This is a genomic window from Hymenobacter terrenus (genome assembly GCF_000972495.1).
Taxonomy (GTDB): domain Bacteria; phylum Bacteroidota; class Bacteroidia; order Cytophagales; family Hymenobacteraceae; genus Hymenobacter; species Hymenobacter terrenus.
Map to the genome: position 1 here is coordinate 1 of NZ_LATM01000027.1, position 57138 is coordinate 57138.

The window sequence follows — 57138 nt, forward strand, 5'->3', positions numbered from 1 at the left end:
CAGCACATCGCCGGGCGTCAGCGCCGACACCCCAATCAGCCAGCCATCGCCGCTGTGGGTCGTCGAAATCAGGTCGTGCCACAGGCCGCCCCCGCTGGCCTGTCCCCGTAAGAAGATGCGGAACTGCAGGGAGGTAATGCCTGCCGCAGGTGTGGTGACTTGCACTGAGCCGCTGGCCGCGCCCGAGCCGGTGGCGGCGGCGGGCACCGCTGCGCTGTTGCGAATCTGGGTGGGCCGGATATCGAGCTCCGGCGAGCCGCTGAGCTCGGAAAGGGTGAGTCCCGGGGTGAGCAAGTCCAACTCCGTAGAGATACCCAAGCTGGTCGTGGGCGTGGTGGTCGTCGAGCCCAGGCCCGTGAGGTGAACCACGGGGTTGACCACGGCCCGGTTGAAGGTGATGGTCAGGTCCGCGAATTGATAGCGGGCATTGGGCGGGGCATTGTAGGGCAGGCCCTCGACCGAGGTATACACCTCCACCCCGTTGTTGGCCGTGGTGCTGAGCCCACCGCTGGCCCCGCTGACGGAGGTGTAGTTGGCGTCCGTCGAGGCCCCAATGGAGTTTAGGGCCGGGAACAGGGCCAGGGCCGTTGCCGCGCTTCCCGCGCTATTACTGCCCGCCCCGAACGCGACCCCCGTCCCTGTGCTCATCTGGGTGAGGGTCGAGAGCGCATACTGCTGGTTGCTGAGTGTGAACGTGGCCGTCGTGGTGGGGGTAAAGGGGGTAAAGGTGTTGGCGACAGGATTATCCGGGTTGTTTTGGAAGGTGATAACCTGTGGCGCGATGGATGGCCCCGAGCCGGTGGGATTGCCGGCGCCCGGCGCAAACTCCAGCGTGGACTGGGCCAGCACGGGGCTAAAAAGCAACGACAGGGGCAGCAGCGCCAGCCGTGCCCAGCCACGGCTGGGCGGGCCGGGCCGGTGATCGACGCTACTCGCGGGTAGGCCCGGAGAAGCACCGCGCCGAATGCGTAAGAATTGTTTCATAAAAAAGATGTGGGGAATGGATAAATGCAGGAAGGCACCGAGAGAAATTACATGCGTAGTTGACTGTTCGCTAACAGTCCACGCAAGAGTGTTTTAGTTTTTTTATGTATGAGAGGAGTAATCTTAATTTCTTAGATTTTATTTAATCGTAATTTTGATAATGCTTAGGATAATATTTCTGTTATTAGAGTTTAATTGCTTTCCATAGTCAAAAAATGAATCATCATACTAGTCTTAGCTGTTGCTGTATGAATCATACGACGAATTTAGTAAGAAAAGATTGCTGACGAATAATGTTTTAGAATTTAGTTATAAATAAAGAATAGCGAATATTTATTGATTTATTGGCTTTGGTTGAGTATTGAATATGGTTTTAGAAACTTGCAAATAACTTATCGTGCTTCAGGTTAAAAGGTTTAAGCCTTGCTTGTAATCACCTGAAAATCTATTGTGATTCCAAGATAATGAATTGATAAACAACATGTTTTACGGAAAAGATGTTAATTCATCAAAGATAAATTAACATCAACAGAAATGTCCGAATAGCTAGTTCGTATGGTGTATTTTATTGATTTTGGAATTAGTCTTAAAAATGGAAACCACATTCCATTAATAGGAATTTTATTCTAATAATTGGAGGACATTATTCTGATTGCATAATGATTATTTGCGATAAGAACAAATGCGGAATTTATCATGTAATTTCAAAATAGCAGGTGATACTTGCTGTAGCATTGTTTAGGGTTAGCGCATTTGTTATAAATGCAATTTTATTTCTTATTTCAGTCCTGCGATTGCTGAAAAAAGAGCTGTAAAGCGGTTTTTTAAATCAGCTAAAATTATCGTGCTGTCTACTTTTTAGCAATGGTGTACACCAATAAGAAGCTCAAGCAAGTCTGAGATTCAGCATGGCATTCCCGGACCGAACGCACCAGCAACCAGCTTTACCATCGTGCCTGCCCAGTCATCCCCGCCTACTCCAATACAACGCCTGCATGCTTCAAGGCCAACATGTGCGCGGGGGCTCTTTCTAAGCCAGCCAGCAAGGGCATTCGATGTTCACTCAGGACAACGAAGAATGTGACGGGGCCAACTCTGCAAGCCGGTTGGGCGGATTAATGGGTTATAAGTCAGTGCTATGTAATTCTGGTGCCGCGCTAGCGCAAATAGCTGTTTGATTGAACAGGAGCTTTGGCGGTGAAAAAAGCTTGGGCGGCCAGTTCCACGTCAGTAGAGCGCTTTAGGCTGGTTGGTTTGGCGCAATGCGCGGTGCTGTTTAGCGTTGGGGTAGAAGCCAGGATGGCGCGTTTCGCCTTTCCCGCCGTTCTTTTGCGTACTTCACCATGCGCGCTCTTTTCTGCGTGCCCCCACTGATGTTTCGACTGCTGTTGCTGTGCCTGTTGCTGCCTCTTTTTGCCTCCGCCCAAACGCCTTTTGTGCCCGATGAGCGAGCCTATTATGGATTGATAGACCGGGGTACCGGGCGCTGCCTCGATGTGGCCAGTGCCAGCACGGCCAGCGGCGCGCCGGCCGTGCAGTGGGAGTTTACGCACGCCACCAGCCAGCAGTGGCGCTTCGTGCCGGTGCGCGCTGGCAGCGAGTATTACCGCATTGAGGCCCGGCACAGTGGCCAATGCCTGACCGTGGACAAGGCCGGCGAGAATACGGCCTTGGTGCAGCGGCCATTCCAGGGGAGCGCGCAGCAGCAGTGGCGCCTGGTGCCGGCCGGCCCGCTGGGCAGCTACCAGCTCGAAAACAAGAGCGAGGGCCTCTGCGCCGCCCTGGCTTCCACCGACAAGTTCAATGGTACGCCGGTACTGACCCAGAAAAACAATGGCCGCGCCAGCCAGCAGTGGCGGCTGTTTCGGCTGCGCCTGAACGTGGTGACGGCGGCTTCGCCCTTTGGCCCGCCGCAGCCGCTGAGTGGCTCTGTAAATTCGCCCGGCAACGAGATAGCGCCGGTGCTGGCGCCCGATGGCAAAGCGCTGTACTTCGCCCGCACCAAGTTTGCGGGCAACACCGAGGGCAACACCGATTCCGGCGACGCCTGGATGAGCCAGAGCCGCGATGGCGGCCACACCTGGGGCCCGCCCACGCGCCTCGACGGCCTGAACACGGCCCAGAATAATTCCATCGAAGGCACGACGGGCACCGGCGGCCAAATCCTGCTGGTGCGCGGCACCTACGAGCGCGACGGCACCTACCGCGACGAAGGGGTGAGCCGGGTGGCACAGGCCGCGGCCACCGCACCGGGTGCCACCCCCAAAAGCGTCCGCCCCGAAGCGCTGCGCATTGCCAGTTTCTATTCGGCGGTGCCCGGCACGGGCTTCTATATGTCGCCCGATGGGAAAATTCTGCTGCTCTCGCTGGAGCGCGGCGACTCGGAAGGTGGCAACGATATTTACCTGAGCCGGCCCGACGGCAGCGGCGGCTTTAAGGAGCCCCAGAGCCTGGGGGCGGTGCTGAACTCGCCTGGTTTCGACTTTGCCCCCTGGCTCGCGCCCGATGGCAAAACGCTGTATTTCGCCTCCTACGGCCACATGGGCTACGGCTCGGCCGATATCTTCGTGAGCCAGCGCCTCGACGACACCTGGTTTCGGTGGAGCGAGCCCCGCAACCTGGGCCCGGCGCTGAACGGGCCCGGCTTCAACGCCTACTTTAGCATCGCGCCCGATGGCAAAACGGCTTACTTCTCTTCCTCAACTACCCCCAACGGCACTAACGACATCTGGCGCACCAACCGCGTGGTGCCCGCCGACTCGCTGCCAGCCGCGCCGGTAGCGGCTGTTACTGAAACGTCGGGCCGGGCCTTCTTGAGCGGGCGCGTGCTCGATGCCCGCACCAAGCAGCCGGTGCCGGGCGCGATAATAAAAGCCAATCTGCTGGCCAATGCCGCTGGCACGCAGTTCAACGCCACCAGCAAGGCCGACAATACCGGCGGCTACCAGATGTCGCTGCTGCCGGGCAAATACTACCTCTCGGCCAACGGCGGTGGCTTTCTCACCGTGGGCGACACACTGGTGGCCACCGGCTCGCCCCGCCGCGACTTGCTGCTGCTGCCGGCAGCGGTGGGGGCCAAAGTCGACTTGCCCAGCATCATATTCGCCCAGGGCAAAGCCGGCCTGCTGGGCTCCTCCTACACCGAGCTGAACCGCTTGGCCATTGCCCTGCAAGCCAGCCCTAACACCGAAGTGCGCCTCGAAGGCCACACCGACAACGTGGGCCCGGCCGACAAAAACCAGCAGCTTTCCGAAGACCGGGTGGCCGAGGTGAAGCGCTACCTCGTGGGTCGCGGCGTCGATGAAAAGCGCATCACCACGGTCGGTTTCGGGGGCTCGAAGCCTAAGTATTCCAACGAGCGCGAAGAAACCCGCCGGCTCAACCGGCGAGTGGAGCTAGTGATTGTGAGGTAAGTAATCATGCAAAAGCACTAGTGGTCTTCAGGTCGTCATGCTGTTTAGTTAGCCGAAAATCATCAGGAACGGTCATGCTGCGCTTGTTGAAGCAGCTCTACCGCTTCGTCTGCGCCGTTCAATGAAGCGGTAGAGCTGCTTCGACAAGCGCAGCATGACTGGCTTTAGTAAATCAAACAACTTCCCAAGCCACAGGTCTGAAAAAAGCCCCACTGCCAGTAGGCAAGTGGAGCTTTTTTTTGGGCTTTTTGCTCGTCAGGCTGCGCTTGTCGAAGCCTGACGGGCGGGAATGAGTGCGGCTTCCTACGAGGACAGGGCGGCGCGGCGGGTAGCAATGCCGGCCTTCACGGTGGTGAGCAGGGCCACTTGCTGGGCAATCTGCTCGACATCGACCTGGGCCAGGAAGCGGTTGGTGCCGGTCACCTGCTGGCTGCACTTGGTGAGCTTCTTGCGCAGCACCACGAGGGCTTCGCGCTCGTCGGTCAGGTCACTCAGCACCTTGGCATCGAGTCCGGGCTCGGCCAGGCGATAGTCGAGGGAAGAGATTTCACCGGTCACCTTGCTCAGCTGAGCGGTGATGTCGGTTTTGGAACGGTCGGCGCGCTCGTCGGCCACGTCGGCATTGATGTCGCGGGCCGCGAAGGTTTTCAGCTCAAAGGTGACGTCGGCATCGGCGGCGTCGCATTGCGCTAGGTCGGTGAGGATGGTGTAATCGATGGCCATGAGGGTAAAAAAGTTAGGGTTGATGTATAGCCAAATGTAGCGCTTTAAATACAAAGAATTTTATATTATTATCAAAATCCGTTTATCTCCAATCATTTATTCTAAAAGAGGAGGTAGGCAGGGGCATTCGGCGCTTGCGAAGGGCTTGCCGGCCGCCACTCAGGGTCGCCGTTTATCCGCCTCACGCGGGCGGGGGCCGAGCGCCGCTATTTCGGCCGTGAGAGCGGCCCGGCGGGCGCGCAGCAGGTGCCAGCGGGTGGCGGCGGCCACAGGCAGGGGGTGGGCGTGCCGGGTCAGCCAGCCCCGGAGCCAGGCGGTGCGGGCAGGGTCGGCGGGGTCGGCAGTAGCTTCGGCGGCCTGAAGTAGCGCCGGCAGGGCCTGGGCCCAATGGCGGGCCACGCGGACTTGCTGCTCGATGCCAGCCAGCTCTTTTTCGAGGCGCTCGGCCTGCCGCTGGCACACCCGGCGGCGGTAGTCCAGCTCGGTAGAGTCGGGGGCGGGGAGTTCGGGCGGCAGGCCTTCGGCGGGCAATGCTTCGGGCGGCGGGGCTTCGGCGGCCGGCGCTTGGAGGGGGGCGGACGGGGGCAGGTGCCGGGCCAGCGGCTCAAGGGCCAGCCACAGCGCCCCGGTGAGGCGGCGGCGGCCGGCCTCGATGTGCTTGACGAGCACCGGGCTCACGCCCAGGTACAGGGCCAGGGCTTTTTGCTCCAGGCCAAAGTGCTGGCGGACACGGGCCGGCAACGACGACCCGGCGGGCGGGGAAGGGGGCATGAGGGAGAGCGAACAGTGTACCTTCGTGAAGAAGAAACTTTCACAAGGGTACAATATTTTCAGGTAAACTGTACCCTTATTGGAGTTTTATTTTTATAGGGGTACATAGGTGAGCGCATGCTATAAGAAGCTGTTTAGGAAGTGTTGTTGCCCGTCATGCCTCATCTGGCGTCCGCTTGTCGAAGCATCTCTACCGCCTCGTTTGAGCCGTTCAACGAAGCGGTAGAGATGCTTCGACAAGCGCAGCATGACGTTTTAACTGATGTTGGTGACTTTCTAAACGGCTTCTAAGAACAGAGTGCGTTTTCTTGGCCTCAGAGACCTCATCTGGCGGGGGGAACATCGGACCAACCGAACGTTGATTGAACTACCCACGCATTTTACGGCAGCCTTTTCGAGCTAGGAACGGTAGAAAAGAAGCCGCGCTGTAGCTTTGGAACCTCCTTCCACCGTTACTCCCTTCTACCAATGGGTGCCATCTATGCCGAGCTGCATATCGCCGGGCACATCTACCCCCTCATTACCTGTACCTATGGGGTTCATCAAGGCACCAACGAGCGGGGCCGGGCCATTGAGCGCGTCCGCCACGGCAAGGTAGACTTGGTGATGGACGTGCCGAACGATACATTCCTCGAAGCCCTGGCAGCGGCGCCCGCCACGCACTACCCGGCCGATGTTACCTTCTTCGACAGCGCCGGGGGCATTTCCATCGAGACGGTGAGCCTGGCCAGGGCCTATTGCACGGGCTACGAGGAGGAGTTCGAGGAAGGCGAACACGGCCGTTACGTGGCTTACGTGGAGCTGACTGGCCCCGGTGGTTTCACGATGAGCGTGGGCGGCCCGGCCGCGGCATTTGTGGCCCCGGCCGCACGGGACCACGGGGTGCCGCCGGTGGCCGCCCTAACGGCCGCCCGGCCCTTCGTGGTGGGGGCTGACGGGGTGCCGCGCCTGCCGCGCATCACGGCCGACCCGCCGTTTGAGGTGAAAGGCGGCACCAAACACAAGCCTGCCCTAAACCGGGGCGAGTACGTACGCCAACTCACGGGCCAACAGCAAGGGATGAACCGACTCACCGTGGCCGAGTTTCTCGCCAACCGCGATGCCTACCAGAACCGCAAAAAGACCAAGCCCGACGGCCGAGACCCCAAGGGCAATAAAGCCCAAGAATTGGCGCGGACTGAAGCGTTGAGAGATAAAGCGGAGGAACTACTAGATGCCGACGAAAATCTAACCCGCAAGCAAGCATTAATTCAGGCCCAGAAGTAGCTGGATACGCAAACCGCGCTGCATGACCCGGACCAGATTGCAGGCGGTCATGGTCATCTGATTAGCGGCATGGGCGATGCGCGAGTCAACTACGCTATCGGTGGAGCTTGGCCCAAGCGCATCAAGGGCATTGACCGCCAGATTCGTGACTATGCCGCTGCCATGACGCCCGAAGAACAAGCTACCACCTACCTGGACATCGCTTTGCCAGTACTTTAAATACAGCTTATTTCGCTCGTGCCCCCATTATTTATCAGTTCTCTTCTTTGTTATGCTTACTAAGCTGCTTGCTCGTTTCCCAGAATATACCATTGTTGACCGGCCAGCACCGGAGGTCCTCACCCGTTACCGCGACCGGGTACCGCCGGAACTGCTGGAGGTCTGGGAGCAGTATGGCTTCGGCACGTTCTGCGACGGCTACCTGAAGGTGGTGAACCCCGACGACTATGCCGACCTGCTGGCCGACACCTATCAACTCACGAGTACCCCTGCTCCAGCCCCGCCCGTCGTGCTCTTCGCTACAGGGATGGGCGACCTCATTATTTGGGAACGCGGATACTTAGTACTGGTGGATTATCGGCATGGCCACACGGGTGTTGTCGGTAAAGATTTAAAGTTATTTTTTCGCAACCTGAGTGATGGGGGAGAAACCCTAGCGGAAGAGTTTTTTTGGGAGCCGTATCCTGCCGCTCGCGAACGATTAGGCGAACCCGCCTTCGACGAGTGCTTCGGCTACGTGCCCCTGCTGGCCCTGGGTGGGCCCGAAACCGTGGAGCACTTGGAGAAGGTGAAGTTGCGCGAGCATATCTTCCTTATTAGTCAGTTCACTGGTATCCTTGAACGTTAGCTACTGCCCGTGCTTACTAAGCTGCTTGCTCGCTTCCCAGAATATACCATTGTTGACCGGCCCACCCCGGAACTCCTCACCCGCTATCGCGACCGGGTGCCGCCTGAGCTGCTTGAAGTGTGGGAGCAGTATGGTTTCGGCACCTTCTGCGACGGCTACCTGAAGGTGGTGAACCCCGCTGACTACGCCGACCTGCTGGCCGATACCTATCAACTCACGAGTACCGCTGCTCCGGACCCGCCCCTGGTGCTTTTTGTAACGGCGATGGGCGACCTCTTGGTGTGGGAATTAGATTGTTTGGGGTTGCTGGACTACCGGCACGGCACAACTAATGTAGTGGCTCAAAATTTCAAGGTTTTTTTCCGCAACCTCTCCTACGATTCTTATTTGAGCAAAACTTTGCGCTGGGAGCCGTACCCTGCCGCCCGGGAACGGTTAGGCGAACCCGCCTTTGATGAGTGCTTCGGCTACGTGCCCCTGCTGGCCCTGGGCGGTCCCGAAACCGTGGAGCACTTGGAGAAAGTGAAGTTGCGCGAGCATATCGCCCTCATCAGCCAGTTCACCGGCCTGCTCGAACGCTAGTCGACGCCCGTGCTCACCAAGCTGCTTGCTCGTTTTCCTAGCTCACGTCATCTTCCTCGACAGCGCCGAAGGCATACCATCGAAACCGTCAGCTTGGCCACGGCCTATTGCACGGGCTATGAGGAGGAGTTCGAGGAAGGCGAAAACGGCCGCTACGTAGCCTACAGTGGAACCGACCAGCTCCGGCCAGCAGCCCAAAGGCCCGTGTGGCGACGCGCCGTGCGGAAGGCCGGGGCTGTAATGGGTGCTGTTTTCAGCTAAAGCCTCTCCTCAATTGCGGCTGGTTTTGACGAAATGATTTTCGCCAAAACCAGCCGTTTGGCGTTGGTCCGAAATTTATTTCGCGCTACACCCCCCTCAGCGCGCTGGAAACGCGGTTTTTACTCTTGGCATTGGTATTGAAAACAGAGGAGCATCTCTCATTCATTCACCCTTGTCAACCATGCACAACATCGACCGAACCCTTCAGGAGTTTGAATCCGGGGCCGCCACGAACGGCGAATATGAAAACAGCTTCGAAACCAATGGCGAATACGGCCAGGAACTGGGGCAGGAGTACGGCTATGAACTGGGCCAGGAATATGGGCAGGAGTACGGCCAGGAGCTGGGTCAGGAATTCGAGCAGGAATTCGCTCAGGAGTTCAGCGGCGAATTCAACGGTGAGAATTTTGAAGTGAACAACGAGGAAGAGCTGGTGGGCGAGCTGCTGGAAGTGAGCAACGAGCAGGAGCTGAACATGTTTCTGGGCAACCTGATCAGCCGCGCGGCGGGGGCTGCTTCGCAGCTGGCCAAGTCGCCCGCCGGGCAAGGCGTGGGGCGCTACCTCGTCGATTTTGGGAAGAAGACCCTGCCGCAGCTCGCCGGCCAGTACGGCGGGCAGGCCGGCGCCGCGCTCGGCAGCCGGGCCGGTGGTGCGCTGGGTGGGCGGCTGGGCCCGCTGGGTGCCCGCGCTGGTGCCTGGGCCGGTGGCAAAGCCGGGGGCTACGCCGGCACCCAGGCCGGGCAGTGGGCCGGTACTCAGGCCGGCAACTGGCTGGCCAACAATGCCCAGAAAGTATTCGGCCTGGAGCTGGAAGCCCTGAGCCCCGAAAACCAGGAATTGGAAATTGCCCGCTCGTTCGTGCGCTTTGCCACTGATGTAACACGCCGTGCCAACCACGCCCTGCGCCGCAACCCCAACCTGAGCCTGGGGGCGCTGGGCCGCCAGGTGCTGAGCGCCTCGGCCCCTCAGTACGCACCCGGCTTGCTCAATGGAAGTCAGCAGCAGCTTAGCGGGCCTTCGCGCCGGGCGCGCCGTGGCACCTGGGAGCGCCGGGGTGGGGTAGTAGTCCTCTACAACGTGTAACTATATCCCCTCACGCAGTGGCGCGGAGCCTTCGCTCCGCGTTGCGCCCCACCAATCCCGCTCGCTCCGCGTTGCGCCCCACCAAGTATTCTCCAACGCTGCTCGGAGCAAAGGCTCCAAGCTACACCAATTTTTCACCTTTCACTTACCCCCGATGCCATGTATAACAATGAATTTTCTCAGGAATTTGAGCAAGCCTTCGGCCAGGAATTGGAAACCGGCGGTCCATCCCTGGAAACCTTTGAGTTTAACCCCGAATTCCTGGGCGAAACCAGCGGTGAGACTCAGGGTGAGTCGTTCGAAATGAACGGCGAGTTCAGTGGCGAGTTCAGCGGTGAGCTTAACGAAACCATGGAAATGGAGCTGGCCCACGAGCTGCTCGAAGTCAGCAATGAGGAGGAGCTGAACATGTTCCTGGGCAAGCTCATCAAGGGTGCCGCCAGGGGCATCAGCAACTTTGCCAAGTCGGGCGTGGGCCGGGCCATTGGCGGCGTGCTCAAAACGGTGGCCAAAAAAGCCCTGCCCATCGCGGGTGGTGCCTTGGGTACCTTCTTCGGCGGGCCGCTGGGCAGCGCGGTTGGGAGCAAGCTGGGCTCGTTGGCCGGCAACCTCTTCGAGCTGGAGCTGGAAGGCCTGAGCCCGGAGGACCAGGAGTTTGAAACGGCCCGCGCCTACGTGCGCTTCGCCAATTCGGCGGCGAGCCGCGCCGCCACCATCCAGAGCCAGCGCCGTGGGGCGCCCGCGCCCACCGTGGTGCGCCAGGCCCTTGCCACGGCCGCCCGTCAGCACGCCCCCGGCCTGCTGCGTCCCCGCAACCCCGACGGCACTTTCCGTTCGGTAAACAGCCGGCCCGGCCAGCGCCCGGCCCCGCGGCCGGTGGGTCGGCCCGCCCAGGGCGGCGCCCGGCGCCCGGCTTACACGGCCCCGCGCCGCCCCGCTTACGGGGCTGCTCCCGGCCGGCCAGCTCCGGCCTACGGCGCACCATTCTATGGCGCACCGGCCTACGGTGGGGCACCGGCCGCACCCGCCCACGCCGCTAATGGCTACGCGCCCTCGGATAATGGGTACTACGACCAGCCCGATTTTGATGGGGCGGACGAGCAGGACCAGGGCAGCTACGCACCCGCCCGCGCTACCCGTGGCACCTGGATGCGCCGGGGCCGCACGCTAGTTATTCAGCTGTAAATGAAGCAAGGCGGCTACTGTGCGGCGCTACTCTGAAACGGGCCGATGATTGTCGTTCGGGGCCTGGGAGCAAAGGCTCCAAGCTACTGTGGGCCTGCTGCTGCGCACCCGGCGGTGCCCCGGAGCAGAGGCGCCACGCTACTACCTCACCATTTTTCTTACCTCCATGCGAACCGCCGACGATACCCGGTTTTTGGTGAATGAAACGCTGGCCTTGTGCAGCCGCCTCCGGACCGTGCGCTCATTTTCTCTGAGCACGCCCATGGTGCTGGCGGCGGCGGTATCGGCGCCGGCCCAGGCAGCCATCAATGCCCACCTGGCGCACGTGGCCTTCGACCTGCGCCGCAAGCTGCTGGACTTTGTGCGGTGGCTGCGCAGCCCGGAAAGCCGCCGCTTGAGCGCGGCCAAAACCCAGGCCCGCTACGTACTGCTTAAGCTGCGTTTTAACAACTTGCTGGACCAGGTCGACATCTTCGCCGATGTGCTGGGCCAGCGCAGCGAGCACCGCACGGGCATCTGGGTGGCGGGGCTCGACGTGCTGGCCGAAGACGCCCTGGCGGCGGGCAGCAACTACTACTCCGCGCCGCCGCTCATCTGCTTTTTGGAGCGCGGGCACGGGGCGGCCATTCGCCGGGCCCGCACCCGCCTGCCGGGCGGCGACCAAAACCCGGTGGGCGTCATCCAGATTCCCCGCGAGCGCATGATAGGCTCGGGCATCGCGTCCTCGCTCATTCACGAAGTGGGGCACCAGGGGTCCGAGCTGCTGAACCTGACCACCTCCATCCGGCAGGTGCTGGACGAGAATATTGCCGCCGGCACCAAGGAAGAAGCCGTGCCGTGGCAGATGCTCAGTCGCTGGCTCAACGAAATCCTGTCCGACTGCTGGGCCACGGGCCACCTGGGCATCACGGCTACCTACGGGCTGCTGAGCGTGGTGAGCCTGCCCAGCTACTTCGTGTTCCGCATCGGCAACGACGGCCCGCACCCATTTCCCTGGATTCGGATGAAAATCAGCCTGGCGCTGGGGGCGGCCCTGTTTCCGCACCCGCAGTGGGCCACGCTGAGCAAGCAGTGGGAAAATATGTATCCGACCGATGAGCTGGGGGCCGACAAGAAGGACCTCATCCGGCGGCTCGAAGCCGTGCTGCCCGCTTTCGCCGACCTCGTGCTCAGCCACCGGCCGGCCTCGCTGCGTGGCCAGCGGGTGGCCGATATTTTCCCGGTAGCCGAGCGCCAGCCCGACCAGCTGCGCAGCCTGTACGATACCTGGCAGCAACAGCCCTACCTGCGCCAGCACTGCGCCCCGTCACTGGTATTCGCGGTGATTGGGCAGGCCAAGGCCGATGGCCGAATTTCTACCGACGAAGAGGTGCGCGTGCTTTCGCACATGCTCGCGCACTGGGCCCTGAACCGGGCCCGCAACTACTGCGTGGCGCCGGCCGGGCCGGCTCCCGCCAATCATTCCACTTTACCTCTAAAACCCCGTACCCATGAATCCCGGATCAAGCTTGCATCGCGAATTAAGCATTGACGCCTCGCAGGTGTCGCTCGGCGACGATTCTGCCCTGACCCTGACGCTGAGCACTAGTTCCCGCGACAAATCGCTGGTGGAATGGCTGGGACAGTCGGGCATTATCGACCTGAATTTTGACCACTTAGGCGATAGCCGGACGGCTGAATCCCACGAGTTTGTATACAAGGTGGCAAATGGCCAGCTGCTGCTGGACCCTGAATCAGAGGCTACCAGGAACCGCCCAGCCAGCAGAAGTGCCAACCGCGGCGCCTTCCGAGCCAAGCCGCTCTACGGCGAGCTGGAATTGGTCACGGGGGTGATACCGCTGACCGGCCAGCAAATGGTGGAGCTGACCTGGCACGTGCGCACCTGGGATCAGCTTGGCACGTTTGCTATTGCCGGCGAAATCATCAACGGCGGCCGGCCCCGGCCAACAAAGCCTATCTCGAAAGACACGGCCGGGGAAACGGTGGAAGGTAACGATGGGACTAACCCGGCCAGTAGCACGCCGACCAGCGGTGGCAGCAGTAGCGCGTTCTCGTCCTACGACTTTGGCCCCCTGAAGCTGCGCGTGCAGGAGCAGGACGTGAACACCCCGGTGCGGGTGTCGCTGAGCGAGGCTAAGCGCGAGGAAACCTACGACCAGACCCTGTGGGGCCTCATCCGCCGCCGCAGCATCAATTTCAGCCAGTATCGGGCCTTCATCGACGACGTGCTGTGCAATGCCAATAGCCTCAATAATGCAAGGTTTACTTCGTATAACGCGGGCCGGCCACTGCCGTTCAGTCGTTCGGCCTCGTACGCCATGCTGAAGAATGCCACCGAGTTTTTTCTGATGCAGGAAGCGGGCCTGGCCCTGACGCCGGAGGACTTCGACGGCAACGGGGGGCGCAACGGCAACCTCAACGTGCAGCCGCCCGACCACCTTGGCAACCTCGATGAGCGCCGCCGCCTCGGTGGGCCAGCTTTTAGCCTCGGTACCCTGCGCGATGAGTACCTGGAAGAGCTGGAAAAGCAGGAAGGCAAAGCCCTGCCGTACTTCAAGATTATCCGCGAAAAGCTGTCGGAGGTGAAGCTGAAAACTTCGAACGACTTGTTTGGCGGCGACATCTGCTACGGCATTTTGAAATCGAAGCTCCAGGCCCCGCCGCTCATGGAGCTGATTTGGTCGTATTGGCACGAGGAAGGCGGCCTGGTGCAAACCATGAACGCACTCAGCCTGCGCTTCCAGAACGTGCGCCGGCCTGGCCCCGGCCCCGACCCGCTGGCCAACATGGCCATCGACCCGCTGCGGCCCCTGAACAACATCATCTGGGGCTACATCGAGGACGAGCGCAACCGCCTTACCATGAACCGGCGCAACCTGGAATACCAGTACGAGTACGGCTTCGGGCTGATTGGGCGGGGCGTGCAGAACATTGCCGTGGCCGAAAACCGCACCTTTTTCCTGCGGAGCTTCCACAGCCTGCTGCGTGCAGCCACCGAGTTCTACCAGCAGGCCAACTTCACGACGGTGATTCCTGATGGCTTCCCCATCCTCAACCACCTGCGCGAAGTGCACCTCACCCTCGCCGAAGGCGCGCACAACCAGTACGGCGACCTGCCCTGGACGGCCCGCGCCGAAATGCTCACCCAGCAGTGGATTCTGGCCCGGCCCGAGGTGCGCGAGTTCCTGGGCGGCCGCATCATGGTGCCCTACACCGAGCCCTGGATGGACCGCGTCGACAACATGAAGAGCCTGCAAGGCTGGAACCCGACCAACATCACCCACTTCCGCGACCTGGGCGCTTTTGGTGAGCAGCTGCTGCTCAGCATCCGCTACGGCTCCTGGAACAGCCCCACCGTGGGCGCCACCAATGCCGCCAACTGGGCCCACTACTGGCGGGAGGAAATTCAGCGCTACATCCACGCCTACAAGGCCGTAACCGGCATCGACCTCGCCACCGACCTCGGCGACATCCGTCAGAACGCGCCCGACAACGAGGAGCGCTACCTGCAGCCCGCGCAGCTCATCGAGCGCCAGAATGCCATTCAGCAAGGCCAGCTCCGCCGCAACCGCCAGTTAAACGGACCCCTCGCGCCCCGCCGGCCCATGGTGCCACCCGTGCCCCGCCGCCGCACCCTAAACGAGTAGTAGGACGCAGCCTTCGCTGCGTCAATCGTTGAACGAGCGCACCAGGATACTTTTTAAGCATCTCATATCGACCTGCTCTAAAGATTGATAACGATTGACGCAGCAAAGGCTGCGTCCCACTCAGGGCTGTGCCCCACCAAGGCTGCGCTTACGGCTACAACATGCTCAACTTTACTTCTGCCCTGTACCTTGGCCCGCGGGTACTGCCGCCCCCCGCGGGCCTCGTACTAACCACCGGCCGCCCCGCCGCCCTCACCGAGGACGCGAGGGCGGCCCGCGTGGCCCGGGAAGTAGCCCACCGTCAGGGCCTGGAAACCGGCCTGTTGGCTCCGTCCACGCTGCATTTGTTCTGGGATGTATTCCTGCTGATGCCCACCGCTGGCGTGGTTTTGCTCGACCAGCGCCTCTACCCCGTGGGGCAATGGGGGGCGTTGCGGGCCCTGCGGCGGAGCCTGCCGGTGGCCACGTTTTCGGCCGACGACCTGCCCGGCCTGGCCCGGCTGCTGCACACCTACCGGCAGCAGGGCCGCACCCCCTGGCTCGTGACCGATGGCTGGCATCCCGGCCGGGGCCCCGCGCCATTGGCCTGCTACTGCGAGCTGCTGGCCCTGCACCCCGGCGCCGTGCTTTTGCTTGATGATACCCAGGCTTTTGGAGTGCTGGGCCGCCAGCCAAGCACCCGCCACCCGCTGGGGCAGGGCGGCGGTGGCAGCCTGCCGTGGGCGGGTTTAAACAACAAGGTGATGGCGCCGGAAGTGCTGAGCATCATCTCGCTGGCCAAGGGACTGGGGGTGCCGGTAGCCGTGCTGGCCGGCCGGGCCGCCCGGCTCGCCCAGTTCCGGCGGCGCTCCGAAACGCGGGTGCATACCAGCCCCGTCTCGGCCTGGCACGCCTGGGCTGCCGCCGCTGCGTTGCGCCACGATGCCCGTCACGGCGAAGCGGCGCGTGCTCGTCTGGGGCTGCGCATCGCGCAGTTTCGGCGGGAGCTGGCGCGGGCCGGTCTGCGGCCCCAGGGTGGTTCGTTTCCGGTGCAGAAGCTGGTGGTGGCCCGCACCACGGCGGCGCTGGGGCTGCACCAGCAACTGCGGCAGGCCGGCCTCGAAACCCTGTTGCTGGCCGGCGAAGTCCGCCCCGGTGTCCCCGAAATAGCCTTCTGCCTGCGGGCCGACCATTCGACCGCCGATATCAGTCGCGCGACGGCTGCGCTGGTCGCCCTGGCCGGCCGCACCGACTGGTTTTCTTCCTCCCGTTCCGTTTCTTTTCGCCATGAACCCGACTTCGACTCTTTTGCCCCGTAGCCGTTCCCACGCCTCGACGCCCGCGGCCGTGGCTATTATTTATCCCAAAGTGGGCAACGTGCTGCGGATTCCGCTGCGCCGCACCCGCACGGGCGGCGCCCATGGGTGCCAGCAGCACCCCGAGCGACAGTTCATTCGCTGGTTCAACCGGCAGTCGGCGGCCCGGCCGGGATTCCCGCTGCAAATCAAGAGCATCTTGCTTATCACCGGGGAGCCGCTGTGCGACAGCTGCTACCGGGCGCTGGCCGGCTACCTGAGCCGCTACTATCTGGCCAACAAGCTGCGGCTGCGCACCGCAGGGCCAGCCCGTTGCGGGTGTGGCTGCGGCGGCCATTGCCGGCATTCAACTCGCCCAGCGCATGCCCAGCAGGTGCCCAGTACCCTTCTGCTCGACCAAGTTATTTCCGACTCGGCGCTTGAAGAAGAAGGCTGGTGGGAAAAAGCCAAAAACTGGGGCCAAGCCGCTGCGCTCACGGGCGTGCTGGCGCTGGGGCCCAAAGCGGTGCCCGAACCCATTTACAACATGGCCAAAGCGGCTGCCACGGCCCAGGCCGACCGCCGCAAACGCCAGCAGACCGTGGACGATAATACGCCCAAGCGCTTCGACTTGGGCCAGCAGGAGTTGGGCGAGGTGGCAATGAATCCTTTCCTGGCCAACCCGTTTTCGCGGGAGTTTGAACAAGAGCTGAATTTCATGGTGGGAGATGCCAGCAAAAGGCGGTTTTTCCGCAGCCCCCTCGGGCGCACGGCCCTGGGCGTGATTATAGGAATGACCACCCCGGAAGCTATTGGGCAAGACCCTAGGCAGCCACCACCCATCGTCGACCTGGCACAGGATGCAATGCGACGGCGCGAAGAGGAGCGCCAGCGAAATCGGGATTTGCTAGTTAAGAATTTAGATAAGAAGAGACAGGGTTGATTCGACCTGGGTTTTGGTACGTCACCACTGTTCTCTCCCATAACTAATCGCACGCCATGTCGTTATCGCCTGCTTTTCCGCCCCAGCCCGTTGCTTCAGCAGCCCACTCGCCCCGCCTGCTCCTCGACGAATTGGTGCGGGCCGCGCTCGAAGGTGAAGACCCTCCACTGGTTTCGTCCGGCATCGGCGAGGGCAAGGGAGCCAAGCCCTCGACGGGTAACCACCTATTTGCCACGGCCCATGAAGCCAGGCGCGCCGCCGTGGCCGAAGCAGCTCGCCGCAATGCGGCCGGTGCCGATGCGCGAGCGCAAAACGGGACGATGGTACGCCACAGCGTGGCCCACCACGCGCCCAAAGGCCCCACCGACCAGGGGCACTACCACGTGGTGAACGAGAAACGCAAGCAAGTGTCCGGTCATTTCTTCTACGGCGGGCAGCCGGTTAGAGGGCTGAAAAAGGATAAGCCCGGCCCACCCGGCCGGCTCAAAACGGCGCACGGCAACGAGAAATTTCAGAACCAAGATGCGAGAGAACCCGGCTTTGCTCAAGGAAACTACGCCGACATTCTGAATGATAATCAAGACCGTACGGAGTGGCACGGGGCCCGGTCTAACAAAGCCGAGGGCCGCCAACGACGCCGCATGCGCAAAGGCTACGAGTTGGATTTTGAAAGCAACCTTTGGTCCGTAATCCACCCTCATATTGATGTGTTCGCCCAGTATGCCCTGCAACGACTGCTGAGTAGCGACAGCCTTGGCGAACGGATTGATGCCCAGGCCATGCTCACGGCGGTGCGCAGCAAATCGCCGACGCTGCGCATCAACGGCATCTACAAGGAAGACGAGCGGGAGCCGGCCTTGTGGGCCCAGAAGCGCGGCCAGGGCTGGTGGACGCTGATTGGCAAGAACCCGCAGGTGCAGTCGGCTGTGCTCGTTTGGACCGATTCGCCCGTCCCGACCGGGGATTTTCAATACCTCATTATTTTCCGCGACCGGGTTCGCAGCAATCCTGCATTGCTCGACCCCGCACTCCGGCGGGCCTGGCGCACGGTGAGCCTGGTGCGCATGGCCAAGTTTGACAACCCCTCCCTCACCCCCGCGCAGGCATGGCTGGCGATATCGGGCAATACAGTGCTGCCCTTTCCACCCACCGACCGGCGTAACTCGTGGGTCATCCTCCGGCCCCTGGTGCAGCCCTAGGCCGAGAACGCCCCGCCGCTCGGCCAGGGCTGGCAAACCGTTTCTTCGTTATGGAAACCAAGGCTTTTTCGCCAAGCTGGGTGGCTCGTGCGCTGCGCGAGCTACAGCAGCTCGTGGCCATCCCCAGCATCAGCACCGACCCGCAACATGTCGGGGCAGTGCGTGCCTGCGCGGATTGGCTGGCGCGGCATCTCCAGGGCATTGGCTTGGATAGGGTGCGGGTGTTTGAAACACCGCGCCATCCGGTGGTGTACGCCGAAAAACGGGTGAGTCCCGCGCTGCCCACGCTGCTCATCTACGGGCACTACGATGTGCAGCCGGTGGCTCCGGCCGCCGCCTGGACGGTGCCGCCCTTCGGCGCTCTCATTCGCGGCGAGCGGCTCTACGGTCGTGGCGCTTCCGACGACAAAGGCCAGTTCTTCACCCACATCAAAGCCCTGGAAATCCTGCTGAAGGCCGGCCAACCGCTGCCACTCAATGTGAAACTGCTGCTCGAAGGCGAAGAAGAAACCGGCAGCCCCAACCTGGGCTCGTTCATTCGGCAGCATCGCCAGCTGCTGCGCGCCGATTGGGCCGTGCTGTCGGATACCAATATGATTTCGGCCGCGCAGCCCTCGCTCACCTACGGCCTGCGCGGCAGCTTCAGTGCCGAACTGGAAGTGCACGGCCCCCAAACGGAATTGCACTCGGGCATTTTCGGGGGGGCGGTCCTCAATCCCTTGCAAGCACTGTGCGAAATGCTGGCGCACCTGCACGACCGGCGCGGCCGTATTGCCATCCCCGGCTTTTACGAGGCGGTGCGCCCAGCATCGGTCGCTGAGCGGGCCTATCTGCGCCGCCACGCCACCACCGATGCGCAGCTGCTCCGGGAGGCGCAGGTAGGGCAGGGGTGGGGCGAGGCCGGCTACAGCCTATACGAGCGCACCACCCTACGCCCTTCTCTCAGCATTACCGGCCTGAGCGGCGGCTACCAGGGCGTAGGTACGAAGTCCGTGGTGCCGCCCCGGGCCAGTGCCAAGCTGAGCTTCCGGCTGGCTGCCGGCCAGGACCCACACGTGGTGGAGCAGCAGTTGCGACAGCACCTGACCCGCATCACGCCGCCCCAGGTGCGGGCCACGCTCACAGCGCAGCTCCACGCCCGACCGTATGCGCTCGCGCCCACGCATCCGGCCATGCGAGCGGCTTGCCGGGCCTACGCGGCTGGTTTTGGCCGGGCGCCGGTGCTGCAACGTTCTGGCGGCACCATCCCCGTCGTCACGCTTTTTGAGGAAGAGCTGGGTATTCCCACCGTCCTCATGGGCTTCGGCCTGCCCGACGACCGTAAGCACGGCCCCGACGAGTTCCTGCACCTGCCCAATTTCTGGCGCGGCATCCGCACCAGCCTGGCCTTCATGCACGAAGTAGGACGCAGCCTTCGCTGCGTCAACCACGACCCAAAAATCATATACGGTAATCCAGTATCCTGACAGCTTCCACCGCCATTGTTAACGCTCCTAACGCGCGACGCAGCGAAGGCTGCGTCCTACAAATGCCTCTGCTATGCTCATCATCGACTGCCACTGTCACGCCGGGCGCGGCGACGGCCTCACCGGCCCTTGGGATACCGACGCTCCCCTCAAACCCTACCTGAAATGGGCTGATGAAGCGGGTATTCAGCGCACGGTATTGTTCGCCGCGTTCCACTCCGACTATGCCATGGCCAACCGCCAAGTGGCCCAGGTGGTGCGTCAGAACCCGGAGCGGTTCTATGGGTTTGCCTTCGTGCATGCCCAGCGCGACCGGGGCCGGGTGCTCGATATGGTGCGCACCGCCGTGGAGGAATACGGCTTTGTCGGCATCAAGCTGCACCGTTTCGATTCCCGTATCAGCCGCGAAGTGTGCGACGTGGCCCGGGCTTTTCGCTTGCCCGTGCTCTATGATGTGGTGGGCGAAGTCTCGGTAGTCGACCTGCTCGCTACCCAATACCCCGACGTGAATTTTATCATCCCCCACCTCGGCTCTTTTTCCGACGACTGGCGCGCCCAGGCCGGCCTCATCGACTACCTCGTGCGCTGCCCGAACATCTACACCGACACTTCCGGCGTGCGCCGCTTCGACATCCTTCTGCGGGCCGTAGAGCGGGCCGGGGCCAGCAAATTCCTCTTCGGCTCCGACGGCCCTTGGCTGCATCCCGGCGTCGAACTCAGTAAAATTCAAGCTCTGCATCTCACCCCAGCTGATGCTCAAAAAGTGCTGTCTGGCAACTTACTACGGCTCATTGGCCGGATCCGACAAGAAGTAGGCAGCGCCGTAGCCCAACGCATAACCGTAGCCGCCGAGCCATTAGCCAACGAATGGCGCGACCCCTGGCTAGTAGCCAAAGAGTAGGACGCAGCCTTCGCTGCGTCAATCGTCCGCGCAGTAAGGTGAAGCAACTTTCCCTGCACCAGCCATCCGCACAGTAGTGGGACGCAGCCTTTGCTGCGTCAATCGTTGCAGGGCAGTCGCGCAATTAAATATTAGAACGCAGCCTTCGCTGCGTCAATCGTTGCACGGTAATCGTCCGCATCACCCAGGCGCCTGACGCAGCGAAGGCTGCGTCCCACTTATACCAGCTCCTGCCACTCTTCGGCCAGGTACGTGCCTTCCCAGTCTTGCCAGCGCTGGCACAGTCCCGCTTTTACTGGGTTATAAACCGTGTAGCGCACCGCCCGCGCCAGGGCATCGGCTTGCCCTTCGCGGACTACGTGGTCGTAGCTTTCATCCTGCCAAAACCGGCCGCTGCGGCCTACTTCACGGTTGGCCAATACAGCCGTGGCGCTTTTAAAGCGCTGCATGGCCCGGTAGAAAGGCTCATGCCCAACCAGCGGGAGTCGCAGCACGACGTGCAAGTGGTTGGGCATGGCGCAGGCCGCCAAAAGCTCGTAATGGCCCTGAGCAGCTTGTTGGCGCAGGCCAGCAAGCACGAGTGCCATCACGGCCGGCTGGCGAAGCCAAGTGGGGCCGTAAGCGCCGGTTTCCAGTTGCTGCTCGTAGCTGGCAAAGCGTTGGCGTTGCGAAAGCAAGTCGGCGGCTGGTGTTCGCCGGTCATCCAGCACGGCTTGGGGCAAGGAGCCTGCCAGGCGCATGGTGAGGAATAAGGCACCCCCCGGCGGATGAATGTGCGGCAAGTGCCGGCGGTATTGCGTGTGCACAGGCGGGGTGGAAAAAGTGGCGCGGAGCCTTCGCTCCGCCAGTTGCAAGGTAGCCTTCGCTCCGCCAATCGTGGTGCTAGCCGTTGTTGTGGCGCGGTTGCCCGACGCAGCGAAGGCTGCATCCTACTAGGCTAGGCGGAGCTGTCCTTCGGGCTCGTCGCGGCGGTGCATTTGCAGGATTCGCTCGCTGCAGCGCAGGCGCATAGCGGCTAGCTTCAGGTTGCCGCGCTCGTGCGTGATGGCCACTTTCTTGGCAATTTCCGTGACTTGGTCTTTGATTTCCTTTAGGCCCAGGCCCTGGTGGAGCAGGGTGGTGACGCCCGCTTCGAGCTCGTCGCCGGTGGAGGAGGCGCTGAGCTGCGCGAAGTCCGGCCAGTCGGCCCGCGGAATGTCGCCGATGGTGATGGGGCCCTCGCCGAGGTGCTTGCTGGCAATGCGGGTGATGAGCTGCTGAAGCTCGCGCACGTTGCCGGGGTAGTCGCGCAGCAGCAGGAAGTCATACACTTGCCGGTCTACTGGCTGGCGGATGCCGTGTTGCTGGGTAAAAAAATGCTCGGCCAGCGGCACAATGTCTTCCCGGCGCTCGCGGAGCGGGGGCAGGTGGCAGGTCCAGCCCGATATGCGGTAGTAGAGGTCCTGGCGGAAAGTGCCTTTTTGTACTTCGGCCAACAGGTCGCGGTTGGTGGCGCTCACCAGACGGAAGCGGGCCTGCCGCCAGGTGTTGCTGCCCACGCGCTTATAAGTGCCCTCCTGCAAAGCCCGCAGAAATTCGGCCTGCAACGGCAGGGGCAACTCCCCCAACTCATCCAGAAACAAGGTGCCTTCGTGGGCCAGGGCTACCGCGCCGTCGCGCGTGCTGATGGCATTGGTAAAGGCCCCTTTTTCGTGCCCGAACAGCTCGCTCCCTGACAAACCCGGAATCAGGTTGGTACAGTCCACTACCACGCAGTCGCGCTTGGTGGGCCGCGGGTCGAGGCGATGGATTTCCTGAGCTACCAGCTCCTTGCCCGTGCCGCTTTCGCCGGTTATCAGCACTTGGCAGTTCGAGAGGGCCATGTCCACTATCTGGCGCAGGGTGTCGCGCCAGCGTTGGCTGCGGCCCACCAGGCGGCGCTGCAAGTCGGCCACCGTGGCATCGAGCGTCTGCCAGTAGCACAGGCGCGAGGCAATGATTTCCACCGGATGGTCCACGTCGAACCACGAAAAAACGTCGGCGACGCCGTTGCGCAGTAGGGCCCAGGTGCTGGTGCTGGGCAGCATTCCCACGCTCACCGCCATTACGTTGGCATCGGGCGAGCGGTGCACTTCGGCTACTGCTTCGGCTACTTCAGTCACCGACGTCAATGGGTCCAGAAACAGAATGCCCGCGCCACTGGCTCCGTCGTGGGGGCGCCGGACGTGCAGGACAATGCCTACTTTTTCGAGCTGGGTGATGATGTCGGCCAGCCGGGCGTGCTGACGCGTAAAGGGAATAAACCAGACTGAGCACGGGGTAGTCATCGCAAAACAGTTAAAAAGTGAGAACGGAAGCGCAGTGGAAGGGGCGTAAATCTAGGATTTATATTCATGAAGTAAAATATAAATTTTTAAAGCCTTTATTGCGTTCCGTGATTTATACTTTGGGTGGCCGTACTACCGTACTTGTCTAGGCTGAATGGGCTCATCATAATTGAGACAATGTTTGAATAAGTATCTGAAAATGTGGAGTGTAATATCTGGAGTAATAACCGTAGTCAGCCAATCCGGCAGACTGCTTTCCTGATAGAGATGCTGTAGCAAACCCACCAGGACGTCCCGAAATGGTTTTGGAGTCACTGCGCAGGTCGTCAAGCTTCCCTCTCCACGGGCTTCCAGGGGCGTACCCCAGAGGGAACCGTAAGATTCCCCGGTTGCTCCGGTACCCCGACTCCTAAAACAGCTCTAATTGGATAAGCTTTTTTACCCAGGGAAATAGCAGCGCGTAACAACCGTTTGAATACCTTACCAGTGGTTTGCTGGTTATTTAGCCATGGGACTCTACACGATGCCAACTCCCAAGAAACTACCGCCGGTCTTGGTGCGGGCCGCCACAGCACAGGTTTCGTCCTTGAATGACTTGCCAACCGGACCGCCGGCCGAAAATCCGAACACGACTGCCATCCTGATTTGCCACGGCATGGGGCAGCAAGTACCCTTCGAAACCCTAAACTTGGTGGTCGACATCCTTCGCCAGCCCGGTGCCCCCGGAGAAGCGCCGGTGGTGCAGCACGTACACTTCGTCGACCCCGCCAACCCGAAGCAGTCGCGGTGGCTGCCGCGGGCCGAGATCAGCGTCACCAGTGCCGATGGCCGCCAGCAGCGGCAAGTACACGTCTACGAAGCGTATTGGGCGCCGCTCACCGAGGGCCACATTTCGCTTTTGGCCGTGATGCGGTTTCTGGTAACGGCCGGCCTGCGGGGGCTTAGTCCTCAGCTGAAGCACTTCACGCGGTGGATATTTGGCCGAATTCAGCAGTATGAACGACCGACTTCGACCCCCATCGGCTTGCTTATGACCTTGATTATCATCGCCTCCCTGGTGGTCATCAACACCGTGCTCACGTTGGTGGTAGGCAGCAACGCCCTCGGGGCCCTCCAGCTCGGCAACCAGCAGAAAATAAGTCACATGCTGCTCTTTCAGCTCACCACCGACCTGTGGTGGCTAGTGGTGGTGGCGTTGATAGCAGGCATTCCGTTGGTATGGAGTGCTTTTCGGCGCGAGCAGGCCCTGGCGGCGCGCCCGCCCCGGCCCCTCAGCAGTGGGCTGCCCGACTATCTCGCCTGGGGCGGTCTGGGGCTGCTGGCGCTGACCATCGTGCTGGTGGCCGCCATGATGGCGGGGCAATATCTGTGGCTGTGGCACGGCGATGCCGCGCACCTGGCCAACGTGTGGACCCTGTATCCTTTTCCGACGAGCGCCGCCAGCCGCTACGCGGCCCTGGCCGCTGAGGGCGTATCCTGGTGGGTGATATTGCCCATCTGGGGGATGGTGCTGGGCGCGAGCTTCTGGGCGCGGAGCTTCTTTGTGCAGTACTTGGGCGACGTGGTTATTTACATCGATTCGCACAAGCTGGACGAGTTTCACGAAATCCGGGGGCAGATTAAGCGCATGGCTTTGGAAACGGCCTGCACCATCTACGGTGCCCGGCTGCCCTCGCCCGATGGGCTGGCTGCGGCGCCCTTCGCCTACGACCAAGTGGTGCTGGTGGGGCACTCGCTGGGCTCCGTGATTACCTACGATGCCCTCAACGCGACACTCAACCTCGACGATACTCTGGGCACGAAGCTGCGCGTGGCCGAGCGCACGGGCTCACTCATCACCTTCGGCTCGCCGCTCGACAAAACCGCCTTCATCTTCGATTCGCAGCACCCCGACGCCCTGGTGCGGGTGGGCCTGGCGGCCTCCGTGCAGCCCATGATTCGCCACCTGATGACCCGCAGCGCTATTCATTGGGTCAATATTTACTCCGGCAACGACGTCATCAGCGGGGCGCTGAATTTCTACGAACTGCCCGCCGCCGTGCGCCACGAAGCGGGCGAGACGGATGACCATCAGGATGTGCGGGTGGAGAATCTGCGCGACCCCCAGGCCGTTACGCCCATTCAGGCACACACCCAGTACTGGGGCAACCCGTTGCTGGCCGAGCAGCTACGGCGCGCCATTTTTCGGCGCGATGCTCTGCGCTCGTAAAGGCCTGTGCATCGACTTTTGCTGGCACTGTTCCGTTATACCCTCGCCGATTAGAACTGTTGGCACCCCCGGCCTTCAGTGTTGTTGTCTGATTGGTCGACTGGGGTGCGGTTCCAAATCTGTTCAGCAACGAGCCGCAAAGGTGGCTCAACAACCGGTGCGATGCTCTAGAAACTGCCCTAAAATGATGACTGCCACTATTCTTTCCGAAGTAGCCATTCCCGGTCTGCCCTCGGCTTCAGGCATTGAGCTGATTGGGCCCGTGGCCTACGTCATCAGCGATGACGCGCCTTTTGTGTACCTGCTCGATGCTTCTTCTCTCGCAACCCTGGCCCAGGTGCGCCTCTTCGATACCAGCGAGTTTGCCGCCGGCCGCATTCCTAAAAGCAGCAAGCCCGACCTGGAAGCCCTCACCGCCCTCACCTGGCCCAACGGCCAGGCGGGGGTGCTGGCGCTGGGCTCGGGCAGCACGCCGGCGCGCGAAGTGGGCTGGTTCGTGCCGGTATCTGGCGGGGCCCCGCTGCGGGTAGAGCTAGGCCAGCTCTACGCCTTGCTGCGCCTCCACCTGGCCGCGAGTGCGGTGCTCAACCTCGAAGCCGCCGCCAGTACTGCTACGGAGCTGCTGCTGTTGCAGCGCACGGTAGGGCGGGCCGGTGGGGCGCTGCTATTTCGCCTGCCGCTGGTAGCCACTCTGGCGTTTATAACCGCTAGTGGTGCGGCACCGGCCGTTGCGCCACCACAGTCGTTTCCGCTGCCCGCCATTGATGGGCGTCCGGCAGGGTTTTCCGGGGCCACGTTCGAGGGCGAGCGGCTGCTGGTCACGGCTTCGGTGGAAGACACCGATGATGCTGTGCTCGACGGCAGCGTGCTCGGCTCCTTCGTGGGAGTAGTGGACGTGGCGGGCCGCACCACCGATTTCGCCCGTCTGGTCTGGGCCGACGGCCGCACCTACCGCGGCAAAGTAGAAGGCCTGGCCGTGCGCCGCACCCTGGGCCCCAACCACTGGGAGCTGCTGCTCGTGACCGACGATGACGCCGGCGGCAGCACCGCCGTAGTGGCCGAGATCCTGCTGAAGTAGGAAAGAAAGCCTGTGGCGGGTGTCCGGCTAGGGAAGCTGCTGTAGCCACGCAGTGGCCTCGGTTTCTGCCTCAAACATCCGGTAGGTAAGGGCCGACTGCTGGGAATCGTTCATGACGAGGCTCAGGGAGAGGCGGGCAAATTCATCATTGGGAATGACCACGGCCCCGTACAGGTCGTAGCCTTCACTTTGGCTCTGCGCCAACCAATAGTCCTTAATCCAGGTACGCTCCTGGTCAGTGAAAGGCGCCATGGCGCGCTGGTCGGCCAGCATCTTGTGCCAGTTGTGCCGTCGCAGCAAGTGACTGGTGTGCGTCAGAAAAGCCTGAAACGTGGTAAAATCCCGGGGTCCCGCCGCATATTGAACCAGTGCGTAGCCATCGGGGTGTTCGAGCACGCGCCCAACAGGGTTTTCAAAATACAGGCGCATGTTTATGCTAAATAGCTAAGGGAAAGTAACATAATGAAACATAAATCAGAATAGCTGCCTAATGTGCTGCTGTAGCTGAGCCATAATAGCGGCTCTAGTACGTGTAAAGAGCACATTCGTTCAAAAAAAGATGGGCGATTTCGGGTGGATAATGTAGATTTGTTTACTCCCGTCACGGGCTTTCCGAAGCCTGTGCGGCCGCCTCGCCCTACCTCACTTCTACCTTCCCGTTATGACCATGCTGCCCAGTGCACAAGAGAAGCTTTGTTTTCAAAGCTCTGTCGGTAAGCTTTCTCATGACCCGGAAGGGTTTTTGCGGCTGGTATGGAGCTGCGAGCGCCAGCCGCTGGAAGCCATCAAGGCTTTCTATGAGCAAGTGCTAACGCTGCTGCGCGCCACGGGCACCCGCAAAATACTGTCGAACCACGGCCACCGGCCGCCTCTGACGGGCGCGGCCCAGCAGTGGCTCATCGGCGACTGGATTCCGCGCGCCATCGCCCAGACCCGGCTTAGCCACTGCGCCATCGTGGACGGAGCCGACCCCTTGCACCGCCTCTCCGTTCAATCGGTGATGCTGAACGCGCCAGCCGGTTTCATCCTACGGCGCTTCCCGACCATAGAAGCCGCGTACGACTGGCTGGTCAGCGTGCGGTAGCCGGGAGCGGGCACCAGTTAGGCCCGAAATGCGGAGCATAATGGTCGAAATCAAGGTTTCGACCGAAGATTGTGCCATTAGTGGGCGTTGTTATGCATCTAGTTTGCTGATAGACCGTAGTAGGGGGGCGCCCTTGTGTCTATCCGTTATCCGACTTAGCTGCTTAATCCGTTGCCCACTGATCAAATGCTGCGCGAGCAGATTGCCCAACGCCTATCCCACGAGCTGGAAGCGTTGGCCGAATATGCTGCCAAACAGCTAGCCCCAGCCGCGGAAAACCCGTCCGCTGCGGCCCACCCCGCTCCTGAACTCCTCCGACAGCACTTACTGGCTCTGGCCAATGCCGTGCTGATGAAAAGTCCCGCCTTGTTTGAGGCGCACGTGCTCCAGAGCAGCCAGCAACTGGGAGTTGAAACCACCGATGCGCAGTTGGCCGCCCTGCGCCAGGCTCTGCTGCTACGCCTGAGCGTGGGCGAATACGTGTTGGCAGCCAGCACGCTAAGCGCCGGCATCAACGTACTCCAATCTCCGGTGGCATCCATTGCCGCACCCCCGGCCCCCGAAGAGTCTCCCGAAGCCATGCATTGGGCCACGCTGGCCGCCGACTATTTGAAGCTGCTGCTTGCGGCCGACCGCCCCGCCGCCCAGCGCCTGGTATTGGCCGAAGCCGAAGCTGGCGCCGACGTGCGCGCCCTCTACCTGCATGTGCTACAGCCCGCTCAGCACGAGGTGGGCGAGCTCTGGCACTGCGGCGCCATCACGGTGGCCGAGGAGCATTATTGCACGGCGGCTACGGCCAGCCTCATGGCCCAGCTGCAACCCTATTTTCAGCGCACTCCGCGCAACGGCCGCCGGCTTCTGGCCGCCTGCGTGGCCGGCGACCTGCACACCCTCGGCCTGCAAATGGTGGCCGATTTCCTGGAATACGAGGGCTGGGAAGTGAGCTACCTGGGTGCCAGCACGCCCCTCGACAGCATCCGCCGCATGATTGCTGACCAAGGCGTCGACCTCGTGCTCACGGCCGCCTCCATGCCCCATCACGTGCCCCTGCTGCGCGAACTGATAACGGCTTTGCGCCGGGACCCCGCCACCCGGCACGTGCGCGTGCTGGTTGGTGGCCGCCCGTTCATATCTGATGCCGGCCTGTGGGAACACACCGGCGCCGATGCCTGGGCCGCCAGCGCCGACGAGGCCGTGACCGTGGTACGGGAGCTGTTTAGGGAGGAAGCCGCCCGGCGTCCGGAGAAGCGGCAGCGCAGCGTAGCGCGGTAGGGGAGGCCTATGTGCGCGGCCGGGGCACCTCACCCCCGGCCCCACTCCCCAGGAGAGGGGAGCTGAATAGCCGCGTAGCGGTGGGAGATGGCTCAGTCGAGAATCTGCCCCCGCAATGCGGCTGCTCCCCAATTTGGAAGCGGTATTAGAATTGGTCTCTAGGTCGTCAGGCTCCCCTCTCTTTTGGAGACAGGCCGGGGGTGAGGTGCCCCCGGCCGCGCCACCGCTCAGTCCTGAGTCATGGAAGCCAGTGCCGTCAATCTTTCCGTTTCGGTTGGGTAAGCCGTCTGTCGGCCCGTGGCCACATAGATCTTATTGGTAGCTGGTACTGCTGCCGGCCAGAGCTGCTGCAGGCGCTGCTGCCGGAGTACGTCGGCGCACAGGTAATGTGGTACCAGGCTCACGCCGGCCCCTGCAGTCAGTGCACCCAGGATGGCATTCAGGTCGGGTATCACGAGCTGTGGCACCAGGGCCGGCCGCTTGCCGAAGTTTTCTCGCCAAAACCGACGAATCAGTGCCAGGTTATTGCCATAGGCGTACCAGCTCTGGGCCAGCAGCCATGCCTCGGCGGCCGGGAGGTCGTGGGCGGCCAGGGCGGCGTTTAGCGGGGCCGCATCCAGCGCCGGGCCCGCCACCAGCAGCAGGGTTTCGGTCAGTAGCTCTTCGAATACGACGTCGTACTTGCTGGGTTTTTGGGTGGCTACTACCCAGTGCAATTCGCCTTTTTCCAGGGCGGCGAGCAGGTTTTCAGTGAGCCCGAAGGTGACGTTGACCTGAAAATCCAGGGCGTGTAGCCGCGGCCCGAGCCGGTGCGAGAAGAACTCGTGCGGCACCCCAATATGCAGCGTTGGCTTGGCCCGCAAGGCGCTTTTCTTGAAGTTGCGCTCCACTGCTTCCAGCTTCTCCAACGGCTCCACGAGCTGCGCGTAGAGCAGGTTGCCCGGCTCGGTGGGGACAATGCGGCGGCCCGTGCGCTCAAATAGCCGCGTGCCCATATAGCTCTCCAATGCCGCCAAGTGCTGGCTCACGTTGGGCTGGCTGATGAAGAGTTCCTGCGCAGCGGCCGTTAGGGAGCCTTGCCGATAGATGGCTTTGAACGTGCGGTACCATTCCAGATTAAGCATGGCAGTAAATCAGCGAATGGCTCATAAAGTTATTTATCACACATTATAAAAGGCCTTATTTTTCTTTGGTGGCGCTGAGAGAGAACTTTGGGTATTCCCGCTCATTTCTTCCTCGCTACAACGATGAAACAGGACCCGCGAATTTGTCTGACCGTTCACTACTGCGCACAGGCTGGCCGAAGTGCCGAAGTGTTGGAACTCCTGCGGCGGGTAGCCGTGGATAATGCTCAAGAGCCTGCTATGCTGGATTTTAAGGTGTACCAAGTAGAAGGAAATTCGGACCGAATACTGGTGTATGAAGTCTTCGCCGACCAGGCCGGGCTCGACGCGCACCGGGCCAGCGCCCACTACGATGCCTACGTGCGGCGGGGAGTATTCCCGCTCCTCTGCGAGCGAACGGTGGAGGCTTATCGGCCCGCTTTTGAAGACTATAAAATTCCTTATGGCAACCCATAAAACGGCTGATTTTCCGCTGGCGAAGGTGGGCTGTAGGTTTGTCCCATCCAAACGCCGCTAGAGGTTGGAACTGCTAGTCGGGGACGCCCGGCCCGGCCGTTGCCCCATCGGTCCGTTGGATGCTTTCCTTTTCTCAACCTCTAAGTAAGCCTCGTCATGAGTTCTTCCCGCGTTTTGTTCGTCATCACCAGCCACGGCCAAAAGGGCGACACCGGTCAGCCCACTGGTTACTACCTACCCGAAGTGTCTCACCCCTGGGCCATCCTCACCGACCTGGGCTACGACATTGATTTCGTGAGCCCCCAGGGCGGGCAGCCGCCCGTGGATGGCTACAACCTGACCGACCCGGTTAATGCCCGCTTCGTGGCTGATGCCGCGGCCCAGCAGAAAATCAACAACTCCCTCACGCCGGCCCGCGTGAACCCCAACGAGTACATCGGCATCTACTACGCCGGGGGGCACGGCACCATGTGGGACTTTCCTCAGAACGAGGAGCTGGCCCGCATTGCTGGCCACATCTACGACCGTGGTGGCGTTGTCGGGGCGGTGTGCCACGGCCCGGCCGGCCTGGTCAACATTCGCCTGGCCAACGGCGAACTGCTGGTGAAAGGCAAGGTCGTGTCCACTTTCACCGATGAGGAAGAAGCCGCCGTGAAGCTCGAGAACGTGGTGCCTTTCCTACTCGAAACCCGCATGAAGGAGCTGGGAGCCACGCACCGCAAGTCGCCTAACTTCCAGCCCCACGTCGAAGTATCGGAGCGCCTGGTAACCGGCCAAAACCCGGCCTCGGCAGCCGGCGTGGGCCAGGCCCTGGCCGAGCTGCTGGCCACGGTGGCTGTAGCTGCTTAGAAGCGGTTTGAGTTAGCCGAAAATTACCAAGAACGGTCATGCTGCGCTTGTCGAAGCAGCTCTACCGCTTCGTCTGCGCCGTTCAATGAAGCGGTAGAGCTGCTTCGACAAGTGCAGCATGACTGGTTTTATTGAATCTAACTTCTTCTCAGAGTGGTGTAGTAAGAAACTGCCTTGCGACCCGATGAAACCCTTTCGCATTTCCAGCCCGCGGCTGGCCCAACCACCCCCAGTCTTGATTATGAAAAACGTCTCATACTTATTGCCCGGCGTGTTCTACGCGCTATTCGGCTGCTCTAGCTCCGGGGCTCCGGCCAGCGAGCAGCCCACTACCAAGCCGGCTTCGGCGGCCGTGGCCGCAGCGGCTCCCGCTGCCAAAGGCAAGGTGCTGGTGGTGCTGTCGAGCCGGCAGGAAATACCATTGCAAGCCGGCAAAACCTACCGCACCGGCTACTACCTCAACGAGCTGATGACGCCGGTTGAGGCCATTATCCGGGCGGGCTACGAGCCGGTATTTGCCAACCCGAAGGGCAATGCCGTGGCCGCCGATGAGCATTCGCTGTCGGCTGACTACTTCGGCAAGGACACCAGCCGCTACCGCCGCATTCTGCAATTGCGCGCCAGCCTGACCCAGCTCCGGCAGCCGCGCAAGCTCGCCGACGTGGTGCAGAGCGGCTTGGACGGGTACCGTGGGGTGTTCTTTCCCGGCGGCCACGCCCCGATGGGCGACCTGCTTACTGACCCCGCTGTGGGGCAGGTGCTGCGCTACTTCCACGCCCAGCAAAAGCCCACCGTGCTCATTTGCCACGCGCCCATCGCGCTGCTGGCCGCCAACCCAGGAGCCGTCGCGTTTACCACCGCCCTGGCCGCCGGCCAGCCGGCGCAGAAGCTGGCCAGCGGCTGGCCCTACCAAGGCTACCGCATGACCGTTTTCTCCACTGCCGAAGAAAAGGTGGCCGAGGGCAAGCAGCTCGGGGGCAAGGTGCTTTTCTACCCCGACGCCGCCCTGCGGGCGGCCGGGGGCCGGGTGCAAACGGCCAAAGAATGGTCCTCCAACGTCGTTCAGGACCGCGAGCTGATTACCGGGCAGAACCCGTTCAGCGACGACCGCCTGAGCCAGTTGTTCGTTGAGGCGCTCAATGCCAGCCCGGCTCCGGCGCACCTATAAAAAATCTGGTTTCCGGCCGGTTGGCCGGAGCATACTCCCAACTTCGAAACCCCTACGATTATGAAAATTCAGCCCCTTCAGTGGCTGGCTTCGGCTTGCTTTTTGGCAGCGCCGCCCACGCCCAGTCCATCCCGTTTTCGTCTAATGAGCTGTACCCGGAAGGCCTGGCCTATCACTCGGCCGACAAGACGTTTTTCGTCAGCTCCATTCACCACGGCCGCATTGGCCGGGTAGACCGCCGCGGCGCCTACCGCCCCTTTGTTGAAGACGAGGCCTTGGTTTCGAGTCTCGGGCTCGCCGTGGACGACACCCGCAACCGCCTGCTGGTTTGCGTGGCCGACCCTGGGGTTTCGACCCGCACCAATGCCGCCACCCAGGGCAAGCTGGCGAAGCTGGCCATCTACGACCTGAAAACCGGCAAGCGCACTGCCCTCGTGGATCTAGGCGGCCTGAGCGAAGGTGGCCACTTTGCCAACGACGTGGCCGTGGCCCCCGATGGCACGGCCTACGTGACCGACAGCTTCTCGCCCCAGGTTTGGCAGGTGACGCCGGAAGGCAAAGCGTCGGTGCTGGTGCGCAACGACCAGTTTACGGGCGAGGGCTTCAACCTCAACGGCATCGTGTACCACCCGGCCGGCTATCTGCTGCTGGCTAAGTCCAACGACGGCAAGCTCTTCAAGCTCGACCCGCGCCACCCCGAGCACCTCGAAACCGTGGCCACTCCCGCGCTGCTCGGCGCCGATGGCCTCGTGCTCAATAACCGCAACGAGCTGCTGATCATTCAGAATGGCACCGGTAAAATCACCCGCCTGAGCAGCGCCGACCAGTGGGGCACCGCCACCGTGCAAGCCACGACGGCCAGCGAAAAAACCTTCCCGACCACTGGCACCTGGGCCCAGGACCACTACTACGTGCTCAACGCGAAGCTCAACGAGATTTTCGACCCCAAAGCCCCTCGTACCTCGGATTTCCTGATTCAGCAGGTGCCGTCTGATGGGCAGCCTACCGGCCGCGCGGGGCAAAGCTCATCTCATGGCCAATCCCGCTGAGCCATTGTTCCTGCTAGCCACCTACCAAGTGCGTCCTGGCCAGCAGGAAGCCGTAGAAGCGGCCCTTGCAACCCTGCGCGACCATACCCGCCAGGAACCAGGTAATTTATACTACCAGGTGCACCGGGTGCCCGACCACCCGGGCCGGATTCACCTTTACAAAATCTACCGCAATGCTGCGGCGCTCGAAGCCCACCGGGCTACTGAGCACTTCCAGCGCTACCTGCTCGGCGACGTTCTGCCCCGCCTCGAATCGCGCCAGGGCGAACGGTTGCAGCCGTTGCCGCCGACCGACTTGGTGAATGCGGCCGCACTTTCTCAAAGTTGAGAAGGCCCCGTTCATCCTCTTAACCCGTTGAGGGAGAATGCTGCTCTGGGTCTTTTAACCCTTTACTCACCTAGCAGCTGGCCTGAGAACCGCTGTGGAAACATTTTCGCTAACTTCCATGACTTCAATGAATAGTTTATCGCTCCGCCTCGCTGGGGTAGCACTGCTGACCACCTTGGCCGCTTGCTCCGACGAAAAAAACGAGGAAGCGGCCCCGGCCACGCCCGATACCATCACCATTACCCGGCCCGCGCTTTACCCCGAAGGCCTGGCCTACGACGCGGCCAACGGCCGCTTCCTGGTCAGCTCCTTTACCACCGGGGCGGTGGGCCAGGTAAAGGACGATGGCACCTACACCACTTTTGCTGATGATGCGCAGCTGGTTAGCTCCGCCGGTATCTTCCTCGATGAGCCCCGCAACCGCGTGCTGGTGGCCGTGGCTGACCCTGGCACCGGCAGCCGCACTACCACGGCCACGCAGGGCAAGCTGGCCGCCTTGGCCAGCTACAACCGGACCACCGGCCAGCGCTTGGCCTACGTGGACCTGGGCGGCCTGCGCCCCGGCAGCAGCCACTTTGCCAACGACGTAGCCGTGGACGCGCAAGGCAACGCCTACGTGACCGACAGCTTCTCGCCCATTATCTACAAAATCGACGCCCAGGGCAATGCCAGCGTGTTTTTGGAAGACAGTCGCCTCGCTGCACCAACCGGCTTCTTCGGCCTCAACGGCATTGTGTTCCATCCCGACGGCTACCTGCTGGTGGCCAAGTACGACGACGGTACCCTCTACAAAGTACCCCTGACAGACCCCAGCTCTTTCATCCGCGTGGCTAGCAGCCAGGTCTTTGCCAGCGCCGACGGCCTGCTCCTGACCGACAATAATACCTTGCTCGTATCGACCAACGGCCAACTCAATACCGTGTTCCGGGTGAGCACCACCGATGGCTGGGCCACCGCGAAAACAGCCGGCACCCTCGCGACGGGCAACGTCTTCCCCACTACCTTCACCCGCCGCGGCACTGATGTGTACATGCTACAGTCATACATCGGCTCCCTGCTCGCCGGTCAGACTCCGGCGGTGGCGCAGTTCACCATTCAAAAGGTCAAGTTCTAACGACTTAGGACCTCCGGCCCCATTTTAGAGTACCTGCCTGACTCGTTGGGCTCCCCTCCCTTTTGGCTTCGCGCATTAAGCGAACTGGGAGCCGCCCCGTAGTGGGCGCGCGAGGTTTGTGCCCGTGCCACCAATAGCCTTTCTACTAAGCCTGCTGGCCGGGTAGAAAGGCTATTTCGTGTCCGCAGCTTTCTGTCTTTTTTTAACCCCCATCCTTCTCCATGCACACGCTGAATATTTCTGAAACGGGCCGTATCAATCAGTTTAAGGCCTCGCCCACGGTGCCTACCCTCAGCACCGAGCTGATAACCTCGGCCGGGGCCGATGAAAACGAGGCCTTGCGCGCCCTGCTCCTCGAAACCCCCAATCCTACCCAGCTGCGGGGCCAGCGTTTCGCCATTCTTTCTACCGACGGGGTGGAGGAGCTGGAGCTGACCGTGCCCTACCAATACCTGGGGGAGCGGGGCGCGACGGTGCACCTGATTGCGCCCCGCAAGCCGGCTTTCCCCGCCAAGTTCGGGCTGGCTTTTCCCACCATTCGCGCGACCCACATTCTGACCGTGCACTATATGGAAAATGCCGGCTGGGCCCGAATTGACCGTTTCATGGACGAGGTGTCGGCCGCCGATTACGATGCCGTCATCGTGCCGGGCGGCGCCTGGAATCCCGATGCCCTGCGCGTCGATGCCGATGCGCTGGCTTTTCTGCGTGCGATGAATGAGCAGGGCAAGCCGATTGGCGCGTTCTGCCACGGCCCGCTGGTGCTCGTCAATGCCGGCCTGCTGCGGGGCAAGCGCGCCACAGCCTTCTGGAACATCTTCCAGGACCTGGAAAACGCTGGTGCCATTGTCGAAGATGCCCCGGTAGTGGTGGATGGCAACCTCCTGACCAGTCGCTACCCCTACGATGCCCCGGCCTTCCTGCAAGCGCTGCTGAGTGCCGTCGCCAAGTCCGCCGTGGTAGCCTGAGTGCCTCAGCAAAAGGTATCCGCCCGCTCAGCATAATGAACGCACGAGCGGGCGGGTTGTTGGAAATAGCTCATTGTGATGGAACGTCCTAAAGCCCTTGGCTCCGAAGCAGCTCGCTACTCCACCACCATCTGATTGCCCTTGGTTTTGGTCCTTTTGGCCCTGGGGCCTTCTTCATCGCCCAGCAGGAGGCCCCAGGGTTTCAGGGCCGGAATTCGGTCAAATACAATCTTCAGGATGGCGATGACCGGCAGGGCCAGGAACATGCCCGCCACGCCACCGATGGCATTGCCCACCAGCACGCCCACGATGGCCACCAGCGCGTTAACCTTGATTTTGGCGGCCACGATGCGCGGAATCAGGAAGTGATTGTCGGTGAACTGGATGACCATGTAGGTAATTACCACCGCCAGGGCGTGGCCGTAGCCGGGCTTCGTGACGAAGGCCATGAGCATGGGCAGCGCGATGGCAATAAGCCCCCCAACGTAGGGGATGAAGTTGAACAGCGCCCCCAGCACGCCCAGCAGCAGCGCATACGGCACCCCAATGATGAGCAGCCCCGTGGTGTTGAGGGCCGCCACGATGCTGCCCTCAATGAGCAGCCCCACCATGTAGCTCTGAATGGTGGCTTTGCTCTCGTGCAGCACCTCGGCCACGCCCGTGTCGCGGCGGCGGCTGGAGAAGGCCTGGGTCAGAAAGTCGACCAGTCGTTTCTGATAGAGGAAAAACAGGAAAATGTAGACCGGAATGAGCGTGGCCACCACCAGCAGGCCCGATACCGCCGACAGCGTGCCCCCGAGCAGCGCCGAGGCCCGGTTGCTGGCCTCGCTCAGCCAGCCCCGCAGCTTCTCGTCGCTGATGCCCATGCGGTCTTGCAGCCACTGGTGGAGCTGCCCAGTGGTTTGGGCAAACTTGATTTTGAACAGCGGCATGTGGCTGGACAGCTGCATGGCTTCGAGGTAGATAAAGTAGACCAGCCCCAGCAGCGATACCACGCCCAGCACCACCGTGAGCGTGATGGCCAGCAGCCTGGGCACCCGATGCCGCAGCAGCCACTGCTCCACCGGGTGCAGCATGATGGCAAAGATGGCCGCGAAAAACAGCGGAAAGATGATGGCGCTGGCAATGTGGAGCGTGAACACCGTCAGGGCCAGGCCCAGCAGTATCAGCGGCGCTTTCACATAGAGCGGAAATTGCAGTTCACGGGAATGGGGGTCGGGCGCGGACATGGTGGGAGGCATAAGGCCAGCGAGAGCCGCCGGCTGGTGCGAAGGGCGCAAAAGATGGCGGTGGCCCCGTTGGCTATCGCCCGGCGGGCTCCCGACCGTTATGGACCCTTACGTTCAGCACTCGAAGGCGTTGTTAAGAAGCTGTTTGTCCGGTGTAGTCTCGTCGTTGAACGAATACGGGCGCACGGTACGGACGGCGAGACGCGAAGGGTCGCATTTTTACGTTGAACAAAACGATGACGGGCGCATGGCGCGGACGACGAGACGCGAAGGGTCGCGTCTCTACATCGTTCTTGCAGCTAAATTGCAAATAGCCTACCGCGTGAAGTCTGCTACCACCTGTAGGAACATGGGCGAGGGCACTTCCACCTGTTGGCCGGTGGGCGTGAGCAGGCCGGTTTGCTGGTCGACGCGGTAGGTTACCACGTTGTTGGAGTTCTGGTTGGCTACCAGCAGGAGGTGGCCAGAGGGGTCGAGGGTGAAGTTGCGGGGCGTTTTGCCCTGGGTGTCCACATCCTGAATAGGCACGAGCGTACCCGTAGCCGTGTCGATGGCAAACACCGCAATGCTGTTGTGCCCCCGGTTCGACGCGTAGAGAAACAGCCCGCTGGGCGCAATGTGAATGTCGGCGCAGGAATTCTCGTCCGTGTAGCCCGCCGGCAGCGCCGACAAGGTTTGCAGCTCCCGGAACCGGCCCGCCGGGGCCTCGTACGCCAGCACCGTCACGGTCGAGTTCAGTTCATTGATGAGGTAGGCCTGCTTGCCATTGGGGTGGAAAATGAGGTGGCGCGGCCCGGCCCCCGGCCGGGCTACAAAAGCGGGCTCGGGCAGGCGCGTCAGCTGGCTCTTCGCCGCATCGAGCCGGTAGCCATACACGCGGTCGGTGCCTAGGTCTATGGCGAAGGCGAAGGCATTAGCTGGGTCTGGCACGATGCAGTGGGCGTGCGGGCCCTGCTGGTTTTTGTGCGGCCCGGAGCCCTCGTGCTGATTGGTGGCAGTGGGGGCGGCCAGCGTTCCGTCGGCCGCCACTGGCAGCAGGCTCACGTTGCCGCTCACGTAGTTGGCCACCAGCGCCGCTTTGCCGGTGCGGTCGAGGCTGATGTAGCAAGGCGCCGCGCCGTTCGACGGCTGCTGGTTGAGCAGGGTCAGGTTGCCGGTGCGCGGGTCCACGGCAAAGGCGCTGACGGCCCCGCTGGTTGCGCCCCGAAAGGTCTGGGTTTCGTTTACTGCGAACAGCCGACGGTGCGCCGCGTCCATCGTTAGGTAGGTGGGGTTGGAGCCGCCGCGCTGGGCGCTCACCGGCGTGAGGGTGCCGGTAGCCGGGGAGAGGCGGTACAGAAAAATGGTGTTCTCCTGGTCCGAAGCCACGTTGGTGCCCACGTACACCAAGTAGTCCTTGGCTCCGCCGCCGGCCGCCGGGCGCACGCAACCGGCCAACAGGGCCGCGGCGAGCAGACTCACTCCTCTCACGAGGAGATACTGGCGGCGGGTGGGAGCAGGATACGTCATCGGGTTCGGAGGAAATGAGTGGGGCCGTAAAGCTGCGAAAATATGCGCATACTGCCGTGCGCCAAGGAAGATTTGCCAGAATTAGCGCCGCCTTCCAATCCGTCACTGGGCCGTATGCTACTGCCCGACGGCCCGGTGACGCGCTATCAGCCCGGCTTTGGCATCAGGCGTGAAGTGAGCCCCGCGCGGGGCGACGAGAACCCGCGTCGGCGGCGGTTTAGCCAGGGCATGGTTGACATTTATCAACTAGTTTTTTTACTAAATGTCAAGGGAGCCGGGGGAGGGGCTACTGCACCTTTGTGCCGTCGGAATAACACTCCCAAACGGGACCGACACCACCTTTTTAACCCCCCATATTCCCCATCATGGCTAAGCTAATTTTGATTACTGGCACCAGCACCGGCTTTGGTAAACTAATGACTACCACCCTGGCCGCCGCCGGGCACACCGTGGTTGCCGGCATGCGCGGCACTACCGCTAAAAACGCCGCCGTGGCGCAGGAGCTGGCCGCGCTCCCGAATGTCGAAGTCGTGGAGCTGGACGTGACCAGCGACGAATCGGTGCGGCAGGCCGTGGCCCAAACCCTGGCCCGGCACGGCCGCATCGATGTCCTGGTCAACAACGCGGGCGTCACGGGCTACGGCCTGGTAGAAGCCTACTCGCTCGACCAGATTCGCCAGCTGTTCGAGGTGAATTTCTACGGCGTGCTGCGCACCTACCAGGCCGTGCTGCCGGCCATGCGCCAAGCCCGGCGCGGCCTGGTTATCAACCTCACGTCGGGGGCCAGCGGCCACACGCTGGCCTTTATGACACCTTATCTGGCCTCGAAATTCGCGGTGGAAAGCATCACCGAAGGCATCCAGGAAGAGTTGCGCGACTATAACATCGAGAACGTGAGCATTCAGCCCGGCGTGTATCCTACTGAAATGAACGACGGCAGCAAAACCGGCCTCAACGCCGACCGGGCCGACATCGTGGCCGCGTACGGCGACGCCGCCTCGGAGAAATTCCAGGCCTTCGGCGCGGGCCTTTACGGCAAAATGGCCGCTTACCACATGAACCCCCAGACCATTGCCGATGGCGTGCTGACCCTGGTAAACATGGCCGACGGCACCCGCCCGCTGCGCTTCCCCCTCGATGCTGTGGCCGAGGGCACCGACCAGGAATTCATTGATGCCCGCGCCAGCATCAAGGCCAAATGGCTGGCTAAATACACGGCCTAGCACCGTTTCGGAGTAGCGCGGACTAAAAGTCCGCGCTACAGTGTGGCGGTACACAAACCTCGAAACCGCTCATCAGGCCGGGGGAGGTGCCGTAGGCAAGCGGGGGATAGAGCATAAGAACAAAAGCTAGTTCTTTGCGGCATCTATCACCCTTGTCCCGCGCCCATGTTTGCTGTTTTTGAGCAATACCTGCTGAGTAAGGCTGCTTTCACGGCGGCAGAAATCGAGCAAATCAAGGCCGTGAGCATGCTCCGGACGCTGCGCAAACGCCAATACCTGCTGCAAGCCGGCGACATCTGGGCCTACAATGCCTTCGTGACCAAGGGCTGCCTGCGCACCTACTCCGTGGATGCCAAAGGCGCGGAGCATATCATGAGCTTCGCGGTGGAAAACTGGTGGGCCAGCGACCAGGAAAGCCTCTCCTCCGGCCAGCCTTCGCGCTTCAACATCGAAGCCATTGAGGAGTCGGAGGTCGTCCTGATTAAAAAAGAAGACTTTGAGCAGCTGCGCCGCGAGCTGCCGGTATTCGACGGCGTGATAAACAACATTCTTTTTCGCAGCTTCATGGCCTCGCAAAACCGCATTCATTCGGCCATCAGCTACTCGGCCGAGGAGAAGTACCGCGAGTTCGTGGAGAAATTCCCCGATTTCGCCCTGCGCATTCCCCAGCACATGGTTGCCTCCTACCTGGGCGTGACAACGGAAACCCTGAGCCGCATCCGGCGCCATCTCACGTAGGGCTCAGCATACGCCGCCGCAAGCCGGTGTCTCGCCCCGGAGCACTAACCTCCCTCAACCCGAAGGTCAGCGTAGCTAATGCCCCGCGGAGCTTCATGGTGCTACTACTGCCGGGGTTGGCCCCGGCTCTATAAAAAAGAGCCCTCAGCATACCGCTGGGGGCTCTTTCTGTTATAATGCGAGCGGCAGATGCGGTTCGCTAGGCGGTCCGGGCCAGGGCCTCTTTGCGCTCCACCACGGCGGCGCGGCTGGTTTCGAGGCGGGTGCGGCGGCCCTGGGTTTCGTCTACATCTACTTCGCGGAGTACCAGGTACACGGGGCCGCGGTCTTGCTGGCGGAAGGTGAGCTTTTTCTGTTCGTACTGGGCATCGGTCAGGTCTTCGTCGGTGCGGCGGTGCTCATCGGTACCGGGTGTCTGGGTGGCCAGGGAAGAGCTCAGCTCCGTGATTTTGCTGGTCAGGCGCGTGAGGCGGGCCGCGACTCCGGTGGCATCGTCGGTGGCGTTGTCGCGCTGATAGTCGAAGTCGCCTTCGCGCTTCGTGATGACCCGCAACCGGTCATCGAGGATGGTGATGATGGCATCGCACTGGGCGGTAGTGGTCAGCAGGTTTACGGACAGGGCCATGAGAGTGGGTTGGGAATAAGTGAAGGGTGAGACGATGCGGCATAAACGGAAGGATGTGTAGGTATATTGCTAAAATAAAAATTTTTATTGATAACTATCTCCGCAGATCATGGAATCCAGTAGTTTTGCGGCCTCCCTCCACCTTCTATCCCTTCCTAGCTAATGGGTGCTATCTACGCCGAGCTGCACATCGCCGGCCACGTCTACCCGCTTATCAGCTGTCAGTACGGGGTTGACCAGGGCACCAACGAGCGGGGCCGGGCCATCGAGCGCGTCCGCCACGGCCAGCTGGCCCTGGTGATGGACGTGCCGAACGATACGTTCCTCGAAGCCCTGGCGGCGGCGCCTGCCACGCACTACCCGGCCGATGTTACCTTCTTCGACAGCGCCGGGGGCATTCCCATCGAGACGGTGAGCCTGGCCACGGCTTACTGCACGGGCTACGAGGAGGAGTTCGAGGAAGGCGAACACGGCCGCTACGTAGCCTACGTGGAGCTGACCGGCCCCGGCGGCTTCACGATGACGGCGGGCGGACCCGTGGCTGCTTTCGTGGCCCCCCCGGCTCGGGAACATGGGGTGCCGCCCGTGGTGGCGGTGCTCGATGCGGCCATTGGCGGTCAAGCAGCGTCTTCGCCCAGTGGCCCCCGCAAACTCGTTTCCCCGGACGATGTGCCCCCGCACCTGCCGGCTCCGATTCCCAATCCTTCACCTGACCATGCTCAGGTGCATCTGAGCCCAGCGGAGTGGGCCGCCTTGGTCCAGGGTCGTTGGGACGACTCCCAAAGCGCTAAAAATAAGAAGTTCACGTTCATGCAAGAACACCGCATGACCGAATTTCACGTAGCTGGCGACCCGTTTACTTACCGTGTCGGCGCGGATGGAAGGATGGCTGCCGTGTATGACGCTCAGAACCAGCAAGCCTATAACGTTACAGGCACAAGAAAGGGACTTCTACGTATTCCACTAACGCTAGGCGGAGAGCCAACCTATGCTGGGACCGAGCACATGTTTCCAGTCACGGGAAACCAGAGGAACGTAGTCCAAATCAAGATGACGGGTAGCCGAGGAGGTGACTTCAAAGCGGCTAACGCCGAGGCGAGGTTGACCGATTTGGTCGCCTCTCAGGGACGCCGGCCAGAACGACCTCCCAAAGGGTATACCTGGCATCACCGCAATGACTTTGTACCAACTACCGGCACGCCACCCCCCTATGGCACCTGCACGATGGAACTCGTAAAGGAAGAGGCACACAATGATACTTTTATTCACTTTGGCTCCTGCGACCAGTGTAATGAACACATCGGACGCGCCCTTTATAAATAACGTTTATGGAACCTAATCCTTGGATTGGAGCGGAAACGCCCGCAACGCGTGCCGATATTGAGGCCATTGAGCAACAGTATGGATTCACGCTTCCGGAAGATTACAAACAACACCTTCTTCAGCATAACGGGGGCTGGCCCCACCGTCCCATTTTCACGGAAGTCCAGCCTGATGGGGAGCGAGTAGACCGTGACATTAGTGACTTCTATTCCGTTCGTTATGGAGAAAGCACGTTGGAACGTAGCCTAAAATCGCTAAGGGACCAGCTACACGACGACTTGGTCCCCTTTGGCCGAGATGGGGGTGGGGACCTCTTCGTACTGAGCGTGGGCCCGCAGGACTACGGCAGCGTGTACTACATCGCCCACGAGTTTTACACGCCTCCGGAGGGAGAGTACGACGAGGAAACCGACGAATCGACCCCGCCCGCCCCGCTGGACTACGGCCCAGGGGTACACTTCCTGGCCCCTTCCTTCACGGCCTTTCTCGACGGGTTGGTCGAAGGCACGCCGGTCTAATCTCACCCTGGTATGGGTGGGGGCGTGTCGGGCCCCACCGAGACTTTTGATGGAGCGCGTTTTAGCCTCCCGAAATGGATTCCACTGTCCTTGGAGGATAGTCATCCTTTTATTCGTTGCGCGTAGTAGGGCTTCGCCTAATGGGCATTGCGCGCCCCTCAAACCAGGCTTACCCTTTCTGCTCAGCGGGCAGCAGCGCCTCCAGCGTGGCGATTTCTTCCGCGAGCAGGCGCAGCCGCAGGGCCACCAGGGCCCGCGCCGTGGGGCTGGGTTGGCGACGGGCCAGGCGGGTGGTCGCTAGCTCCAGCAGCTCCAGCCAGGCCCGTTCGCGGGTGGGGTTGGCCGCTGGGTCGGCCGGGGTAGGGAGGGGGGCGGCCAGCGCCGTATTAAGGGCCGTCAGGGCCTGTTGGCGCTGGCGCAGGGCGGCATCCTGGGCGGGCCAGGCGGCTTGCTGGTCGCGGAGCTGCTGGGCTTCGTGGCGGCAGGTGCGCAGGCGGGCGCGCAAGGCTGTGGCTTCGGCCAGGGTGGGGCCGGGTGGGAGGGAAGTGGCCACGGGCGCGGGTGCCGCTGACGGGGCCGGCAGCAGGGCGGCCAGCCGGTGCAGCCGCGCCTGGGGCTGCGCCGAGTAGCTCCGTCGCCCGGCCTCAACGTGCCCCACCTGCCCCGCGCGCACGCCCAGCAGGTCGCCAAGCTCCTGCCGGGATATACCCAGCCGCGCCCGTACAACGGCCGATAACGTAGTGGAAGGCAGGGCACGACGGGGCATAAAACGAGCAGGTTAGTCAGTGGCTAATGGTAGCGTAGCAAACGTTGCCGCCTGAAAATGATTGCTACGCTACGCCGCGATTGTCGAAAGTAGCAATCGTTTTTAGGCTGAAATGATTACTACTCCTGTTCTTTAGGCAGCTCGCACGTGGCTGGTTTTCATTTATCGGCTTAGTGCCTCACCTGCGGCCCCGCCAGGTATAACGGATACCCGTCTAAGCAGCGGGAGTACTCACATCCTACTCCCACTCGGTTGGGAGGGGGCACCTTGCCAGCCGGGCGGCTAACTCGGGCAACGACATGCCTTCCAGCGTTAGCAGGGCCTCGTAGGGATTGCCCGGTAGCTGGAGCAGGGTGGCGAAAGCCAGCTCCGTTTTCAGGCCCTGTTGCTTGAGGCGCTGCACGGCCGCGCGCCACACTTCGCCGCCGGCCTGCAACACGGCGTGCTCTACTACCAGATGCCGAAAGGCATTTTGCTGCACGGTGGGGAGCGCCTGGCCGAAGAGCTCTACCTCGACCCCGGCATAGCGAAAGCAGCTCACAATCGAGTCGTGCCCACTGATAACCGTTTGCTTTAAGTGAAAGCCGGCCAAGTGCCCGTAGTGCTCGCGCAGCAGCTTCTTGAATGGCTCCTGGGCCCCGGGCGGGACTTCACAGATAACATCCAAATCACTGCTGGCAAGGTCGATGTTCAGGGGGATGGTGCCGGCCAACACCGGGTCATAGGCCCTCAAGGTCACCCAAATGTCAAGCTCCTGCAACACGGCGTAAGCGCGTTGCTGCCGGCGGTTACCCGTCCGCAAATACCGGGGGTCTTTCCAATCAGGCATCACTGACAGACGTGTTTTGGGGGTGTTAACATTTACCGATATACCGCTCCACGAGGCTTCTGTTTAGGCAATGCGTGATAAATTGGGCTCACTACAGCTTCAACTACTAATGCTACACGATACGCTCCTGGCGGCCATCCGCCACTTTATTGCGGTGAGCCCGGCTGAGGAGGACCTTGTGCGGGAGTGGTTTGTGCCGGAAACGCTTGCGAAGGGTGATTTTTTCCTGCGGCCCGGCGAGGTGAGCCGCAAAATTGGCTTCGTGGTGCGCGGCGTGTTTCACAACTTCCGCAGCCGCGACGGCCAGGAGCATTCGTACTACTTCGGCCGCGAGCAGGAATTTATTGGCGATTACGAGAGCTTCCTGCCGGCTCAGCCCGCCGTGCACGCCATTCAGGCCCTGGAAGACGCGCAAATACTCACCATTTCCTACGATAACCTGCAGCGGCTTTACCGGGAATTTCGGGAAGGCGAAAAGTTCGGCCGCCTGGTGGCCGAGCAGCTGTTCGTGGACATTCTGCGCCAGCTGACCTCCTTCTACGAGGAGACGCCGGAGGAGCGCTACGCCCGATTCGCCCGCACCTACCCCGACTTGCAGCAGCGCATTCCGCAGTACTACATCGCCTCCTACGTGGGCGTCAAGCCGCAGTCGCTAAGCCGCATCCGGGCCCGCTCGGTTCGGTAGGGGCCGCCGCATTTATGCACTTGGGTGAATGCGTGGCCGCCCGGGCCGCCGGAATTTTGTGGCGTACCAAATCAATAACGCTATGCGTCGTTCCATCACCCGCGGACTTAGTCTGCTCACCGGCCTCGGCCTGGTTTTCATTGGTGTCCGCTTCCTGCTGGCTCCCCGCGTGGGGGCCGAGGGATTCGGCGTTTTTCTGCCTAGCGGTAGCAGCTATGCCTTTCACTATGCCAAGGGCATTCGGGATGTTTTTTCCGGCCTGCTCATGGTGGTGTTCGTGGGGCGCGGCTACGACCGGGCCCTGGGCTGGGTCATGCTGCTCGGCACGCTGATTCCCAGCGTGGATGTGGCCGTCGTGCTGGCGCAGCCCACGGCCACCCTGGCCCTGGAGCTGCCCCATCTGATTGCCATCGGGCTTTGCCTGGGCTTGGGCATCTCCTTCCTCACCGCGCCCGCGGCGGCCGCTGATTTCAGCGTCCGGCAGCCGCAGGCCCTAGCCGGGCAAGCGTCATGAGCGCCGCCTGGTCTCAGGGGCTAGTGGCCCTGGCGCTGCTGAGCGGCGGCGTCGTGTACGGTACCGACGTGTTTTTTGCTCTGGTCGCCCGCCGGGCCCTCCGGCGGGCCGACGAGGCTAGCCTGACCCAGGTGCTGGGCCATCTGCACGCCGTGGCCGATGCCCGGATGCCCGTGGTGGGGGCCACGGCCCTGCTCACAACCGGCGGCCTGTTTTTTGCCGCGGGCGGTTGGACCACCGTGGCGGGCCGCCTGGCGCTGCTGGCCCTCACGGGTATGCTAACCCAGCTAGGGGCGTACCTGCGGGTGGCCCAGCCGGTCAATCGGGTGCAGACCGCCGCCGCCGAGCAGGGGCTGACCCCGCCCAATGCCCGCGCCCTACAACAGCGGTGGGACAGCGTCATTGGCCTACGGGCCGCCGCCCTCACCCTGGCAATGGCAGCCCTGATAAGCGCCGCCCTGCACCTGCCCCGCTGAGCCCGGACTAGGCCCCGCCGCTCTCAGCTCATCGTCGTTACCTCCCCCATGGCCAGGCGGTCGCAGCGCATGAGGATGTCCTGCAAATCGGCACCGGGCGCACGCAGCGGGTCGATGCCCTTGACCAGGGTGGTGCGCAGGGCCAGCAGCCCGGCCCGGTCGAACCGCTTGGAGCCTTTCACCAGGTCCAGCTTGTTGAATTCTTCCTGCCGGTTCTGGCGGGGGTTAAACAGGCCGTTGAGCTCCGAGCACTGGTGGCAGACGCCGGCTTTGTTAATCAGTGCGCAGCGGTGCTCGAAGATGTCCATCAGCCGGTGGCGGGCATCCTGCACGAGGTGCTTGGCCACGTCGGCCGACTTCTCCAGAATTAGCGCCAGCTCTTTGATGGAGAAGTTGTACACGTCTTTTAGAATCAGGGCCACCTGCTGCTCGATGGGCAGGGTTTTGGCCATGCAGGTGAAGCAGTGGTTGATGTGCTCTTTGAGGTCGTAGGCATTCTCGGTTGAGGCCTCGTGCACGCGCATGATGGCGTCGTACACGTCGGTATTGCTCATGCACAGCGCCTTGCCCTGGGCTTTGACGTCGGGCTGCCACCGCTTGCGCCCCTTGAGGTGGTCGTAGGCCAGGTTGGTTGCAATCTGGAACACCCAGGTCTTCAGCGACGCCTGGCCCTGGAAAGTAACCAGCTTATCGAAAGCTTTGATAAAGGTGTCGTGCGCCAGGTCTTCGGCATCGTTGCGGTCCGTCACCAGCCGGTACAGGTAGGATTTCAGGGCCGGGTGAAAATCGGCAAACAGGCCCTGAAACGCATTGATGTTGCCCTTGACGGCATCGGTGAGCAGTGGAGGAGAGTTGGGGTGCATGGGCGGGGAATGAAGAGGATAGTCCGTTTAGCTCCCCCTATCCGAAGAGGCCACGGCCAAAGGGAGAAGGAGAGCAGGTTGTCGTCATCGTAGAGCGGTTTCGTCTTCCGTAGCGCGAATTGTGTAGTTCGCATCCCCGCGCCAGTAGCTCGTTCTGGGACGCGAACTACACAGTTCGCGCTACGGCATAGTCCGGTACACCGACTTCGAATCGGCTCTATTGGCGTTCAAGATAGAGAAGGCATCTCGTGGTACCAGGCGGGGTAATGTGCGCAAGCAAGCCAACGGCTTACGTGAACAGGACAGCGTAGCAGCCCCGACGTACCGCCCGTAATCAGGATGGTTTTGTTGGTCAGCTTCATAATCGGTTTTCAAGGTACGAGTACCACTTTGCCCGTCGTTTGCCGGGCTTCCATCTGCCGGTGGGCCTCGGCGGCATCCGCCAGGGCGAACGAATTGGCGGTTTGCACCCGCAGCTCTCCTTGAGCCAGCAGGCCGATGATGGTGCCCAGCGCCGCCTGCCACAGTGGTTGCTGGTGGGTTAAATAATAGGCCAGGTTGAAGCCCAGCACGCTATGGCCCTGGTTGGGCAGTTGCTCAGAATGCAGCACGCCCTGCACGTGGCTGGCCGCGCCGTACACCACCATGCGCCCGCCCATGGCCAGGCAGGCGAAGCTCTGGTTGAAGACCTCACCGCCCACCATCTCGAAGACGACGTCCACTTTTTGCCCTTCGTTGGCCGCGAGCACCTGTTCGGGCCACTGCGCTTCGGTGTAGTTCACTCCGGCATCGGCGCCCAGCGAAGCGGCCAGTGCCAGCTTCTCGGCACTGCTGGCGGTGGCGATAATGCGGGCCGCCCCGGCCCGCTTAGCCAGCTGAATCAGGAGGGTGCCCACGCCGCTGGCGCCCGCGTGCACGAGCAGGGTTTTGCCCGCCAGGTCCGGTACCAGGTGGCTGATTATCAGCTGAGCCGTGGTGCCCTGCACGAAGATGGCGGCGGCCGCGGCGGCCGGAATGCTCGGGGGCAGCGGCACGCAGTACGGCGCCTCGGCTGCCACGTACTCGGCGTAGCCCCCGCCGCTCGGCAAAATGGCCAGTACCCGCGTACCCACCGCATAGGGGGCGCCCACTCCGGCCCCCACCGCCACGATGGCGCCGACGGCCTCATTGCCCAGCACGTTGGGCAGCGGGGTGGGGGCGAAATAGGTGTTGCGCCGCCGCAACAGGTCGGCGTAGTTTACGCCCACAGCTTCCACCTTCACCAGCACCTGGCCGGGCGCTGGAACCGGGATGCCGGCTCCCACCACTTGCAGGACATCAGGCGAGCCGTAAGCTTGGATTTGCACTTGTTTCATTGTTGTCGCAGTCGTCATGGATGCTGTTTTTAAGGGTGATGCAGCTTAGACGACTGAGCCCATCAAAACGGGCGGAAATGGGACGGATGGCGCGGGGCCCAGCCGTACCGGGCGCGACCCCACGCCATCTGTAGTCATCATCGTCACTAGTTCTAATTATTAGAACAGCTCCATGGCCGGGGCGAAAGGAGGTCGTTTCCTAGCTTTATTTTGTGTTTAGCAAGTGTATAAATCGAGGAGTGCGACTTCGCCAAGGGGAATCCTCATTACCTCCCCTGATTGCCTGCGCCGTAACCAAGGCCCGGTGTCCCGGGTTTGCGCTGCATCTGCCCCTGCGCACCCGCCTGAGCTATCTACCCCATACGTTTTCCTCCGCACCTTCCACTCGCTGCTGTCATGGTTCAAAACTTCCACCGCATTCAAGATTACCGGCAACACACCAACCTTCGGCTGCCTGAGCGCATGGAGGATTTCTTGATTTACGATTGCGGCCAACTGAATTCCGATGCCCGTTTGGCCCTGCCCGCCTACCGCCACCAGTTTTACGAAATCACACTCGATGTCAACATGGGCTGTGATTTCCAGGTCGATGACTTTCGGTTCGCGGGCGAAAAACGGGCCCTGGCCGTCATCGGCCCCAGCCGGTTGCAAAGCGTTTACGAATCCCAGCATGCCTTCCGCCCCGGCGACGGATTTAGCTTGTTCTTCCACCGCGACTTCCTTCCAGGCAATCTCGACCGCCAGTACGCCTTTTTTCAATCAACTCACTCGCCCCTCGTTCGCCTAGACCGGAAAGGTGCCGACGAGTTGCTGAAAATTTTCGGCCTGATAAATTACGAATACACCGAATACGGCCCCGCCGCCCGAGAAACCATTCAAAGCCTAACCACCGCCCTGCTCACCAAAGTCAAACACCACGCTACGGGCCACGCCCTGGTGCCGGCCACCAGTTACCGCGAAGTGGAATTGGCCCGTGATTTCAAGTCCTGTGTACAGGAAAATTTCCTCCGGCTGACCACCGTCAAGGAGTACGCCAACCTGCTCCACGTCTCGGACAAATACCTGTCGCAAGCGGTCAAAAATGCCACCGGCCGCAACGCTTTGGAAATCCTGAGCAGCGCCCGCATCACCTACGCTAAAGCCTTGCTACTTCACACTAACTTATCCTCCGTTGAAGTGGGCTACGAGTTGAATTTCGCCACAACAGACTACTTTTTTACCTACTTCAAGAAGCTCACTGGCCAAACCCCCCAGCAGTACCGGCAGGAAAATTCAAAGTAATTACCGACTTATTCGCAGCCCACCATCTGCGAGCCGCTCACAGCTTTGCAAAAAAGTATGACGGTGATGAAAAAGGTGGCCATAGTTTTGTTTTTCGGGCTTGGGGCAGGGTATCCCTTTGCAGCTTGCGCCCAGTTAGCCCCGCAAGCGTTTGTTGGCAACAACGCTCTTGAGTATAATTTTCTGTGGTACAAACCGGTCGATGCCCACGAAAAAATCACCCTGTTTAATTTCACGACCTTCACAATAGACTACCAGGACAAAGCCCGCAACGTGTCCGAAATCTACCAGGTCGGTATTTACAATTTTACGACCAGCTGGGGCTTGGCGGGCGGTGGGCGGTTTGTCGGCGGAGTATTTGTTCCGCTCGTGGCGCTGTCCTACCAGAAAGCTACTCCCACCCTGTATTTCAATCTGTTTCCCTCCGCCCAGTTCGTGCCGGGCACTCGCACCCTCAACTACAGCCTGTTTGGGCTACTCTTTTACCGGCCCCCACTCACCGACACCTGGAAGGCGTTCAACCAGCTCACGTTCGAGCCGCTCTTCCAGGGCAACGAACATCTCTACAGTTATCAGCAGGTCCGCATCGGTCTGGAGTACAAAAAGCTTTTTCAGTTTGGCGTAGGTGTCAATTTTGAACAGACCGGCGTGGCCTTCACTTTCCGGCAGAATTACGGGCTGTTCCTGCGCAAAGAGTTCAATTAGGGGTCGTCTCAGAAAACGGAAGGAATAGCACGTTAAGGAATTTGACCGTTTTCTGAGAGGCCTACTCATAACACTCAACTGTCAGCCCCTGCGTCCCCTTTTCAGGCCTTAACGTGCTATTCCTTCCGTTTTCTGAGACGACCCCAACGTGCTCAAATAATATCGAAAACAGAGCGTTAGGCCCGCTGTTGCAAAAGCCGATGCGGACAGGTGCTACGTACCTGCCGCGACCGATGCTCATCTCTCCTTTGGACTGGCCACTTCGCGGGCTGCTCCTCACGCCTGCTGCTATGCCCCATTCCTTGCTCAAGTCGTTTCTGGGAACAAACCAGCTTTTTCAATCGGTGAGCGGTTTCAACCTGGCCCTGACTACCTACGAGCACGACGCCTCGTTTGAAGACTGGCATTCGCACGAAGAGTTAAGCCTGGGGCTCCTGGTGAATGGCACCTACGAAGAAGAGCTGCTGCGTCGGCATCATAAGCGGCAGCCAGGGGCTATCAAGTTTGTGCCGGCCGGAGAGTTGCACCGCTGCGTTGGCTACGCGGGGCAGGCCCGCCAGTTCAACTTGCAGGTCAGCTCGGGTTTGGTGAGCGAAATGGGGCTGACAGAAGCCCGTCTCCATCACTTGGCATCGGAATCGGACGGGATGGATACCAAATTCGCCTTGCTCAAGCTGTACCATGAGTTGGTGAGCCCTGACTACTCCCCGGCCTCCCTCGAATTGCTGGGCTACGAGCTTTTTGCCAGCAAGCTGCCGGTCAGATTACCCAAGAAGCCGCCGACCTGGATTATCGCACTCAAAGAGCTATTGCACGACCAGTGGAATACGCCCTTCGATTTACAGGATATTGCCGGCACGCTCGGCGTTCATCCAGTCACTGTATCCCGCTATTTTCCACACTATTTTTTCTGCACGCTCAGCACGTATGTACGGAAAATAAAGGTAGATAAATCCCTGGTGCTACTTAAAACCACGGCTCTATCCCTCACTGAAATAGCCTATACCTGTGGCTTCGCCGACCAAAGCCATTTCACTCGTTCCTTTCAGGCAACAACCGGTTTTCTACCTAAAGAATTTAAGAAAGCCTGACTAATTAATTGTTGTCTCAACGCCCGATAGGTCAGTGGGATTCTTGTAGTAACGGGACATGATTCTACGCTAAGCACTTAGCGTAGAATCATGTCCCGTTACTACAAGAACTCCGTGTAGGGTAATAGGCGCGTCGTGCTCTCGGCAGCTCCCGAGCAAGAGCGAACATAGAACCCATTTGCTGGAATAATGAATCAGAGACTTCATACGCCAAAGTAAGTGCCATTCAAGAGCCTGTGCGACCAAAAATGAATTAAGAGATTCTTCCGGCAATAAGCAGTTCAAGTAAACGGTCATGGTTGTTGCAGAGCTCATGACCGCGCCCTTTCTACAGTGGTAGCCTACTGCGTGACGCCCAAATAAGCGCATTAACCGGGCATACGACGCCGCCTGGCTAGCCGTACACCAGAATGGAAAACAACCTAGTGACTTCGGCAACAGCCACGGTCGTTTTATTGAGCAAACCGGGCTAAAAACATCTGAATGCAGGCAGGTTTCTAGCGTGTGGGCACTACGTTGGGAGATGGCGTGCTTAACTTCTGGACCAAACTTTTAACTGAGGCCTCTTTTGGGGTGCTTATCCGTTGGCAAAGGCAGCCGGACTAGCGGCGCTAAAACTTTCGCGCTATGCCCAGTCGCTTCATCTTAGATTCGAGGGTAGTGGGCGGCATATGCAGCAGGGCAGCCGCTCCGTGCGTGCCCCGGATGCGGCCGTTGGCTTGCCGAAGCGCGGCCAGGATGTTTTCTTTCTCCACCACACCCGCGGCCTGCTTCAACGCCGCGGCCGGTTGAAACGCGCCGTTGGCGGCGGGGCGGGCGGGGGCCGGCGGCTCGGCGCGGGGCAGAGCGCGGCCCAGCGGGCGGCCCCAACTCAGGTGGGCGTCTCGGGTCAGGATAACGGCTTGCTCAATCACGTTTTCCAATTCGCGCACATTGCCCGGCCACTCGTATCGGAGCAGTTCCAGCATGGCCCCGGCTTTGATGCCGAGGCCCGGCTTCTTCATGCGGCGGCTATATTTTTCCAGGAAGTAATTGGCCAGCAGCGGAATATCGTCAGTTCGCTCGCGCAAGGCCGGCAGGTAGATGGGGAATACGCTGAGCCGGTAGTACAAATCGGCCCGGAAGCGGCCCGCCGCTACTTCAGTGGATAGGCGGCGGTTGGTAGCCGCTACCACGCGCACATCGACCGGAATGGGCTGCCGCCCCCCCAGCCGCTCGATTTCCCGCTCCTGCAACACGCGCAGCAGCTTGGCTTGCAATTCCAACGGCAGCTCGCCGATTTCATCTAGAAAAATAGTGCTGCCCGCCGCCAGCTCAAACTTGCCGATGCGCCGCTCGTGCGCTCCCGTAAAGGCCCCGCGCTCGTGACCAAACAACTCACTTTCAATAAGCTGAGGCGGAAGGGCCGCGCAATTGACTTTGATAAGTACCCGGCCGCGGCGCGGCGACTGGTCATGCACGGCCCGGGCAAACAGCTCTTTCCCGGTTCCGGTTTCGCCTTCGAGCAGCACGGTCGAATCGGTGGGCGCCACCTGCTCCACTTGGTGGAAGGCCGCTTGCAACACGGCGCTGGTGCCAATGATGTCGGTGAAATTGTGCGTGGTCTTGATTTCCTCGACTAGGTAGGTTTTTTCCAGTTCCAGCTGCTGCTTGAGGGCCAGTATCTCCTCGTTGGCCAGCACGTTGCCAACCGCAACCGCCAACAAGTCAGCCACATCCTGAAACAGCTCTTGTTGATAAGCGCTGAAGTGCCCCGGCGTTTCGGAGTGGAGCCCCAGCGAGCCAATAACCTGGCCTCCGCACCGCAACGCCCCCATCAGTGAATCCTGAATGCCAACATCGCGCATGAGCCGGGTGCCGGGCAATTCGGGAAAGCGCGCTACTATCTCGCCGGTGTCCATGCGAAACGGCGCCGCCTGGGCAATTATCCACTCGACCAGGGAGCCAGGTAACGGCTGGTTGTCGTAGAGGGCCGGGATGGCCGTGTGCCGTGTGCGGTCAGCTGGCGCGCTGGCGTACAAGGTTCGGAACTGCTGAGCGGCTACGTCGATAACCATAACCACGGCGTCATCAAAGCCAAATAAGGGCTTGAGCAAAGTCGTCATCACGCTCATTAGCTCGTCGCGGTTGTGGATGGTAGCTACCGCTTGGCTGATGGACAAGAGAACGTCGAGGTGCTGTTTCATAAAGTGAGCCGCCGGGCCGAAGGTAGTGGCAGACCGCCAAGCAGGGAAGTATGACTACTCCTTGCCCCACGTTTAGCCCACGATTTTTCGTGTTTCCACGCAAACATAGCACCTATTTTTCGGAGGCCCTGCATCTGGACTTCGGGCGCGCGGTACAAAAAAGTGGCTTTGAGAGGCTGGGGGGTCGTTTTTTGAGATAGGTCAGACTTGGCATAGAATTAGGAAAGCGCCACCGCAACTCAACTTGGTGACTCCCGCTGAAACGGTGGTGCCTCCATGTGCTTACTCTTCTTAATTACCTCTTTTTTCCATGACCGAACCCCTGAATGACTCGATGAGCCGCCGCGAGATGGTAAGCAAAACGGCGCTTGCCGGCTTGGGCACGCTGGCCCTAACGAGCCTTGGCCCTGAGGAGGCCGCCGCACAGCGCCGTAGTGCCGCTACGGCGGCCTCAACTGCGCCGGGCTCCCGCACGAGCGATTATTTCGGCAAAATCACGCCACAAAACACGGCTGTGCTGCTCATCGACTACCAGACCAACCTGCTGCTGGGCTGCCAGTCGATGGAGCAGAAAAAGCTTATCAATAACGTGCTGGCGCTGGGCACCATCGCCAAGATGTATAACCTGCCGGTAGTGATAACGACCACCGGCGGGGCCGAGAAAGGGCCGGCCGGGCCCACCCTGCCCGCCCTCACGGCCATGTTTCCGGACGTGAAGCAGCACGATCGGCAGCTGTTCTACAATTCCATGTCGGACCCCGCCTTCAATGCCGCGGTAAAGGCTACGGGCCGCAAAAAGCTGATTGTGGGCGGCATCACGACGGATTTGTGCGTGGTGTTTCCGGTTATTACGGCCATTCAGCAGGGCTACGATGTGTACGTGGTGGGCGATGCCTGTGCCTCCTGGGACGAACAAATCAATACGTTGGCTATGACCCGCATCGTGCAGGCCGGGGGCATTCCCGTCAACGTGCAGGCGCTGGTGGCCGAGTTGCAAAACAACCTGGCCGAAACCGACCCTGCCGCCGCCAAGGCCAACATTCCCAAAGAAATAGCCTTCTACGGTCAATACGTGGGCGTGACCAGTCTACTCAACGATACCTTCTTCAAGAAATAAGCCCTCTTCAAGTCCAAAGCCCTCCTGTGGCGCCGATTGATTTTTATTATGTGCACCAGCCACTCTTCTGAACTTCCGCAAGCGGGAGCCCCGCCGGCCGAGCTACCGGACCGCTCTCTGAGCCGCCGAACGTTTCTGGGCGGAGCCGCCGCGACAGCGGGCCTGGTCGGGGCGGCCCCGCTGCTTAGCGCCCTGACCGCGCTTGGGGCCGAGCCGCCGCTGGTTGCTCCCGGCCTCGTGGCCGGTTCCCGGTTTCGGGAGGCGTTTGGCACCTACAAATTCCGGGTTGGCTCTTTTGAGTGCCTGGCCATCAGCGACGGCTACCTGACGTTTCCGGCGCAGTGGTACGCAGCCAACGCCAACAGCCTACAGATAGACAAAACCTTGCAGGAGAATTTCTTGCCAACCAAGCAGGTCGTCAATCAAACCACCACGCTGCTGGTGTATACCAGCTCGCGGATGGTGCTGATTGATACGGGCCTAAACGACAGCCTGAAGCCGCTGCTCGGGCCGCTGGCCCCGGTGGTGGCACCGCTGGGCCACACCCGGAGCCGACTGGAAGCGGCCGGCGTAAAGCCCGAAGACGTGGACAGCATCATCCTGACTCACGGCCACCCTGACCACGTTGGCGGGCTGACGGACCGGGCGGGCACGCTGGCTTACCCGAAGGCGCAGTACTACATGACCAAAGCCGACTGGGACTACTGGACCACGGCCCCGGTGCCCAAAGGCATGGAAACGAATTTTGCCCTGGCCCGCCTGACCTTGCCCGCCATCAAGGAGCGGGTGACGCTAGTCGATTACGGCCCGGAGTTTATTCCGGGCATCACGGCACTGGCGGCGGCGGGTCACACGCCGGGGCATTTGGGACTCATCATCGCGGACGGCGCCGACACCCTGCTGCACACCTGCGACGCGGCGGCTCACTACGTGTTGTCGTTGGCGCAGCCGGACTGGACGTTCTACGGCGACGTGCTGCCGCAAGCCGCCCTGCAAACCCGGCGCCGGCTCTTCGACCAGGCCGCCGCCGACCGCAGCCTGACGTTTGCCTCCCATTTCCCGTTCCCAAGCCTGGGCCACGTGGCGGTGCGCGGCCAGAAATCCTGGAAATGGGAGCCGGTTGTGTACGCCTGGAATGAGTGAACCGGGCTGGGGGCCATTGTCTTGCCGCCCAGCTGGCTCCGTCTGTGCTGTAGCACCACCCGTTGTCCCTTAGTCCCATGTCTGCCAATACCGCCGCCGTGCCCACTATCAACCCAATCGACCCGACCCAGAAGCAACACGTCAGAGTAGCACATGTCAACGCACGCCAGCAAGCAAAATAAGGCCCTTAATCAGCAGGAGTATTCGGCGCTGCCCTCTGGAGGGGCCGACTTTATCACCATGCTACAGCAGCTAGGGGCCTATCCAGGTGGAGAGTAGCGCCGGGCACCACAAGCGGCGTAGCGGCTGGTATAAGTCTTGGAAGAGCATGCTGTTGACGCTCGGGCTGAGCGCAGGAGTGGCCAGGTCGTCGCAGGCGCAAACGGCAGACTCGGCCGTGGTGAAAGCGACGCCCTCGCCGGTCTACCTGCCGTTGCGCTACGAGGAGGACTACGCCTATTTGCACGACCCAGCCCGCCGCACCGCCGCGCTGGACGGGCTGAAATTTATTGGGCTGAATTCTTCCGCAACCCGGTACCTGACGCTGGGCGGCGAGGTCCGGCTGCGCTACCAGTATTATCGCAACGAAAACTGGGGTCTGGGGTCCGCCCGCGACAACAGCAACATGCTGCAACGCTACATGCTGCACGCCGACCTGCACCTGGGCCCGTACGTGCGGCTGTTCGGCCAACTTAAAAGCAGCTGGCAAAACGGTCGCACGGGCGGGCCAGGGCCCCTCGACGAAGACCGGCTAGCCGTGGGCCAGGCGTTTGCTGATGCGGTCCTGCCCCTCCGGCACGATGGGTCGCTGACGGTGCGGGCGGGGCGGCAGGAGCTGTACTATGGAAACGGCAAGCTGGTAGAGCCCCGCGAGGGGCCCAACATTCGCTTGAGTTTCGACGCTGTGCGGCTGCTGTTGCGCCTGCAACAGTGGCGGGTCGATGGCTTCGTGGCGCAGCCGGTCTTCAATTTTCCGGGCCTGAACGACGACCGGCGCAACCGCCAGCAAACCTTTTGGGGGCTGTATACCACAGGGCCACTCAGCCGGCTTATCGGCGGGGCCAGCCTCGACGTGTATTATATCGGCCTGCACAACGACCAGATAGCCTATGCCAAGGGTGCCGGGCCGGAAACGCGGCACACGCTGGGCTTCCGGCTGGCCGGCCGTCGACAGGGCTGGGACTATGACACCGAAAATTTCTACCAGCTGGGCTCCTTCGCCGGGGGCAGCGTGCGCGCTTGGGCGCTGACCGGCGACGTGGGGTACACCTACACCCTGCGTTGGGGGCGGCGCACGGGGCGTTTCAGCCTAGGCGTCGCCGTGAGTAGCGGCGACAGGGGCCACTCCGAAACCACGTTACGCACCATGAACCCGCTTTACCCCACCGGCTACTACTTTGGGCCGCCCGCC

General features: G+C 61.4%; 52 protein-coding genes and 1 pseudogene (1 of these 53 only partly in view). 38 read left to right on the forward strand and 15 right to left on the reverse strand.

The window, feature by feature from the left end:
* Positions 1–984, reverse strand: a 984-nt coding sequence (locus WX88_RS21625; RefSeq protein WP_046246517.1) for a hypothetical protein, incomplete at its 3' end; no start/stop codon positions are given.
* A gap of 1343 nt (positions 985–2327) precedes the next feature.
* Between WX88_RS21625 and WX88_RS21630 the strand changes: the two genes are divergently transcribed.
* Entirely contained in the window at positions 2328–4397 is a 2070-nt protein-coding gene (locus tag WX88_RS21630; protein ID WP_082116221.1) for an RICIN domain-containing protein, read from the forward strand.
* Between the two features lie 303 nt (positions 4398–4700).
* Here the strand turns inward: WX88_RS21630 and WX88_RS21635 are convergent, their stop codons facing one another.
* Both WX88_RS21635 and WX88_RS21640 read right to left on the reverse strand, forming a co-directional pair.
* Positions 4701–5120 (reverse strand): hypothetical protein, encoded by a 420-nt coding sequence (locus tag WX88_RS21635; RefSeq protein WP_156176333.1) that lies wholly within the window; start codon positions 5118–5120, stop codon positions 4701–4703.
* A gap of 159 nt (positions 5121–5279) precedes the next feature.
* A complete protein-coding gene (locus WX88_RS21640; RefSeq protein WP_156176334.1) occupies positions 5280–5891 on the reverse strand; it encodes a helix-turn-helix domain-containing protein in 612 nt (203 codons plus the stop codon).
* Positions 5892–6359: 468 nt separating this feature from the next.
* On the opposite strand from WX88_RS21640, the pseudogene tssD (WX88_RS30990) reads away from it, so the two are divergent.
* From tssD (WX88_RS30990) to WX88_RS21700, 13 genes and pseudogenes are all read left to right on the forward strand, one after another.
* A pseudogene (gene tssD, locus WX88_RS30990) lies at positions 6360–7376 on the forward strand (type VI secretion system tube protein TssD).
* A gap of 52 nt (positions 7377–7428) precedes the next feature.
* On the forward strand, positions 7429–8004 hold the full coding sequence (locus tag WX88_RS21650) for a T6SS immunity protein Tdi1 domain-containing protein (RefSeq protein ID WP_052732958.1): 576 nt from the start codon (positions 7429–7431) through the stop codon (positions 8002–8004).
* A gap of 9 nt (positions 8005–8013) precedes the next feature.
* Entirely contained in the window at positions 8014–8586 is a 573-nt protein-coding gene (locus WX88_RS21655) for a T6SS immunity protein Tdi1 domain-containing protein (protein WP_052732959.1), read from the forward strand.
* Between the two features lie 93 nt (positions 8587–8679).
* A complete protein-coding gene (locus tag WX88_RS30370; RefSeq protein ID WP_156176335.1) occupies positions 8680–8847 on the forward strand; it encodes a hypothetical protein in 168 nt (55 codons plus the stop codon).
* A 181-nt stretch (positions 8848–9028) separates the two neighbouring features.
* Entirely contained in the window at positions 9029–9931 is a 903-nt protein-coding gene (locus WX88_RS21660; RefSeq protein ID WP_046246521.1) for a hypothetical protein, read from the forward strand.
* A gap of 159 nt (positions 9932–10090) precedes the next feature.
* The gene (locus WX88_RS28140; protein ID WP_052732960.1) at positions 10091–11116 is read left to right on the forward strand and encodes a hypothetical protein; all 1026 of its coding nucleotides are present in this window, start codon (positions 10091–10093) and stop codon (positions 11114–11116) included.
* Positions 11117–11282: 166 nt separating this feature from the next.
* The gene (locus tag WX88_RS21670; protein WP_197076892.1) at positions 11283–12647 is read left to right on the forward strand and encodes a hypothetical protein; all 1365 of its coding nucleotides are present in this window, start codon (positions 11283–11285) and stop codon (positions 12645–12647) included.
* Positions 12607–14763: a hypothetical protein gene (locus WX88_RS28145; RefSeq protein ID WP_156176337.1), complete on the forward strand. Its 2157-nt coding sequence runs from the start codon at positions 12607–12609 to the stop codon at positions 14761–14763. Before WX88_RS21670 ends, WX88_RS28145 begins: the two co-directional genes overlap by 41 nt.
* A gap of 161 nt (positions 14764–14924) precedes the next feature.
* Positions 14925–16061 carry an aminotransferase class I/II-fold pyridoxal phosphate-dependent enzyme gene (locus tag WX88_RS30375; RefSeq protein ID WP_052732963.1) on the forward strand — a complete coding sequence of 379 codons (1137 nt, stop codon included), beginning with the start codon at positions 14925–14927 and terminating at the stop codon, positions 16059–16061.
* Positions 16030–16980 (forward strand): hypothetical protein, encoded by a 951-nt coding sequence (locus WX88_RS21685; protein ID WP_156176339.1) that lies wholly within the window; start codon positions 16030–16032, stop codon positions 16978–16980. Before WX88_RS30375 ends, WX88_RS21685 begins: the two co-directional genes overlap by 32 nt.
* Before the next feature lie 56 nt (positions 16981–17036).
* Positions 17037–18179 (forward strand): hypothetical protein, encoded by a 1143-nt coding sequence (locus WX88_RS21690; RefSeq protein WP_046246523.1) that lies wholly within the window; start codon positions 17037–17039, stop codon positions 18177–18179.
* Between the two features lie 50 nt (positions 18180–18229).
* On the forward strand, positions 18230–19645 hold the full coding sequence (locus WX88_RS21695; protein WP_046246524.1) for a dipeptidase: 1416 nt from the start codon (positions 18230–18232) through the stop codon (positions 19643–19645).
* A 73-nt stretch (positions 19646–19718) separates the two neighbouring features.
* Complete coding sequence (locus WX88_RS21700) at positions 19719–20546, forward strand: amidohydrolase family protein (protein ID WP_072053074.1); 828 nt, start codon at positions 19719–19721, stop codon at positions 20544–20546.
* 218 nt (positions 20547–20764) lie between these two features.
* On the opposite strand, the gene WX88_RS21705 is transcribed toward WX88_RS21700, so the two are convergent.
* Both WX88_RS21705 and WX88_RS21710 read right to left on the reverse strand, forming a co-directional pair.
* On the reverse strand, positions 20765–21352 hold the full coding sequence (locus tag WX88_RS21705; protein WP_046246525.1) for a transposase: 588 nt from the start codon (positions 21350–21352) through the stop codon (positions 20765–20767).
* Between the two features lie 126 nt (positions 21353–21478).
* Positions 21479–22852, reverse strand: coding sequence for a sigma 54-interacting transcriptional regulator (locus WX88_RS21710; RefSeq protein WP_052732964.1), 1374 nt, complete (start codon positions 22850–22852; stop codon positions 21479–21481).
* A gap of 508 nt (positions 22853–23360) precedes the next feature.
* On the opposite strand from WX88_RS21710, the gene WX88_RS21715 reads away from it, so the two are divergent.
* Both WX88_RS21715 and WX88_RS21720 read left to right on the forward strand, forming a co-directional pair.
* On the forward strand, positions 23361–25061 hold the full coding sequence (locus tag WX88_RS21715) for a hypothetical protein (RefSeq protein ID WP_156176340.1): 1701 nt from the start codon (positions 23361–23363) through the stop codon (positions 25059–25061).
* 184 nt (positions 25062–25245) lie between these two features.
* Positions 25246–26139: a DUF6929 family protein gene (locus tag WX88_RS21720; RefSeq protein ID WP_046246527.1), complete on the forward strand. Its 894-nt coding sequence runs from the start codon at positions 25246–25248 to the stop codon at positions 26137–26139.
* Positions 26140–26166: 27 nt separating this feature from the next.
* Here WX88_RS21720 and WX88_RS21725 read toward each other — a convergent pair whose 3' ends face one another.
* On the reverse strand, positions 26167–26568 hold the full coding sequence (locus tag WX88_RS21725; RefSeq protein ID WP_046246528.1) for a hypothetical protein: 402 nt from the start codon (positions 26566–26568) through the stop codon (positions 26167–26169).
* Positions 26569–26800: 232 nt separating this feature from the next.
* Here WX88_RS21725 and WX88_RS21730 point away from each other — a divergent pair, with 232 nt between their 5' ends.
* The gene (locus WX88_RS21730) at positions 26801–27223 is read left to right on the forward strand and encodes a hypothetical protein (RefSeq protein WP_156176341.1); all 423 of its coding nucleotides are present in this window, start codon (positions 26801–26803) and stop codon (positions 27221–27223) included.
* Positions 27224–27394: 171 nt separating this feature from the next.
* A complete protein-coding gene (locus tag WX88_RS28150; RefSeq protein ID WP_156176342.1) occupies positions 27395–28495 on the forward strand; it encodes a cobalamin B12-binding domain-containing protein in 1101 nt (366 codons plus the stop codon).
* Positions 28496–28722: 227 nt separating this feature from the next.
* Here the strand turns inward: WX88_RS28150 and WX88_RS21740 are convergent, their stop codons facing one another.
* Entirely contained in the window at positions 28723–29619 is an 897-nt protein-coding gene (locus WX88_RS21740; protein ID WP_046246530.1) for a LysR family transcriptional regulator, read from the reverse strand.
* Positions 29620–29742: 123 nt separating this feature from the next.
* On the opposite strand from WX88_RS21740, the gene WX88_RS21745 reads away from it, so the two are divergent.
* The 7 genes from WX88_RS21745 (at position 29743) to WX88_RS21775 (ending at position 35551) form a co-directional block, all read left to right on the forward strand.
* Complete coding sequence (locus WX88_RS21745) at positions 29743–30075, forward strand: putative quinol monooxygenase (RefSeq protein ID WP_052732966.1); 333 nt, start codon at positions 29743–29745, stop codon at positions 30073–30075.
* Positions 30076–30231: 156 nt separating this feature from the next.
* Entirely contained in the window at positions 30232–30924 is a 693-nt protein-coding gene (locus WX88_RS21750; RefSeq protein WP_046246531.1) for a type 1 glutamine amidotransferase domain-containing protein, read from the forward strand.
* 241 nt (positions 30925–31165) lie between these two features.
* Positions 31166–32092 carry a type 1 glutamine amidotransferase domain-containing protein gene (locus WX88_RS21755; RefSeq protein WP_082116229.1) on the forward strand — a complete coding sequence of 309 codons (927 nt, stop codon included), beginning with the start codon at positions 31166–31168 and terminating at the stop codon, positions 32090–32092.
* 80 nt (positions 32093–32172) lie between these two features.
* Positions 32173–33141: an SMP-30/gluconolactonase/LRE family protein gene (locus WX88_RS21760; RefSeq protein WP_052732968.1), complete on the forward strand. Its 969-nt coding sequence runs from the start codon at positions 32173–32175 to the stop codon at positions 33139–33141.
* Positions 33125–33469 carry a putative quinol monooxygenase gene (locus WX88_RS21765; RefSeq protein WP_046246532.1) on the forward strand — a complete coding sequence of 115 codons (345 nt, stop codon included), beginning with the start codon at positions 33125–33127 and terminating at the stop codon, positions 33467–33469. The genes WX88_RS21760 and WX88_RS21765 overlap by 17 nt, the downstream gene beginning before the upstream one ends.
* Positions 33470–33596: 127 nt before the next feature.
* The gene (locus tag WX88_RS21770; protein WP_052732969.1) at positions 33597–34583 is read left to right on the forward strand and encodes an SMP-30/gluconolactonase/LRE family protein; all 987 of its coding nucleotides are present in this window, start codon (positions 33597–33599) and stop codon (positions 34581–34583) included.
* 221 nt (positions 34584–34804) lie between these two features.
* A complete protein-coding gene (locus tag WX88_RS21775) occupies positions 34805–35551 on the forward strand; it encodes a type 1 glutamine amidotransferase domain-containing protein (protein WP_082116226.1) in 747 nt (248 codons plus the stop codon).
* A 116-nt stretch (positions 35552–35667) separates the two neighbouring features.
* On the opposite strand, the gene WX88_RS21780 is transcribed toward WX88_RS21775, so the two are convergent.
* Entirely contained in the window at positions 35668–36780 is a 1113-nt protein-coding gene (locus WX88_RS21780) for an AI-2E family transporter (RefSeq protein WP_046246563.1), read from the reverse strand.
* 315 nt (positions 36781–37095) lie between these two features.
* Positions 37096–38289: a lactonase family protein gene (locus tag WX88_RS21785; protein WP_046246533.1), complete on the reverse strand. Its 1194-nt coding sequence runs from the start codon at positions 38287–38289 to the stop codon at positions 37096–37098.
* Positions 38290–38654: 365 nt separating this feature from the next.
* Between WX88_RS21785 and WX88_RS21790 the strand changes: the two genes are divergently transcribed.
* Positions 38655–39512, forward strand: a complete 858-nt coding sequence (locus WX88_RS21790; RefSeq protein WP_046246534.1) for an SDR family oxidoreductase — start codon at positions 38655–38657, stop codon at positions 39510–39512.
* A 165-nt stretch (positions 39513–39677) separates the two neighbouring features.
* Positions 39678–40250, forward strand: coding sequence for a Crp/Fnr family transcriptional regulator (locus WX88_RS21795; protein WP_046246535.1), 573 nt, complete (start codon positions 39678–39680; stop codon positions 40248–40250).
* A 199-nt stretch (positions 40251–40449) separates the two neighbouring features.
* Here the strand turns inward: WX88_RS21795 and WX88_RS21800 are convergent, their stop codons facing one another.
* On the reverse strand, positions 40450–40875 hold the full coding sequence (locus tag WX88_RS21800) for a hypothetical protein (RefSeq protein ID WP_046246536.1): 426 nt from the start codon (positions 40873–40875) through the stop codon (positions 40450–40452).
* Between the two features lie 162 nt (positions 40876–41037).
* Here WX88_RS21800 and tssD (WX88_RS21805) point away from each other — a divergent pair, with 162 nt between their 5' ends.
* Positions 41038–42198: a type VI secretion system tube protein TssD gene (tssD, locus tag WX88_RS21805; protein WP_046246537.1), complete on the forward strand. Its 1161-nt coding sequence runs from the start codon at positions 41038–41040 to the stop codon at positions 42196–42198.
* 5 nt (positions 42199–42203) lie between these two features.
* A complete protein-coding gene (locus tag WX88_RS21810; protein WP_046246538.1) occupies positions 42204–42716 on the forward strand; it encodes an SMI1/KNR4 family protein in 513 nt (170 codons plus the stop codon).
* 169 nt (positions 42717–42885) lie between these two features.
* Here the strand turns inward: WX88_RS21810 and WX88_RS21815 are convergent, their stop codons facing one another.
* Together WX88_RS21815 and WX88_RS21820 are read right to left on the reverse strand one after the other, a co-directional pair.
* A complete protein-coding gene (locus tag WX88_RS21815) occupies positions 42886–43482 on the reverse strand; it encodes a hypothetical protein (RefSeq protein ID WP_046246539.1) in 597 nt (198 codons plus the stop codon).
* Between the two features lie 238 nt (positions 43483–43720).
* Positions 43721–44311, reverse strand: coding sequence for a DUF4269 domain-containing protein (locus WX88_RS21820; protein ID WP_046246540.1), 591 nt, complete (start codon positions 44309–44311; stop codon positions 43721–43723).
* A 70-nt stretch (positions 44312–44381) separates the two neighbouring features.
* Here WX88_RS21820 and WX88_RS21825 point away from each other — a divergent pair, with 70 nt between their 5' ends.
* The 3 genes from WX88_RS21825 to WX88_RS21835 all read left to right on the forward strand — a co-directional run bounded on the left by WX88_RS21825 (position 44382) and on the right by WX88_RS21835 (position 45986).
* Entirely contained in the window at positions 44382–44996 is a 615-nt protein-coding gene (locus tag WX88_RS21825; protein WP_046246541.1) for a Crp/Fnr family transcriptional regulator, read from the forward strand.
* 82 nt (positions 44997–45078) lie between these two features.
* Positions 45079–45510 (forward strand): DUF4267 domain-containing protein, encoded by a 432-nt coding sequence (locus WX88_RS28155; protein ID WP_197076893.1) that lies wholly within the window; start codon positions 45079–45081, stop codon positions 45508–45510.
* Positions 45507–45986: a hypothetical protein gene (locus tag WX88_RS21835; RefSeq protein ID WP_046246542.1), complete on the forward strand. Its 480-nt coding sequence runs from the start codon at positions 45507–45509 to the stop codon at positions 45984–45986. The genes WX88_RS28155 and WX88_RS21835 overlap by 4 nt, the downstream gene beginning before the upstream one ends.
* Before the next feature lie 23 nt (positions 45987–46009).
* On the opposite strand, the gene WX88_RS21840 is transcribed toward WX88_RS21835, so the two are convergent.
* Both WX88_RS21840 and WX88_RS21845 read right to left on the reverse strand, forming a co-directional pair.
* Entirely contained in the window at positions 46010–46849 is an 840-nt protein-coding gene (locus WX88_RS21840) for an RNA polymerase sigma factor (RefSeq protein ID WP_046246543.1), read from the reverse strand.
* A gap of 371 nt (positions 46850–47220) precedes the next feature.
* A complete protein-coding gene (locus WX88_RS21845) occupies positions 47221–48204 on the reverse strand; it encodes a quinone oxidoreductase family protein (RefSeq protein WP_046246544.1) in 984 nt (327 codons plus the stop codon).
* 396 nt (positions 48205–48600) lie between these two features.
* Here WX88_RS21845 and WX88_RS21850 point away from each other — a divergent pair, with 396 nt between their 5' ends.
* From WX88_RS21850 to WX88_RS28160, 3 genes are all read left to right on the forward strand, one after another.
* Entirely contained in the window at positions 48601–49485 is an 885-nt protein-coding gene (locus WX88_RS21850) for a helix-turn-helix domain-containing protein (protein ID WP_046246545.1), read from the forward strand.
* Between the two features lie 45 nt (positions 49486–49530).
* Positions 49531–50190, forward strand: coding sequence for a hypothetical protein (locus tag WX88_RS21855; RefSeq protein ID WP_197076894.1), 660 nt, complete (start codon positions 49531–49533; stop codon positions 50188–50190).
* Positions 50191–50480: 290 nt separating this feature from the next.
* Complete coding sequence (locus tag WX88_RS28160; RefSeq protein WP_052732972.1) at positions 50481–51281, forward strand: helix-turn-helix transcriptional regulator; 801 nt, start codon at positions 50481–50483, stop codon at positions 51279–51281.
* A gap of 611 nt (positions 51282–51892) precedes the next feature.
* Here the strand turns inward: WX88_RS28160 and WX88_RS21865 are convergent.
* Positions 51893–53467, reverse strand: coding sequence for a sigma 54-interacting transcriptional regulator (locus WX88_RS21865; protein WP_052732973.1), 1575 nt, complete (start codon positions 53465–53467; stop codon positions 51893–51895).
* Positions 53468–53777: 310 nt separating this feature from the next.
* Between WX88_RS21865 and WX88_RS28165 the strand changes: the two genes are divergently transcribed.
* The 3 genes from WX88_RS28165 to WX88_RS21880 form a co-directional block, all read left to right on the forward strand.
* Positions 53778–54584, forward strand: a complete 807-nt coding sequence (locus WX88_RS28165) for an isochorismatase family protein (RefSeq protein ID WP_052732974.1) — start codon at positions 53778–53780, stop codon at positions 54582–54584.
* Between the two features lie 48 nt (positions 54585–54632).
* Positions 54633–55727 (forward strand): MBL fold metallo-hydrolase, encoded by a 1095-nt coding sequence (locus WX88_RS21875; protein WP_052732975.1) that lies wholly within the window; start codon positions 54633–54635, stop codon positions 55725–55727.
* Positions 55728–56055: 328 nt separating this feature from the next.
* On the forward strand, positions 56056–57138 hold the 5' portion of the coding sequence (locus WX88_RS21880; protein ID WP_156176345.1) for an alginate export family protein. 336 nt of this gene lie beyond the right edge of the window; the window shows 1083 of its 1419 coding nt (coding positions 1–1083); the start codon lies at positions 56056–56058; its stop codon lies off the right edge, out of view.

What these genes read in the sequence shown, in the direction of transcription:
- WX88_RS28155 (WP_197076893.1), top strand. Translation starts at nt 45,079, where the DNA reads ATGCGTCGTTCCATCACCCGCGGACTTAGTCTGCTCACCGGCCTCGGC.
- WX88_RS21820 (WP_046246540.1), bottom strand. Translation starts at nt 44,311, where the DNA reads ATGCCTGATTGGAAAGACCCCCGGTATTTGCGGACGGGTAACCGCCGG.
- WX88_RS21685 (WP_156176339.1), top strand. Translation starts at nt 16,030, where the DNA reads ATGAACCCGACTTCGACTCTTTTGCCCCGTAGCCGTTCCCACGCCTCG.
- WX88_RS21765 (WP_046246532.1), top strand. Translation starts at nt 33,125, where the DNA reads ATGGCCAATCCCGCTGAGCCATTGTTCCTGCTAGCCACCTACCAAGTG.
- WX88_RS28145 (WP_156176337.1), top strand. Translation starts at nt 12,607, where the DNA reads ATGAATCCCGGATCAAGCTTGCATCGCGAATTAAGCATTGACGCCTCG.
- WX88_RS21660 (WP_046246521.1), top strand. Translation starts at nt 9,029, where the DNA reads ATGCACAACATCGACCGAACCCTTCAGGAGTTTGAATCCGGGGCCGCC.
- WX88_RS21690 (WP_046246523.1), top strand. Translation starts at nt 17,037, where the DNA reads ATGTCGTTATCGCCTGCTTTTCCGCCCCAGCCCGTTGCTTCAGCAGCC.
- WX88_RS21775 (WP_082116226.1), top strand. Translation starts at nt 34,805, where the DNA reads ATGCACACGCTGAATATTTCTGAAACGGGCCGTATCAATCAGTTTAAG.
- WX88_RS21790 (WP_046246534.1), top strand. Translation starts at nt 38,655, where the DNA reads ATGGCTAAGCTAATTTTGATTACTGGCACCAGCACCGGCTTTGGTAAA.
- WX88_RS21715 (WP_156176340.1), top strand. Translation starts at nt 23,361, where the DNA reads ATGGGACTCTACACGATGCCAACTCCCAAGAAACTACCGCCGGTCTTG.
- WX88_RS30375 (WP_052732963.1), top strand. Translation starts at nt 14,925, where the DNA reads ATGCTCAACTTTACTTCTGCCCTGTACCTTGGCCCGCGGGTACTGCCG.
- WX88_RS21785 (WP_046246533.1), bottom strand. Translation starts at nt 38,289, where the DNA reads ATGACGTATCCTGCTCCCACCCGCCGCCAGTATCTCCTCGTGAGAGGA.
- WX88_RS21810 (WP_046246538.1), top strand. Translation starts at nt 42,204, where the DNA reads ATGGAACCTAATCCTTGGATTGGAGCGGAAACGCCCGCAACGCGTGCC.
- WX88_RS21780 (WP_046246563.1), bottom strand. Translation starts at nt 36,780, where the DNA reads ATGTCCGCGCCCGACCCCCATTCCCGTGAACTGCAATTTCCGCTCTAT.
- WX88_RS21630 (WP_082116221.1), top strand. Translation starts at nt 2,328, where the DNA reads ATGCGCGCTCTTTTCTGCGTGCCCCCACTGATGTTTCGACTGCTGTTG.
- WX88_RS21850 (WP_046246545.1), top strand. Translation starts at nt 48,601, where the DNA reads ATGGTTCAAAACTTCCACCGCATTCAAGATTACCGGCAACACACCAAC.
- WX88_RS28140 (WP_052732960.1), top strand. Translation starts at nt 10,091, where the DNA reads ATGTATAACAATGAATTTTCTCAGGAATTTGAGCAAGCCTTCGGCCAG.
- WX88_RS21840 (WP_046246543.1), bottom strand. Translation starts at nt 46,849, where the DNA reads ATGCACCCCAACTCTCCTCCACTGCTCACCGATGCCGTCAAGGGCAAC.
- WX88_RS21650 (WP_052732958.1), top strand. Translation starts at nt 7,429, where the DNA reads ATGCTTACTAAGCTGCTTGCTCGTTTCCCAGAATATACCATTGTTGAC.
- WX88_RS21865 (WP_052732973.1), bottom strand. Translation starts at nt 53,467, where the DNA reads ATGAAACAGCACCTCGACGTTCTCTTGTCCATCAGCCAAGCGGTAGCT.
- WX88_RS21720 (WP_046246527.1), top strand. Translation starts at nt 25,246, where the DNA reads ATGATGACTGCCACTATTCTTTCCGAAGTAGCCATTCCCGGTCTGCCC.
- WX88_RS21825 (WP_046246541.1), top strand. Translation starts at nt 44,382, where the DNA reads ATGCGTGATAAATTGGGCTCACTACAGCTTCAACTACTAATGCTACAC.
- WX88_RS21755 (WP_082116229.1), top strand. Translation starts at nt 31,166, where the DNA reads ATGAAAAACGTCTCATACTTATTGCCCGGCGTGTTCTACGCGCTATTC.
- WX88_RS21795 (WP_046246535.1), top strand. Translation starts at nt 39,678, where the DNA reads ATGTTTGCTGTTTTTGAGCAATACCTGCTGAGTAAGGCTGCTTTCACG.
- WX88_RS21815 (WP_046246539.1), bottom strand. Translation starts at nt 43,482, where the DNA reads ATGCCCCGTCGTGCCCTGCCTTCCACTACGTTATCGGCCGTTGTACGG.
- WX88_RS21640 (WP_156176334.1), bottom strand. Translation starts at nt 5,891, where the DNA reads ATGCCCCCTTCCCCGCCCGCCGGGTCGTCGTTGCCGGCCCGTGTCCGC.
- WX88_RS21635 (WP_156176333.1), bottom strand. Translation starts at nt 5,120, where the DNA reads ATGGCCATCGATTACACCATCCTCACCGACCTAGCGCAATGCGACGCC.
- WX88_RS21670 (WP_197076892.1), top strand. Translation starts at nt 11,283, where the DNA reads ATGCGAACCGCCGACGATACCCGGTTTTTGGTGAATGAAACGCTGGCC.
- WX88_RS21800 (WP_046246536.1), bottom strand. Translation starts at nt 40,875, where the DNA reads ATGGCCCTGTCCGTAAACCTGCTGACCACTACCGCCCAGTGCGATGCC.
- WX88_RS28160 (WP_052732972.1), top strand. Translation starts at nt 50,481, where the DNA reads ATGCCCCATTCCTTGCTCAAGTCGTTTCTGGGAACAAACCAGCTTTTT.
- WX88_RS28165 (WP_052732974.1), top strand. Translation starts at nt 53,778, where the DNA reads ATGACCGAACCCCTGAATGACTCGATGAGCCGCCGCGAGATGGTAAGC.
- tssD (WP_046246537.1), top strand. Translation starts at nt 41,038, where the DNA reads ATGGGTGCTATCTACGCCGAGCTGCACATCGCCGGCCACGTCTACCCG.
- WX88_RS21710 (WP_052732964.1), bottom strand. Translation starts at nt 22,852, where the DNA reads ATGACTACCCCGTGCTCAGTCTGGTTTATTCCCTTTACGCGTCAGCAC.
- WX88_RS21745 (WP_052732966.1), top strand. Translation starts at nt 29,743, where the DNA reads ATGAAACAGGACCCGCGAATTTGTCTGACCGTTCACTACTGCGCACAG.
- WX88_RS21835 (WP_046246542.1), top strand. Translation starts at nt 45,507, where the DNA reads ATGAGCGCCGCCTGGTCTCAGGGGCTAGTGGCCCTGGCGCTGCTGAGC.
- WX88_RS21725 (WP_046246528.1), bottom strand. Translation starts at nt 26,568, where the DNA reads ATGCGCCTGTATTTTGAAAACCCTGTTGGGCGCGTGCTCGAACACCCC.
- WX88_RS21730 (WP_156176341.1), top strand. Translation starts at nt 26,801, where the DNA reads ATGACCATGCTGCCCAGTGCACAAGAGAAGCTTTGTTTTCAAAGCTCT.
- WX88_RS21845 (WP_046246544.1), bottom strand. Translation starts at nt 48,204, where the DNA reads ATGAAACAAGTGCAAATCCAAGCTTACGGCTCGCCTGATGTCCTGCAA.
- WX88_RS21750 (WP_046246531.1), top strand. Translation starts at nt 30,232, where the DNA reads ATGAGTTCTTCCCGCGTTTTGTTCGTCATCACCAGCCACGGCCAAAAG.
- WX88_RS21740 (WP_046246530.1), bottom strand. Translation starts at nt 29,619, where the DNA reads ATGCTTAATCTGGAATGGTACCGCACGTTCAAAGCCATCTATCGGCAA.
- WX88_RS21700 (WP_072053074.1), top strand. Translation starts at nt 19,719, where the DNA reads ATGCTCATCATCGACTGCCACTGTCACGCCGGGCGCGGCGACGGCCTC.
- WX88_RS21875 (WP_052732975.1), top strand. Translation starts at nt 54,633, where the DNA reads ATGTGCACCAGCCACTCTTCTGAACTTCCGCAAGCGGGAGCCCCGCCG.
- WX88_RS21695 (WP_046246524.1), top strand. Translation starts at nt 18,230, where the DNA reads ATGGAAACCAAGGCTTTTTCGCCAAGCTGGGTGGCTCGTGCGCTGCGC.
- WX88_RS21770 (WP_052732969.1), top strand. Translation starts at nt 33,597, where the DNA reads ATGAATAGTTTATCGCTCCGCCTCGCTGGGGTAGCACTGCTGACCACC.